The organism is Prevotella sp. khp7 (assembly GCF_900109055.1).
Classification (GTDB): domain Bacteria; phylum Bacteroidota; class Bacteroidia; order Bacteroidales; family Bacteroidaceae; genus Prevotella.
The window spans coordinates 816,053-856,653 of the sequence record NZ_FOIV01000001.1 but is presented as its reverse complement, the minus strand read 5'-3'; the positions used below and the strand labels follow the sequence as shown (position 1 = coordinate 856,653).

At 46.9% G+C, this 40,601-nt stretch carries 43 protein-coding genes, 2 tRNA genes, 2 rRNA genes and 1 other RNA gene (1 of these 48 cut by a window edge); 21 read left to right on the top strand and 27 right to left on the bottom strand.

Going from position 1 to position 40,601, the window contains the following annotated elements:
* The 3 genes from BMX82_RS03700 to BMX82_RS03690 form a co-directional block, all read left to right on the top strand.
* A 23S ribosomal RNA gene (locus BMX82_RS03700) occupies positions 1-100 on the top strand; the annotation flags it as partial.
* An 80-nt stretch (positions 101-180) separates the two neighbouring features.
* Positions 181-293 (top strand): 5S ribosomal RNA (rrf, locus tag BMX82_RS03695).
* Positions 294-427: 134 nt separating this feature from the next.
* Positions 428-769, top strand: coding sequence for a hypothetical protein (locus BMX82_RS03690; RefSeq protein ID WP_146063128.1), 342 nt, complete (start codon positions 428-430; stop codon positions 767-769).
* Positions 770-773: 4 nt separating this feature from the next.
* On the opposite strand, the gene BMX82_RS03685 is transcribed toward BMX82_RS03690, so the two are convergent.
* From BMX82_RS03685 to ffs, 5 genes are all read right to left on the bottom strand, one after another.
* Positions 774-1,238, bottom strand: coding sequence for a DUF1648 domain-containing protein (locus tag BMX82_RS03685; protein ID WP_091766145.1), 465 nt, complete (start codon positions 1,236-1,238; stop codon positions 774-776).
* Positions 1,239-1,241: 3 nt separating this feature from the next.
* Positions 1,242-1,439 carry a type II toxin-antitoxin system antitoxin gene (locus BMX82_RS03680; RefSeq protein WP_036913436.1) on the bottom strand — a complete coding sequence of 66 codons (198 nt, stop codon included), beginning with the start codon at positions 1,437-1,439 and terminating at the stop codon, positions 1,242-1,244.
* 3 nt (positions 1,440-1,442) lie between these two features.
* A complete protein-coding gene (locus BMX82_RS03675; RefSeq protein WP_036913434.1) occupies positions 1,443-2,408 on the bottom strand; it encodes an SPFH domain-containing protein in 966 nt (321 codons plus the stop codon).
* 189 nt (positions 2,409-2,597) lie between these two features.
* Positions 2,598-2,671: transfer RNA gene (locus tag BMX82_RS03670), tRNA-Thr, on the bottom strand.
* Positions 2,672-2,770: signal recognition particle sRNA small type (ffs, locus tag BMX82_RS03665), an RNA gene on the bottom strand. It abuts the tRNA gene before it with no gap.
* Between the two features lie 157 nt (positions 2,771-2,927).
* Between ffs and BMX82_RS03660 the strand changes: the two genes are divergently transcribed.
* The 10 genes from BMX82_RS03660 (at position 2,928) to BMX82_RS03615 (ending at position 12,111) form a co-directional block, all read left to right on the top strand.
* Positions 2,928-3,470 (top strand): DUF4199 domain-containing protein, encoded by a 543-nt coding sequence (locus tag BMX82_RS03660; RefSeq protein ID WP_036913431.1) that lies wholly within the window; start codon positions 2,928-2,930, stop codon positions 3,468-3,470.
* A 4-nt stretch (positions 3,471-3,474) separates the two neighbouring features.
* Positions 3,475-4,431, top strand: coding sequence for a glycosyltransferase family 2 protein (locus tag BMX82_RS03655; RefSeq protein WP_036913428.1), 957 nt, complete (start codon positions 3,475-3,477; stop codon positions 4,429-4,431).
* Positions 4,428-4,913 (top strand): DUF6452 family protein, encoded by a 486-nt coding sequence (locus BMX82_RS03650; protein WP_036913426.1) that lies wholly within the window; start codon positions 4,428-4,430, stop codon positions 4,911-4,913. The genes BMX82_RS03655 and BMX82_RS03650 overlap by 4 nt, the downstream gene beginning before the upstream one ends.
* Complete coding sequence (locus BMX82_RS03645) at positions 4,864-5,556, top strand: DUF6048 family protein (protein ID WP_036913423.1); 693 nt, start codon at positions 4,864-4,866, stop codon at positions 5,554-5,556. The genes BMX82_RS03650 and BMX82_RS03645 overlap by 50 nt, the downstream gene beginning before the upstream one ends.
* Positions 5,553-6,569: an FAD:protein FMN transferase gene (locus BMX82_RS03640; RefSeq protein ID WP_091766142.1), complete on the top strand. Its 1,017-nt coding sequence runs from the start codon at positions 5,553-5,555 to the stop codon at positions 6,567-6,569. Before BMX82_RS03645 ends, BMX82_RS03640 begins: the two co-directional genes overlap by 4 nt.
* A 2-nt stretch (positions 6,570-6,571) precedes the next feature.
* Positions 6,572-7,252: a Crp/Fnr family transcriptional regulator gene (locus tag BMX82_RS03635; RefSeq protein ID WP_091766139.1), complete on the top strand. Its 681-nt coding sequence runs from the start codon at positions 6,572-6,574 to the stop codon at positions 7,250-7,252.
* Between the two features lie 112 nt (positions 7,253-7,364).
* Positions 7,365-9,476, top strand: a complete 2,112-nt coding sequence (locus tag BMX82_RS03630) for a M3 family metallopeptidase (protein WP_091766136.1) — start codon at positions 7,365-7,367, stop codon at positions 9,474-9,476.
* Entirely contained in the window at positions 9,448-9,891 is a 444-nt protein-coding gene (locus BMX82_RS03625) for a deoxycytidylate deaminase (RefSeq protein WP_036913414.1), read from the top strand. Before BMX82_RS03630 ends, BMX82_RS03625 begins: the two co-directional genes overlap by 29 nt.
* The gene (locus BMX82_RS03620; RefSeq protein WP_036913411.1) at positions 9,888-11,588 is read left to right on the top strand and encodes a S41 family peptidase; all 1,701 of its coding nucleotides are present in this window, start codon (positions 9,888-9,890) and stop codon (positions 11,586-11,588) included. Before BMX82_RS03625 ends, BMX82_RS03620 begins: the two co-directional genes overlap by 4 nt.
* Positions 11,581-12,111 (top strand): 5-formyltetrahydrofolate cyclo-ligase, encoded by a 531-nt coding sequence (locus BMX82_RS03615; RefSeq protein WP_036913407.1) that lies wholly within the window; start codon positions 11,581-11,583, stop codon positions 12,109-12,111. The genes BMX82_RS03620 and BMX82_RS03615 overlap by 8 nt, the downstream gene beginning before the upstream one ends.
* Here the strand turns inward: BMX82_RS03615 and BMX82_RS03610 are convergent.
* On the bottom strand, positions 12,108-12,398 hold the full coding sequence (locus BMX82_RS03610; protein ID WP_036913403.1) for a DciA family protein: 291 nt from the start codon (positions 12,396-12,398) through the stop codon (positions 12,108-12,110). The genes BMX82_RS03615 and BMX82_RS03610 overlap by 4 nt on opposite strands.
* Entirely contained in the window at positions 12,391-13,476 is a 1,086-nt protein-coding gene (gene recF / locus BMX82_RS03605; protein WP_091766133.1) for a DNA replication/repair protein RecF, read from the bottom strand. The genes BMX82_RS03610 and recF overlap by 8 nt, the downstream gene beginning before the upstream one ends.
* Positions 13,477-13,609: 133 nt before the next feature.
* Between recF and BMX82_RS03600 the strand changes: the two genes are divergently transcribed.
* Complete coding sequence (locus BMX82_RS03600; RefSeq protein WP_036913398.1) at positions 13,610-14,293, top strand: tetratricopeptide repeat protein; 684 nt, start codon at positions 13,610-13,612, stop codon at positions 14,291-14,293.
* Positions 14,294-14,296: 3 nt separating this feature from the next.
* Positions 14,297-14,767: a 6,7-dimethyl-8-ribityllumazine synthase gene (ribH, locus tag BMX82_RS03595; protein WP_091766130.1), complete on the top strand. Its 471-nt coding sequence runs from the start codon at positions 14,297-14,299 to the stop codon at positions 14,765-14,767.
* A gap of 59 nt (positions 14,768-14,826) precedes the next feature.
* Here the strand turns inward: ribH and BMX82_RS03590 are convergent, their stop codons facing one another.
* Positions 14,827-15,993: a glucuronyl esterase domain-containing protein gene (locus BMX82_RS03590; protein WP_091766127.1), complete on the bottom strand. Its 1,167-nt coding sequence runs from the start codon at positions 15,991-15,993 to the stop codon at positions 14,827-14,829.
* Positions 15,994-16,101: 108 nt separating this feature from the next.
* Between BMX82_RS03590 and BMX82_RS03585 the strand changes: the two genes are divergently transcribed.
* The 4 genes from BMX82_RS03585 to BMX82_RS03570 all read left to right on the top strand — a co-directional run bounded on the left by BMX82_RS03585 (position 16,102) and on the right by BMX82_RS03570 (position 19,153).
* The gene (locus BMX82_RS03585; protein ID WP_091766124.1) at positions 16,102-16,851 is read left to right on the top strand and encodes an exodeoxyribonuclease III; all 750 of its coding nucleotides are present in this window, start codon (positions 16,102-16,104) and stop codon (positions 16,849-16,851) included.
* A gap of 78 nt (positions 16,852-16,929) precedes the next feature.
* Positions 16,930-17,697 (top strand): polyphosphate polymerase domain-containing protein, encoded by a 768-nt coding sequence (locus tag BMX82_RS03580; RefSeq protein WP_091766122.1) that lies wholly within the window; start codon positions 16,930-16,932, stop codon positions 17,695-17,697.
* 12 nt (positions 17,698-17,709) lie between these two features.
* Positions 17,710-18,363 (top strand): DUF4956 domain-containing protein, encoded by a 654-nt coding sequence (locus BMX82_RS03575; RefSeq protein WP_036913385.1) that lies wholly within the window; start codon positions 17,710-17,712, stop codon positions 18,361-18,363.
* A gap of 1 nt (position 18,364) precedes the next feature.
* The gene (locus BMX82_RS03570; protein ID WP_091766119.1) at positions 18,365-19,153 is read left to right on the top strand and encodes a DUF2490 domain-containing protein; all 789 of its coding nucleotides are present in this window, start codon (positions 18,365-18,367) and stop codon (positions 19,151-19,153) included.
* A gap of 33 nt (positions 19,154-19,186) precedes the next feature.
* Here BMX82_RS03570 and BMX82_RS03565 read toward each other — a convergent pair whose 3' ends face one another.
* The 5 genes from BMX82_RS03565 to BMX82_RS03550 form a co-directional block, all read right to left on the bottom strand.
* Positions 19,187-21,211: a protein-disulfide reductase DsbD family protein gene (locus BMX82_RS03565; RefSeq protein ID WP_091766117.1), complete on the bottom strand. Its 2,025-nt coding sequence runs from the start codon at positions 21,209-21,211 to the stop codon at positions 19,187-19,189.
* 98 nt (positions 21,212-21,309) lie between these two features.
* Positions 21,310-22,014 (bottom strand): YjjG family noncanonical pyrimidine nucleotidase, encoded by a 705-nt coding sequence (locus BMX82_RS03560; protein WP_036913378.1) that lies wholly within the window; start codon positions 22,012-22,014, stop codon positions 21,310-21,312.
* A complete protein-coding gene (locus BMX82_RS12865) occupies positions 22,011-22,148 on the bottom strand; it encodes a hypothetical protein (protein WP_177172002.1) in 138 nt (45 codons plus the stop codon). Before BMX82_RS12865 ends, BMX82_RS03560 begins: the two co-directional genes overlap by 4 nt.
* Complete coding sequence (locus BMX82_RS03555) at positions 22,148-23,131, bottom strand: carbohydrate-binding domain-containing protein (RefSeq protein WP_091766115.1); 984 nt, start codon at positions 23,129-23,131, stop codon at positions 22,148-22,150. Before BMX82_RS03555 ends, BMX82_RS12865 begins: the two co-directional genes overlap by 1 nt.
* Positions 23,132-23,136: 5 nt before the next feature.
* Positions 23,137-23,679, bottom strand: coding sequence for a hypothetical protein (locus BMX82_RS03550; protein WP_091766112.1), 543 nt, complete (start codon positions 23,677-23,679; stop codon positions 23,137-23,139).
* 182 nt (positions 23,680-23,861) lie between these two features.
* On the opposite strand from BMX82_RS03550, the gene BMX82_RS03545 reads away from it, so the two are divergent.
* Positions 23,862-25,556, top strand: coding sequence for a SulP family inorganic anion transporter (locus BMX82_RS03545; protein WP_036913369.1), 1,695 nt, complete (start codon positions 23,862-23,864; stop codon positions 25,554-25,556).
* A gap of 35 nt (positions 25,557-25,591) precedes the next feature.
* On the opposite strand, the gene BMX82_RS03540 is transcribed toward BMX82_RS03545, so the two are convergent.
* Positions 25,592-28,213 (bottom strand): cellulase N-terminal Ig-like domain-containing protein, encoded by a 2,622-nt coding sequence (locus BMX82_RS03540; protein WP_091766109.1) that lies wholly within the window; start codon positions 28,211-28,213, stop codon positions 25,592-25,594.
* Positions 28,214-28,229: 16 nt separating this feature from the next.
* The gene (locus tag BMX82_RS03535) at positions 28,230-29,126 is read right to left on the bottom strand and encodes a hypothetical protein (RefSeq protein WP_143058302.1); all 897 of its coding nucleotides are present in this window, start codon (positions 29,124-29,126) and stop codon (positions 28,230-28,232) included.
* A 149-nt stretch (positions 29,127-29,275) separates the two neighbouring features.
* Here BMX82_RS03535 and BMX82_RS03530 point away from each other — a divergent pair, with 149 nt between their 5' ends.
* Positions 29,276-30,487: an MFS transporter gene (locus BMX82_RS03530; protein ID WP_091766105.1), complete on the top strand. Its 1,212-nt coding sequence runs from the start codon at positions 29,276-29,278 to the stop codon at positions 30,485-30,487.
* A gap of 72 nt (positions 30,488-30,559) precedes the next feature.
* Here BMX82_RS03530 and trpA read toward each other — a convergent pair whose 3' ends face one another.
* From trpA to sppA, 12 genes are all read right to left on the bottom strand, one after another.
* Complete coding sequence (gene trpA, locus BMX82_RS03525) at positions 30,560-31,336, bottom strand: tryptophan synthase subunit alpha (RefSeq protein ID WP_036913735.1); 777 nt, start codon at positions 31,334-31,336, stop codon at positions 30,560-30,562.
* 5 nt (positions 31,337-31,341) lie between these two features.
* Positions 31,342-31,941 (bottom strand): phosphoribosylanthranilate isomerase, encoded by a 600-nt coding sequence (locus tag BMX82_RS03520; RefSeq protein ID WP_091766102.1) that lies wholly within the window; start codon positions 31,939-31,941, stop codon positions 31,342-31,344.
* A 6-nt stretch (positions 31,942-31,947) separates the two neighbouring features.
* Positions 31,948-32,946, bottom strand: a complete 999-nt coding sequence (gene trpD / locus BMX82_RS03515) for an anthranilate phosphoribosyltransferase (RefSeq protein WP_091766098.1) — start codon at positions 32,944-32,946, stop codon at positions 31,948-31,950.
* Between the two features lie 63 nt (positions 32,947-33,009).
* On the bottom strand, positions 33,010-33,573 hold the full coding sequence (locus tag BMX82_RS03510) for an anthranilate synthase component II (RefSeq protein ID WP_091766095.1): 564 nt from the start codon (positions 33,571-33,573) through the stop codon (positions 33,010-33,012).
* Between the two features lie 4 nt (positions 33,574-33,577).
* Positions 33,578-34,969, bottom strand: a complete 1,392-nt coding sequence (locus BMX82_RS03505; RefSeq protein ID WP_091766092.1) for an anthranilate synthase component I family protein — start codon at positions 34,967-34,969, stop codon at positions 33,578-33,580.
* On the bottom strand, positions 34,956-36,161 hold the full coding sequence (trpB, locus tag BMX82_RS03500; RefSeq protein ID WP_036913352.1) for a tryptophan synthase subunit beta: 1,206 nt from the start codon (positions 36,159-36,161) through the stop codon (positions 34,956-34,958). Before trpB ends, BMX82_RS03505 begins: the two co-directional genes overlap by 14 nt.
* 263 nt (positions 36,162-36,424) lie before the next feature.
* Positions 36,425-37,255, bottom strand: a complete 831-nt coding sequence (coaW, locus tag BMX82_RS03495; RefSeq protein WP_036913349.1) for a type II pantothenate kinase — start codon at positions 37,253-37,255, stop codon at positions 36,425-36,427.
* 73 nt (positions 37,256-37,328) lie between these two features.
* Positions 37,329-37,401: transfer RNA gene (locus BMX82_RS03490), tRNA-Phe, on the bottom strand.
* Between the two features lie 100 nt (positions 37,402-37,501).
* Positions 37,502-38,566, bottom strand: coding sequence for a thiamine-phosphate kinase (gene thiL, locus BMX82_RS03485; protein WP_036913346.1), 1,065 nt, complete (start codon positions 38,564-38,566; stop codon positions 37,502-37,504).
* A 2-nt stretch (positions 38,567-38,568) separates the two neighbouring features.
* Positions 38,569-39,333: a purine-nucleoside phosphorylase gene (locus BMX82_RS03480; RefSeq protein WP_036913344.1), complete on the bottom strand. Its 765-nt coding sequence runs from the start codon at positions 39,331-39,333 to the stop codon at positions 38,569-38,571.
* Complete coding sequence (lpxK, locus tag BMX82_RS03475) at positions 39,263-40,450, bottom strand: tetraacyldisaccharide 4'-kinase (protein ID WP_091766089.1); 1,188 nt, start codon at positions 40,448-40,450, stop codon at positions 39,263-39,265. The genes BMX82_RS03480 and lpxK overlap by 71 nt, the downstream gene beginning before the upstream one ends.
* A gap of 7 nt (positions 40,451-40,457) precedes the next feature.
* On the bottom strand, positions 40,458-40,601 hold the 3' end of the coding sequence (gene sppA, locus BMX82_RS03470; protein WP_091766086.1) for a signal peptide peptidase SppA. Its footprint extends 1,665 nt past the window's final position; 144 of the gene's 1,809 nt are visible here — the last part of the coding sequence; its start codon lies beyond the right edge, outside the window — the gene reads right to left on this strand; it ends in the stop codon at positions 40,458-40,460.

Here is a 40,601-nt window from a genome sequence, read left to right as displayed (position 1 = left end):
CCATTGAGGGTCGTCATAGACGATGACGTTGATAGGGTGCAGGTGTAAAGACGGTGACGTCAAAGCCGAGCACTACTAATTGCCCGAGATCTTTCGCTGTATGCTGATATTATCAGATGTAGTTGTTTCTGAAACGGGCTTCTACTGAGGTTTCTTGTGTCGACAGTGTCAATACCCATATCAGGTGGTTATTGCAGCGGGGTCCCACCTCTTCCCATTCCGAACAGAGAAGTTAAGCCCGCCTGCGCCGATGGTACTGCAATGCAATGCGGGAGAGTAGGAAGCCGCCACTTTTATTTGAGAGCCCTGAATCCGAAAAGGTTCAGGGCTCTTTCGTTTTGTTACTGAAAATATTGAATTATATGAGATCATTCATATTGAGATGAAGAAACTATTATTTGTTATTTTATTACCAGTTGTTATTGGTGTGATGTTGATGATGACCTGTCCTGACAGAACTACTCATTATGAGGCTGTGAAGAGGGTGGCATCTGAGGTGATTAATGCTGAGATGAATGAGAGTAATGTGGAAGAAACGATAGCTTCTATTGGTACTGTATTAGCTATCAATGTGGTTGATGCTTATTTAAAATCGAATCTAATCGTGCGTGATCACACCTTCTACAATGTGGGAGTAATCATTTACAAAGGGGACTTTAGAATGGTGTCAGTTGGGGTGTTCAATCATGTCTTCACGATTGACAAAGAGACAGCCCGCGAAATCATCAAGTACAAACTATCGCTGAAAGATATTATGAAGTCAGAATGACATGTTAGTTTCTATGAGTTGCAATGGATGTGTAGATGGCAATGATGACCATAATAACGATAATGGAGATGATAGGGATAGGGCTATGGCTTGTCGATCGTAAGGATGTCCAGGCAATGACTAGTGCCAGAAGTAGCATAAATAGGCCGAAGATTCGTAACATACGGATGCTGAGGGCGTAGTTACGTGGTGTCTTGTGCTTTTCTGCTAAGTTGAAGCATTTTGGGAAATAGCATAAGATCATCATACTGATCCCCACTATCGTTATGATAGCACATGGAATACTGATTCTCACAGCCGAGCCCCATGCATTGGGGGTACCTGAAGCGTCGAAGTGTGTGGGAACAATGTCCGGTGCTTGTTTAACGAACCAGATAATTAGTCCCCATACCACAATAGCTAGTATTAGGAAGATTACCTCAAAGATGGTTCCCTCCTTCGTCCTGTATACTTTTATTTCTTCCTTCATCTTTTATTCATTATTATTTTCGTCGTTGGTGTTTGGTCGTTTCTTTTTGGGCAGGCGTTTGGCTTTGCGCAGGGCCTCTGTAATGATCCACTGTAGCTGGCCGTTGGTACTGCGGAACTCGTCCGCAGCCCAGGCCTCTATAGCGTTCATCGTCTCTGCGTCAACGCGGAGGATGAAACTTTTGGTCGTTTTCTCAGCCATTGATTAGTGATTCAGTGTTCCTGTATTGACTACTGGTTGTGCTGATTCATCGCCACAGAGCACGACGAGCAGATTGCTGACCATGGCAGCCTTCTTGTCATCGTCGAGGTCGACGATGTTGTCCTTAGAGAGTTTATCGAGTGCCATCTTTACCATGGATACTGCACCCTCAACAATCTTTTCACGTGCAGTAATGATGGCTGATGCTTGTTGGCGACGTAACATGACAGCGGCAATCTCTGGGGCATAGGCGAGATAGTTGATGCGTGCCTCAATAACCTCGATGCCAGCAAGCGCCAGACGTTCGTCGAGTTTCTGTTCTAGTTGCTCGTTGATCTCGTCGGCACTTGAGCGGAGGGTCGGTTCACCAGCCTTTGTGTCTTCATCGTCGTAGGCATATTGGCCCGCCACTTGTCGAAGGGCTGCATCGCTCTGAACACGGACGAAGTTTTCGAGGGCGTTCATCAGTCCTTTTGTGTCGGAACCAATGGCATTTGGATTCGAGGCCATGGTCTGTGAGTCGACCTCGAAGAGAGCCTTGTAGGTATCTTTCAGTTTCCATACGAGTACGAGGCCTATCATGATAGGATTGCCTGTCTTGTCGTTTACCTTGATAGGTTCTGCGTCTAGGTTACGGGCGCGCAGCGATACTTTCTTGGCTCCATAGAAAGGACAAATCCAATAGAAGCCTGTCTGAGCGAAGGTGCCGCTATACTTGCCGAACCAGGTGGTAACCTTTGCTTCGTTGGGCTCGAGCATCATGAGTCCGAACCACATGATGATATCTGCTATGAGCATCAGAATGCAGCCACCAAGCAGCCATCCTCCTTCGGTACCTTTAGTGCCGTCGAGCAGGATGATGCTATATACGATGCCGACTAATGATAAAACTAGAATGATGCTGTTGACGAACAGCATCAGAAATCCGTTCAAAACTGTTCCTTTGAAAGTATATTCCTTATTCTCCATAATGATAAGTTTTTATAAGTTGAATTATTCTTTTGATATCAATCTGATATCGCAAAGATATGAAATTCTTTCCGTCCAGCAATGGATATGTCTTCTTATTTAACAATAATTATCTATAGCTATAGGACGAGTGGATGGATAAATAAATACGGCATGTATCATCCGATACATACCGTATAATAACTTTTGAGCCTCTTGTCGGATTCGAACCAACGACCCCGAGATTACAAATCACGTGCTCTGGCCAACTGAGCTAAAGAGGCGGGTGGGCAGCTACCCGCATCGCGCCGCTACAACCAAGTACCCTTGCTGCGTTCCCACCCTGGGGGATTCCGAGGGAGCTGGCCGTACGGGACTGCCCGTTTTTGCTCGAAAGCGGGTGCAAAGGTACAACAAAAAAGTGAGAAGTGAGAAGTGAGAAGTGAAAAGTTTTGTATTTTAACGATTTTTTGGGCCAAACCACTACTTATCTGCGAGAAAATGCGTATTTTTGCACCTTGTAAGTGATAATTGTTAAAAATGACAGCTCCAGAATATATACAGTTAAAGGCCTTTGCCCGACAGGATGGTGCGTTGTTGGCACTTCTTTGGGTGGCTGCATTCTCATTATATATAATAGGTGTGAAAAATCAGATGTTTGGTTTGGCAGCTATTTTATTAATGATTTATACACCCTTTTTTGTTGGTTCAAGGCTCGGGAAGTTTCGTGACCATGGTCTTGAAGGACTGATTTCTTTCCGCCGTGGCTATGCTTATACTGTCTTTGTGTTCTTTTATGGCGGTATTCTTTTTGCCATTGCTCAGTATATCTACTTCGCCTTTATAGATCATGGCTATCTTCTGAGTGAGTTTTCGAAGATGGTAATGTCTGATGAGACGCGGCAGATGCTTCAGCAATATCGTATGACAGAGATGATGGATGAAAGTTTGAAAGAGATGTCCAATACCCGACCGATTGATTATGCACTGAATATGCTGACAATTAATATATCATTAGGTTTCCTGTTAGGTGTGCCTATTGGATTAATAAAGCAGCGTAATACGGTAAAAGTAAAAGAGTAAGAATATGGATATATCAGTAGTTATACCTCTTTATAATGAGGATGAGTCGATTCCTGAGCTCTATAGTTGGATAGAGCGTGTGATGAATGAGAATAACTTCAGTTACGAAGTGATTTTTATCAATGATGGCTCTACCGATCATTCTTGGGAGATTATTTCGGAATTGAACAAGAAACAGCCCGATATTGTGAAGGGCATCAAGTTCCGTCGTAACTATGGTAAAAGTCCGGCTCTGTATTGTGGGTTTGAGAAAGCACAGGGCGATGTGGTTATTACGATGGATGCTGATTTGCAGGATTCGCCAGACGAGATTCCTGAACTTTATCGTATGATTAAAGAAGAAGGCTATGACTTGGTAAGCGGCTATAAGCAGAAACGATATGATCCAATTTCGAAGACGATTCCTACAAAGCTTTTCAATGCAACAGCCCGTAAAATCAGTGGTATTAAGAACCTTCATGATTTCAACTGCGGTTTGAAAGCATATCGCAAGGCGGTTATTAAGAATATTGAGGTCTATGGCGAGATGCATCGTTATATTCCTTATTTGGCTAAGAATGCGGGTTTTGATAAAATTGGTGAGAGAGTTGTTCAGCATCAGGCACGAAAATATGGTTCATCCAAATTTATGGGTCTCAACCGTTTTGTGAATGGTTATCTTGACCTGCTGACACTTTGGTTCCTCTCTACATTCGGTAAGAAACCCATGCACGTATTCGGATTCTTGGGCACTATCATGTTCTTCATCGGTTTTGTAGCAGCAAGCTGGATTGGAGCTGACAAATTGTGGTGTCTTGCAAACAATATCCCCCAGCGTTTAGTGACAAGCTCTCCTTATTTCTATATTGCACTTACGATGATGATCATAGGAACCCAGTTGTTCTTGACAGGATTTATTGGCGACTTGATTAGCCGTTCGTCGAGTGGACGCAATGACTACCAAATAGAAGAAACAATATGAAACGCTTACCCTACATATTGTTTGTGTTGTTGCTGGCGGCATGCTCTAGTGTCGACTGCCCTGTAAATAGTATTGTAGAAACGATATATAATGTCTATGATAGTGAGGGCAACGAGTTGGCGCTCAGCGACACGCTGACAGTGACATCCGTTCGGATGGACGGACAGGATACTACGCTGCTGAATAAGTTGGTGGATAAAGAAACGTTTAATCTACCTATTAGCTATTCGCATGCCGAAGATATGCTGATGTTCCATTTTGACAATGGCAACAACAATCTGCATGTGACGGATACGGTGTGGATAAAGAAAGATGACTATCCTCATTTCGAGTCGGTAGACTGCAATGCAATTTTCTTTCATACGCTGACAGGTATTCGATATACACGTAACTATATTGATTCTATTGTGATAAAAAATCCATCAGTGACTTATGACTATCAGACGGTTCATTTCTATTTCTATCCGAAGGGCAGTCTTTAGCCTGCTATTGCTGGTGGCCTCTGTTAATGCCACGGCACAAACCAAGTTTCTCTCTTTGCAGAAAGACTCGGTTCCTGTTTTTCGTGGTTTTGCTGTTTCTTTTGACCTTGTTGGGGCGGGATTAATGGCATTTACAGATAACGGTCAGTACGAAGGTGCCTTGCGAATTAATTTGCACGATGAGTGGTTTCCCATTGTTGAAGCAGGTCTTGGAAAGGCAAATCACAGCGACGATGTAACGCATATCCATTACGATACATCAGCTCCCTATTTTCGAATTGGTATTGATAAGAATATGCTGAAGGATAAGCATGGCTCGAACCGCCTATATGCAGGTTTACGTTATGCTTTCACATCCTATAAAGTCAATATTTCACGTCCTGATTTCCCAGATCCTGTTTGGTTGTGGAATACGGGCTATGATGTTAAAGATGCTTCATGCAGTCATCATTGGATTGAGGCTGTTGTAGGTGTCGATTCTAAGATTTTTGGTCCCCTGCATTTAGGATGGAGTTTGCGTTATAAGCGCCGCATCTCTCATTCAGAGGATGGCGATTTTGGAAAAACATGGTATGTACCAGGTTATGGCATTTATGGTGATACACGTCTAGGTGGAACATTTAATGTGATTATTGATATATGAAGAATAAGAAGCTGCTTTGGCAACTGCCATTTCTCACTTTCCTGATTGTAGCAACATTCTTGATTATCCATCAGCAACGGTCTGTACCTTATCAGAAAAGTACAGATTTTATCTTCGGAACGACTTTCCACATCACCTATCAGTGTGATTCCGATCTTACACCATATATCAAGGCGGAACTTATGAAGGTTGATAACTCGCTGTCACCTTTCAATAAATCATCCATTATCACTGCCATTAACCAAAACAAGGATGTAATGCCTGATTCTATGTTTATGGATGTATTCCAGTTGGCAATGAATATCTCTGCAGATACTGATGGCGCTTTCGATATCACTGTTGCTCCACTGGTCAATGCATGGGGGTTTGGCTTTAAGAGTGGACAGCATCCAACAAAGCAGCAGGTTGACAGCTTGATGCAGTTGGTGGGTTATCAGAAATTGGCAATTGTTGATGGATATGTTAAGAAACGGGATCCTCGGATGATGCTCGACTGTTCTGCCATTGCCAAAGGCTATGGCAGTGATGTAGTGGCTAAATTTTTTAGAGACCGTGGTATTAAGAATTTCATGGTTGAGATTGGTGGTGAGATAGTGACAAGTGGAGTGAATGAAAAAAAACAGCCATGGAGCGTAGGTGTTACCAAGCCAACGGATGATTCATTGAATATCAGTCATGAGTTGCAAACCATTTTAAATGTCACTGATAAGGCCATGGCTACGAGTGGAAATTATCGCAATTTCTATTATAAAGATGGAAAGAAATTCGCACATACCGTTGACCCCAAAACAGGATATCCTGTGCAACATAGCATCCTTTCGGCTACTGTTCTTGCCAAAAGCTGTGCGATGGCTGATGCTTATGCGACTTCTTTTATGGTGATGGGGTTGGAGAAGGCGCAGCAAGTGCTTGATCGACATCCAGAGTTAATGGCTTACTTTATCTATAGCGATCAGAATGGTCATGATGCCGTATGGTTCTCGCCATCATTACGTGATAAAATAGCGAAATAATCATGCCTGTGCTGCAAATTTATGATAAACTGCTACAGTTCCCCTTGTTCCAGGGAATGAGCCGTGATGATTTGGAAATCGTTGCAGGTCATACTCGTTTTGGGTTCCTGAAGATTGCCTCTGGTCGTCCTATCGTCAAGAAGGGCGATGCTTGTGTCCATCTTTATTTCCTAATCAACGGAACAGTCAGGGTTAAGACCTATGCTGATGATTATGGTTATTCTGTCGAGGAACAAATCTCGGCTCCCTATATCGTTCAACTAGAGGGAATCTTTGGCTATCATCAACGCTATACGCATGATTTCATTGCTGTTTCCGACGTCAATTTCATAACCATTGATAAAGAAGAACTGGTGCGACTGTCAGAAGACTTCCTAGTTTTCCGTCTTAATATACTGAATAGTTTTGCAACCCAAGTTCAGAAGCATATCCACCAAACATGGCTCCGACAGCCCCTGACACTGAGAGAGCGTGTTATACGTTTTCTTGTACAGCATTGTGTCTATCCTGCAGGTCATAAACAGTTTAATATTCTGATGAATCGTCTGGCTGACGAGTTGAATGACAGTCGTCTGAATATATCACATGAATTGAACCTGATGCAGCATGATGGATTGATCTCTCTGAGTCGCGGAAAGATTAATATTCCACAACTCGAGCGCCTCCTTTCCGTTAGGCCGTAACCATCAATCTTCTTCATTTTCAGCTTTTTTAATGCAGTGTAGCATTATTGTATCGCTTTTTTGTCGTAACTTTGCGCTTTGAAATTGTATTTCAAATGAAGTTAGTATTATCATGAACGAAAATAAAGAGAGACAGAATCCGTTTTTCCTGCCCTATGGCACACCACATAACACTGCCCCCTTCGATCGTATCCGTATGGAAGATTATGAGGAGGCAATGCTTGAAGGTATCCGCCGTGATGATGAGCAGATAGAGAAGATAATTAATAATCCCGAAAAACCTACTTTCGACAATACAATCATCAATGTCGATGACGAGAAGGATGGTGAGGGCTATTATGATCTGCTCAGTCGTGTCAGTACAGTGTTTTTCAACCTGCTTTCAGCAGAGACCAATGATGAGATGGATGCCTTGGCACAGAAAATGAGTCCAATTCTCACCAAGCATGCTAACGATATTCGTCTAAACGAGAAACTATTTGAGCGTATCAAATATGTCCACCGTCATCATCGCAAACTTTCGGCAGAGGAGAAGATGCTACTCGATAATTGCTATGATGGCTTTGTGCGTAGTGGAGCCTTGCTTGATGCCGAGGGGAAGGAACGTTTGCGCCAACTTACCGAGGAGGCTTCAATGCTTAGTTTGCAATTCTCACAGAATTTGTTGAAAGAGAACAAAGCCTTTACCCTGCATATCACTGACGAGTCACAACTCGATGGTCTGCCTGACACTGCTCGAGAGGCTGCTGCATTGGCTGCTAAGGAACAAGAGAAAGAAGGGTGGGTATTTACGCTCGACTTCCCCTCTTATTCTCCTTTTATGACCTACAGCACTCAGCGCGAACTGCGTCGTCAGTTGTATATGGCAAAGAACACGGAGTGTACACATGACAATACAGAGAATAATATCGAGATATGCAAACGACTCATTAACCTACGTCGTGAACTGGCACAGCTGTTGGGGCATAAGACCTATGCCGACTATGTCTTAAAACATCGCATGGCAGGTAATGTACGTAGTGTATATAAGTTACTCAACAACCTTATTACAGCCTACAAGCCAACGGCTAAAAAAGAAGTGGCTGCCATTGAAAACATGGCAAAGAAAATTGAAGGTAAGAGTTTTAGACTTGAACCATGGGATTTTTCATATTATTCTCATAAGCTTCAACTCGCCAAATATAATATTGACGCAGAAATGTTACGTCCTTATTTCGAGTTGTCGAGGGTTATTGAAGGTGTGTTTGGCTTAGCTAATCGTCTTTATGGTATCACTTTTAAGGAGAATAAGGATATCCCCGTTTACCATCCCGATGTTAAGGCCTATGAAGTTTTCGATGAGGATGGTTCTTTCCTTGCCGTTTTCTATGCAGACTTTCATCCGCGAAAAGGTAAACAGGGCGGAGCATGGATGACGGAATATCAGGGACAATGGAAAGAACGCATAGACGTGAAGAAACCTTTCGGCCCAGACAATATGAAAGATGTGCGTCCTCATGTCAGTGTGGTTATGAATCTCACGAAACCTACAGACGAAAAACCTGCGTTACTGACACTGGGCGAGGTGGAGACTTTCCTCCACGAGTTTGGCCACTCTCTACATGGAATGTTTGCCAATACCCGTTTCGAAAGCCTTAGTGGTACTAATGTGTGGTGGGACTTTGTCGAACTGCCTTCACAGTTTATGGAGAACTTCGCTATCGAGAAAGAATTCCTGCGTACCTTTGCTTTTCATTATCAGACGGGAGAGCCATTGCCAGACGAGCTTATCAATCGTATAGTCAAGAGCCGCAATTTCAATGTGGCTTACGCCTGTATGCGTCAGGTCAGTTTCGGCTTGCTAGATATGGCATATTACACAAAGAAAGATACCTTTACTGATGATATTATCCCCTTCGAGAAAAAAGCCTGGCAGAAAGCTATGGTCTTGCCGCAGCTCCCTGACACCTGTATGACGGTACAATTCTCCCATATCATGGCTGGCGGTTATGCCGCAGGCTATTATAGTTATAAGTGGGCTGAAGTGCTTGATGCCGATGCCTTTGCTGTGTTTAAGAAACATGGCATCTTTGATAAGAATACTGCACGGAGCTTCCGCGAAAATATCCTCTCAAAGGGAGGAACAGAGAATCCTATGGTGTTATATAAACGGTTCAAGGGTGGCGAACCCACCATTGACGCATTACTGAAAAGAAATGGAATCAAAACAGCAAAAACTAGATGAGCGTTACCTGCGTATGGCGCGTATATGGGCTGAAAACTCATATTGTGTACGACGTCAAGTAGGGGCCTTGGTGGTAAAAGACAAGATGATCATCAGCGATGGTTATAATGGTACACCCAGTGGCTTTGAGAATGTGTGTGAGGATGATAATAATGTCACCAAACCATATGTGCTTCATGCTGAAGCTAATGCCATTACCAAACTGGCTCGTAGTAATAATAATAGCGATGGTGCCACTATCTATATCACAGCCTCGCCCTGTATCGAGTGCGCAAAACTCATTATCCAAGCAGGTATCAAACGTGTGGTCTATGGCGAGAAGTACCGTCTCACCGATGGTATCGAACTGCTCCGACGTGCTGGCGTAGAGGTTATTTATATGGATGTGGATGAAGAAAAAAGTGAGAAATTATGAGTAAGAATAAGTCAAATCGCTTTATCCCATTCTGGATGGCGTTATGTGTTGTCATTGGAATCTTTGTTGGCACCTTTTATGCCAACCATTTTTCTGGCAATCGACTTAATATCATCAATTCGAGTGGTAACAAGCTTAACAACCTGCTCCGCATAATTGATGATCAGTATGTCGACACTGTAAATATCAACGACCTAGTAGAAAAAGCCATGCCTCAGATATTGGCTGAACTTGACCCTCATTCTGTCTATATCACAGCCCGTGAGGGGGAGATTGCTAACGATGATTTGCGTGGTTCTTTCTTTGGTATTGGCATTGAGTTCGTGATTCGTCAGGACACGATTCGTGTACAGAATGTCATAGGTAATGGTCCTGCAGAGCGTGCTGGTGTTTTGGCAGGCGATAAGATTGTTGAGGTTGATGATTCTGCCTTTGTTGGTAAGATATGTACCAATGCAGAGGCCATGCATCGTCTGAAGGGACCTAAGGACACTAAAGTAAAACTGGGTGTCATCCGTTATGGCGAGAATAAGATTCGGCATATCACGATCACTCGTGGGGAAATTCCTACCAAGAGTGTTACTGCCTGTTATATGCTTGATGATGAGAGTGGATACATTAAGATTAAGAACTTTGGCGAGAATACATATCCTGAACTGCTGATTGCTCTGGCTAAGTTGTCGCAACAGAAATTCAGTAATCTGGTTATCGACCTTCGTGGCAATACAGGTGGCTACCTTGAGTCGGCTGTACAGATAGCCAACGAGTTCCTGTCACGTGGTCAGCTTATTGTCTATACCGAAGGTCGTAGCTATCCGCGTCAGGACTATCGTGCTGATGGTCGTGGTTCATATCAGCAACTTCCCTTAGTCGTGCTTGTCGATGAAGCTTCAGCCTCTGCATCTGAGATTCTTGCAGGTTCTATTCAAGACAATGATCGTGGTACTATCATCGGACGTCGTTCGTTTGGTAAGGGGCTCGTTCAGAAACCTATGGAGTTCAGTGACCATTCAATGATTCGTCTTACCATTGCCCGTTATTACACTCCTTCTGGACGTTGTATTCAGAAACCATATAACGATGGTGGACGTTACGACGATGATTGGCTTACCCGTTTCCAGCATGGTGAGTTCTTCTCTCAAGACAGTATCAAACATACTGGACCTCAGTATCATACAAATAATGGACGTATTGTTTATGGCGGTGGCGGAATCACCCCCGACATCTTTATTCCAGAAGACACACTTGATATGACCTCATATTATAAAGAGGCTACTATGAGTGGATTGATTTTGCAGTTCGCTTTCAACTATACTGACGAGAATCGTGCAAAGTTGTCTGAGCTGAAAGAAGTCAAGGAGATGGAGAACTATCTCAAACGCCAGAATATCGTAGAGAAGTTCGTGACTTTTGCCGATAAGAATGGTCTGAAGCGTCGTAACTTGATGATTCAGAGATCATATAAACTCCTGGAACGTTTTGTCGTGAGTCGTATCATCTACAATATCCATAGCGAACAGGCGTGGACAGAATATCTGAATCAGGATGATCCCTCTATTAAGGAGGCACTCCGTTTGTTCCGCGAGGGCACTGCCTTCCCGCAGAAGCCCGTCAAGCCCACTAAAGGCAAGCGGATTGCTATGTTGTACGACGACTATCATGTTCATCACTCTGATATGTTGATGGCACATGCTTAAGTCTGAACTCCGACAGCATATCAAAACCATCAAGCGACAGTTCACTCATCAGCAGTTGAGTGAATTGTCGCTTCCTGTTCTATCTCGTCTTCGTCTGCTGTTATCAGATGCTCAGACTATTATGGCATATTATTCTTTGCCTGATGAAGTTTGTACCCATCAGCTCATCGATGAACTGGTGTCCGATGGTAAAACGGTCTTGCTACCAAAAGTCATCGACGATACAACCATGGAGTTGTGCCGATACACAGGTAGTAAGGATTTGCGTTTAGGTGCTTTTCATATCATGGAACCCATAGGAGAGCCTTTTACTGATTTATCGTCGATTGATGTTGTTATGGTGCCTGGCGTGGCTTTCGATGCTCAAGGACATCGGTTGGGGAGGGGACGAGGATATTACGATCGTTTCTTGCGTAAGATTTCCAAGGTGCGAACGCGAACCATCGGTGTTTGTTTTGATTTCCAGAAGATAGACAAAGTGCCAACGACCCCAAACGATATCTCTGTCTGTGAAGTTGTTTAGCAGAATCTGATATCGGCAATAACTTGGCTGCCAACATGGTTGTTGAGCTTCTTCACCAGTTCTGTACGCATCATCGAGAGGTCTGCTCTTAGGGCGGGATTGGTTAAATGAACGTACAACGTCTGATTCCTGATATACACTTCTCTAGTGTAGCTGGCAACCATCTCGCCAGCCACTTCCTGCCATGAGTCTACGAGTCGCTTCTGTAGCAGAGGTGTCTCTAGCCCCTGTGCCCGCAGATTCTTCATAATCAGGTCTTTTATTTGCAGAACGTCTCTTTTAAACATTGATTTCTCCGTTGTTTACGTGGAATATCTTGTAGTCGTGCGACGAGGCTGATAATATCTGGTCCAGATGGTCGCGGTTGGTGTCTGTGATAAATATCTGGCCATAGTCATTGCCTGCCACGAGTTTCACAATCTGTTCGACCCTTCTGGCATCCAGTTTATCAAAAATGTCGTCAAGCAGCAGAAGTGGCGTCGTCTTTGAGTTCGTTCGCTTCAGGAAATCAAACTGCGCCAGTTTCAGTGCTATGGCAAACGTCTTGTTCTGTCCCTGACTACCCTCACGCTTCATTGGGTGTCCGCCCAGACAGAACTCCAGGTCGTCGCGATGGATGCCGTGTAGCGAATAGCCAATCGCACGGTCTTTGTGCCTGTCACGTTGTATCACGTCGATCAGAGGACCTCGTTGGCAGTGTGATATGTAGCTCAGACTCACCTGCTCCCGATTCTCGGCTATTGTCTCGTGTATATGCTGGAAGATAGGCATAAGCTCTTTCACAAAAGCCTCCCTTAACTTGAAAATGTGTTCACCTTCGCTAGCCATCTGCTCCTCAAACAGACTCAGTACCTCTGTGTCAGGTTCCTCGTCCTGTTTGAGCATGATGTTTCGTTGTTGCAAAGCCTTGTTATAGCGGTTCATGGCCTCAATATAACTGCGATCATATTGCGAAATTACCATGTCCATTAGTCTTCGTCGTTCCTCGCTACCACCTTCTATCAGCAAAGTATCAGAGGGTGTTATCGTCACAATAGGTATCAGGCCTATATGCTCCGACAGTCGTTTATATTCCTTCTTGTCTCTTTTAAAGTGTTTCTTCGTGCCCCTTTTCATGGCAGCCGTGATACTGAGAACTGGCTCATACGTCCCCTCCAGCATAAAGAACTCCTCTCCATGCCTAATTACTTGGGAGTCAATGGGGTTGTTGGATGAGCGACAGAACGAAAGATAGTAGATTGCATCGAGCACGTTGGTCTTTCCCACACCATTTGGACCTAAGATACAGTTAATCTTCGGTGATAATTCCAACTCAGCCTCGGCTATGTTCTTGTAATTAATGATAGAGAGTTTTTTCAGAATCATGGGCGCAAAGTTACAAGTTTTTTGCCACATTAATGATTTTTTTTTGTTCTTTGTGTCCTTTGTGATTTATTTTTTGTAACTTTGCACGCGATTTTGATAAAAAACGCTGTGAATAATAAAAAATAAAATAAATATGGCAAATACAACAAACCAACAGCAGGCAGCTCCCACTATGGAGCAGACCCTGAATCAGAGCGAAGCCTTCTTCCTGAAGTATAAGAAGGCCATTATCACTGCAGTGGTAGCCCTCGTAGTCATCATTGCAGGCGTATTCCTTTACAAGACCTACGTGTCAGGACCCCGTGAGGTTGAGGCAAGCACAGCTATAGCCAAGGGACAGCAGTTGTTCCAGGCCTCTGACTATCAGAAGGCTCTCAATGGCGACAGCGCCAGTTTCAAAGGCTTTGCAAAGCTCGCTGACGAGTACAGCAGCACCAAGGCTGGCAATCTGGCAAAGCTTTATGCAGGCCTCTGCTATGCTAAGCTTGACAAGTGGGAAGATGCTGTTAAGTATCTCGAGGACTATGATGGTGCTGACGATCAGATGATTTCTCCTGCTGCCGAGGGGGCGCTGGGTAATGCCTATGCTCACCTCAATCAGCTCGATAAGGCTGTTTCTCACCTGAAGAAGGCTGCAGAGAAGGCCGACAACAACTCTCTTTCACCCACTTTCCTCATTCAGGCTGGTGAGATTCTTGAGAGTCAGGGCAAGAACGATGAAGCTCTGAAGCTCTATCAGACCGTTAAGGAGAAGTACTTCAACTCAATGGCCTATCAGACTATCGACGCTTACATTGAGCGCGTATCAGCAAAATAAGTTATGGCAACAAAGAATCTCTCTGACTACGACATCACGGAAGTGCCCGATGCATCGAACATGATCTTCGGTGTAGTAGTAGCTGAGTGGAATCCCGAGATTACTGGTGCTCTGCTCGAGGGCTGCGTGTCTACGCTTGAGAAGCACGGCGCTCTGCCAGAGAATATTCATGTGAAGACTGTTCCTGGCTCTTTCGAGCTCATATATGGCGCACGTCAGATGACTCTTAACGATGGCTATGATGCCGTTATTATTCTTGGCTCTGTTATCCGTGGTGAGACTCCTCACTTCGATTATATCTGCCAAGGTGTCACCGAGGGTATTGCACGTCTTAATGCCACCAGCAATATCCCAGTCATTTATGGCCTGCTCACTACTAATGACCTGCAACAGGCTCAGGATCGTGCGGGAGGTCGCTTGGGCAATAAGGGCGATGAGTGCGCCGTCGTTGCTATTAAAATGGCGAAGTTCTAAACCCCATAAGATTAATTAAAAAGGCTCGCAAATCTGCGAGCCTTTTTAATTTTTTTCTCTTAATACTTAATCCATTTATTTAAATTAATGGTCTTCTTGAAATGGTCTGGAGCAATAAGAATGTTGTTTGTGTCTATATCAGATTTCCCCAAGAGAAACTTGTCGAGGAAAGCTTCTACCTCAGGAAACTGACTTTCGGGCAACTGGCAGTGTCCATGGCCTCCGTTAATGGAGTAGCCAATGCGATCAGCGATGCCAAGTTTTTCCCAAACCTTACGTGCTGCATTGAGCGACACGTAGGCTGCCTCGTCGGCTAACCAGCGATAGTCGGTATTGCCTAGCATGAGCAGAGCGCGTGGGCAAACCATAGCACATAGCTCATGGTGGTCGTAGGGCATAAGGTAGACGCTGTCACCGTGGAACTGTTCGCGCATGGACTCGAGGAACCAGTGATAGTCGGTACGATCGAGATTCTCTACGCTGTCTACGCCACAGTTATAACGCCACGAAGCGGCACCGCCGCCACCGGGCTCCTGCGCGATGGTGAGGGCTACACGGTCGTCGAAGGCACCGCAGAAGAGTGCCATCTTGCCTGCATATGAACAGCCGCTGACACCAATACGTTTGACGTCTATCTTCGTTACTTCTGGGCCTAACTGTTCGAGACCGTCGATGAGGCGGCTGAACCCCCAAGCCCATTCGCTATAAGCGCCATTATCTTTAAGATGAGGATAGAGACGGTCGAAGTTGTGCTCACCCCTTTCGTGCCGAGGACGCCACCGTCCTTGCGTATAGTCGTTTACTTGAGCCTCGTTATAGTTCATCACGGCAATGGGACGGTTGTCGAAAAGCTGCTTGGGCAGCGAGAGCATGCTGGTGCCAATCATGAGGGCGTAAGGCGGTTGGCCTACGTTGGGATAGCGGATGCATGAACTGAGTGTAAGTGTCTCGGTGCCCACGGTGACATCGACAATGAGTGTATCACCTACCATACGGGCCTTGATAGCCTCTGGGCTCACCTCAGGTTTTTGGCCAATACCGAAATGCTGAATCATCTCACCGATTTGCTGGCGGCGTATGGCCCAGTCGGCAAGATTCTCTACGCGAGTGGTGCCGTCGTTCATCAACAGTGGATTGGGTAGGTCGACCTGGGGCTTTGACAATTGTGCTGAGGCTGATAGTGAGCAGCCAATCAGAAAAAGTGATAATAAGTGGCTTCTTTTCATATTTGGTTATGGTTTTTAATGTTTGTGGTGGCAAAGGTACAAATAATTAAGAATTTAGAATAAAGAATTGGGAGTTTTTTGTATCTTTGCAGACAAAATAATTATCATATGAAGTTTGTTAGTTGGAACGTGAATGGCCTTCGTGCTTGTGAGGGTAAGGGATTTAGTGAGATATTCAAGCAACTGGATGCTGACTTTTTCTGTTTGCAGGAGACAAAAATGCAGGCCGGACAGCTGGATCTGGAGTTTGATGGCTATCAGAGCTATTGGAACTATGCTGATAAGAAAGGCTATTCGGGAACGGCCATCTACACTAAACATCAGCCACTCAGCGTGGAACTGGGTATAGGTATCGATCTGCACGATCATGAGGGACGTGTCGTGACGCTTGAGATGGAAGACTTTTATCTGGTATGCTGTTACACGCCCAACTCACAAGACGGACTGAAACGACTAGAGTATCGTATGTCGTGGGAGGATGCTTTTCGCAGCTATCTGAAACGGTTGGACACTGTAAAGCCAGTGATACTCTGTGGCGACCTGAATGTGGCGCATGAGGAGATAGACATCAAGAATCCTAAGACCAATCGCCACAATGCGGGCTTTACCGATGAGGAACGCGAGAAGTTCAGCGACCTGTTGGCCTGTGGTTTTACTGATACCTTCCGCTATAAGTATCCAGAGGAGGTGAAGTATTCGTGGTGGAGCTATCGGTTTCAGGCACGCCAGAAGAATGCTGGCTGGCGTATTGATTACTTTGTGATATCAGACCGCCTGCGTGACCGTTTGGATGATGCGAAGATACACACCGACATCATGGGTAGCGACCATTGTCCGGTAGAGCTGACGCTTCGTTGAAGATTCAGAGCGTTTCGCTGAAATGTTTTGGCCGGTAATATATTGATAGTTATCTTTGCAGCAAGAAAAGAGTAAGCAATGACAGAGATTCTGAACCTATATGACACGATAACGCTCGACGAGATGCGTGGCATCCGTCTGATGAACCGTATCGACACCAAGTTCGTGACGACGGTGCCGGTGCTTCGCAGGCTGCTCATGTTGGCAAAGGAGGATTACTTTGTACAGGAGACGCAGGGCTTGAGAATCTCACCTTATTATACTTTATATTTTGATACCGAGGATTGTCAGATGTACAATCGCCACGAAGCTGGTCATCTGAGCAGACAGAAGGTGAGGGTACGCTCGTATCTGAACGCTGGACTGAACTTTCTGGAGGTGAAGACAAAGAACAACCATGGGCGTACGAAGAAAAAACGTGTTACCGCTGAGGGCTTTAATCCTGAAGCAAGCACTGCATTCGACGTGAAGGCTCAGGTCTACGAGAACTTCCTGCATCAGTATCTGGGCTACGATCCTGAAGGGCTGTTGCAGCAGGTGGAGAATCGTTTTGACCGTATCACGTTGGTGAACAAGGCAAAGACGGAACGCCTGACAATAGATACCAACCTGAGGTTCCACAACATCGCTACGGGTAATTATCGTTTTATGAATGATGTCGTGGTAATAGAGTTGAAGCGCGACGGATTGCAGCCTTCGCCTATTCTGCCATTGCTCACTCAGTTGAGAATTCATCCACATGGTTTCAGCAAATACTGCATAGGCTCGGCTTTGACTAATGACAGCCTGAGGAGAAATCGCATCAAACCCCGTCTGCGTAGCATAGAGAAGATTATGAAAAAGTAAAAAGAATAAAATATGGAATTTTTAATGTTATCCAATGATTTCCTGATGATGTTTGTCCGCCTGCTGATTAACGTGGTCGTGACATGGCTCATCATCGACCGTTTGTATTATCGCAAGAGTCGCAGGCGTGACTTCTACTTCACGTTCATGCTCATCTCGATTGCCATTTTCTTCATTGTCTTCTTCATGATCTTTGTGCTTGAAGACCTGAAAGGCAAAACGTCGATGGGTGTGGGTATCGGGCTGTTTGGCATCTTCTCTATCATGCGCTATCGTACGGATACAATGCCTGTAAGAGAGATGACCTATCTGTTTGTCATCATTGCCCTCTCGCTAGTAAATGCTGTCTCGGTAAATGTGCCGTTGTTCGAGCTGATTCTTACCAATGCCATCATCTCTGTGGCTGTATGGCTCTGTGAGATGCACCTTAAATCGCATCCCTCACGCATGATTCAGTATGACCGTATTGACCTGATTACTCCGGAGCGCAGACCTGAGCTCATCGCCGATTTGGAAAAACGTCTAGGTGTGAAGGTAGTGAAAGTAGATATTGGCTCTATCGACTTCCTGCGCGATATGGCGATGATTCGTGTGAGTTTTGAAGGCGAGCAGCCCGCGATGAGCGACGCGCTGAAACTCACGAAAGACCAACTGAAAGAATTTTAGTATGAATAGACAAAGACTACTGATTGGTTTATCCCTTATCATTTCCTATTCGTCATTCTGCTTTGCGCAATCTGATGATTTCGGACTCGACTTCACGCTTGAGGCTGAGAAGAAGCTTAATAAGCAGTGGAGTCTGAACTTAGAAGGTGAACTGCGTACCCGCGATGATGCCAGTACCAACGACCGCTGGAGCGTGGGAGTGGGAGCTGACTATAAGCTGGCTAAGTGGCTGAAGGCTTCTGCAGGCTATACCCTGTTATACGATAATAATGTGAAAATCAGCTATTACAATGCTACAGACGAGGCTGTGCTCGATGGCGATGCTGAGGTGGGGGAACCGAAGAAATGCGCTAAATACTGGGGCACACGCCACCGATTCAGCGTCTCGCTCACTGCCAGTCAGAAGTTCGGTGACTGGAAATTCTCGCTTCGTGAACGCTGGCAGTACACCTATCGTCCTGAATACACCGTCGATGAGCGTTGGAGCTATCTTACGAAGTCTTACGATGGTAAGGCGCATACTTATGATGGCAAGGGTAAAAACGTACTGCGCAGCCGCCTGCAGATAGAATACGATAAGAAGGGACTGGCTCTGACACCTTATGCCAATGTGGAGCTGTTTAATGCCTGGAGCCTGCAGAAAGTGCGTTATACCGCAGGTGTCGACTGGAAACTGTCAAAGCAGCATAGTTTAGGAGCGTTCTATCGCTATCAGAGCGTGAACACTGACGATGACGATAACGAGCCTAACCGCCACCTTATCGGTATTAGTTATAAGTTCAAGTTCTAAAGAAAATCCTCCGTCATCAACGGAGGATTTTCTTTACTGCTGGTATTTCAATAGTCCTTGTTTCAGAAAGTTGATATAGCCATTCACGTCTTCATCATATGCCCGGCTGGCTGAAAGAGGTTTTCCGTTGTTGTCGAGCATCACGTAGAAGGGCTGGGCATTGGCACCAAACTTTTGGCTCTGAAGCCAGCTCCACTTGGCACCAACGGTGCGCAGAATTTTGGTCTCATCCTGACTCGTAATTACTTCTAAGGGTTCTGCCAGCGGTGTCTTATCGTCTACGTAGAGCGATATGAGCACAAAGTCATCCGTCAGCATGTCGGCCACAGTAGGATCAGTCCATACAGCGGCCTCCATCTTACGGCAGTTCACACAGCCAAAGCCTGTGAAATCTATCAATACGGGTTTGCCCAGTGCTTTTGCAGCGGCCATGCCCTCGTCGTAGTCGGTGTATTTCGCCTCTACGGTTTTGGTGTTCAGATTGAAGTCCTGCGTGTTCATAGGGGGAGCGAAGGCACTTACAGCCTTACAGGGAGCTCCCCAAAGACCGGGTATCATATAGACGGCAAAGGCTAGTGACACTAATCCGCCCATGATGCAGACAACGGGCATGGGCTTATGCAGGTTGCCTCCAATCTCATCAGTCTGGAACTTAAGCCATCCGCAGAGGTATGCTCCCAGCAATGCGAAAATTACAATCCAGAGTGAGAGGAACACTTCGCGATCGAGCAGATGCCATCCGTAGGCAAGATCGGCAACGGAGAAGAACTTCAGCGCAAAGGCCAGTTCGATGAAGCCTAGCACGATCTTCAGTGTGTTCATCCATGAACCTGACTTCGGAGCCTGTTTAAGCCATGAAGGGAACATGGCAAAAAGGGTGAAGGGCAAAGCCAGAGCCACAGCAAAGCCCAGCATGCCAAGGGCAGGGGCCAGCCAATTACCGCTGGTGGTGGTCTCTACCAGTAGCAGACCAATGATGGGGGCTGTGCATGAGAACGACACCAGTACCAGTGTGAAGGCCATGAGGAAAATGGATATCAGGCCGCTGGTCTCTGTGGCTTTTGTGTCAACGCTGTTGGCCCAGCTCTCAGGCAGTTTTATTTCGAACCATCCGAAGAAGGAGAGTGCAAACACCACCAGAAGTAGGAACAGGAAGATGTTGAACACAGCATTAGTTGACATGGCATTCAGCGTGTCGCTTCCGAAAAGTGCTGTTACAAGCAGACCCAGTCCGAGGTAGATCACGATGATAGAGATGCCATAGGTGAAGGCATCGCGTATACCTTTCTTCTTGTCCGACTTAGCTCGCTTCAAGAAGAAGCTGACAGTCATGGGGATGATAGGCCAGATGCATGGCATGCATACTGCCAATAACCCGCCAATGAAACCCATTAATAATATGTATAGGAGCGAGTGGTCGGCAATAGCGTCGTTACCACCCATGGCGCGAAATTCTTCAACTACAGGCGACCAGAGACTGTCGCTGCTTACTGTTTGTAGTGGTGTCATTATCGCTGCTGTGTCTGTATTCTCTCCTGAGAGGGAAGGGACAGGTGTGACTTCGTCTGTCACGTCTTCAGCCTTCTCTGTCTTTTCCTTAACTGTGGGACTCTTACCCTTCTGCTTGAAAGCAACTTCTGACGGTGGTAGACACGCCTGGTCATTGCAAGCGCCGTATTCTAAGTAGCAGTCTATATCGTAATCGGGCTTGGTGAACTTTACTTTCTGAACGAAGGTGGCTGCCTGTTCGAAATAGCGGAGTTCCATCTCGAAGAGTTTGTCGTATTGCTTTATTTCCTTACCTCTTGCTTGTAGTTTCCCTATAGTCTCAACTCCATCCATCTTCACTGCATTAAAGGTTGCAGAGATGGGACCGTTGTTTCCAAGCTCTGTAGAGTAGACATGCCAGCCTGCGTCGATTTTTGCTGTGAAAACTATTTCCGCATCAGCACCACTTCCCGTTTTCAGCTGAGCCGAGAAATGAACAGGATTCGATATCTGTGCACTTATACCAAGTACAAATGTTAGGATTGCTATAGTCGTGATTAGTCGTCTCATCAATGTTTATGCTAAATTAATACCGAAATTGGCGTTCAAAGGTACGAAAATCCGTGCATATAAAGAGCATTTTATATTTTTTTAAAACAAAACACCCGTCACAGAATACCAATAAGTTCCTGAAGCTTGGTTATCTCATAGGTGACGGGTTCTGGGGCAGGATAGTCTGGATATCGGTTGAAATAGGCCGTGTCGAGTCCTGCTGCTTTAGCACCCAATATATCTGTGTTGAAGTTGTCGCCAATCATCAGCGTTGTCTCGGGCTTAGCTTCAGAAATCTTCATGGCATAGTCGAAAAACATCTGAGACGGTTTGTTGGCACCAGCATCTTCGCTCAGTATGATGCTATCGAAACGTCCGTATAGTCCACAGGCTTTCAGCTTTTTGTATTGTACCTCGTGGAAGCCGTTGCTGCAGATATGCATTCTGTAATTTTGCTTGCTCAGATAGTCAATCAGTTCTTGCGCGCCCTCCACCAGGCCGGGTTTTGTGCTGCAATAGTCCAGGAACAGGTCGCTTGCCATGCGACAATACTCTTCTGTTGGTTTCATGCCCTCTCCAAAACTCAGTGGTTTCCTGAATCGCTCCACAATCAGGTAGTCGCGTGTAATCTCTTCTTTCGAATAACGGGTCCACAAGTCGATGTTGGCTTTCCAGTATTCATCGTAGAAAAGGGAAGGGTCTTTAAAATAACGTCCTAGTTGCAGGGTGTCAAAGAGCTCCTCCAATGCTATCACGGCATTGCCATGTGTGTCATAGAGGGTGTCGTCGAAATCAAGGAATAAGTCGGTATATCTCTTCATCTGCCAAGAAACTTTTGGTTCAGGTAGTCGTTGAAAGCCTCTCGGTAGTTGTCGCCAATGGGCAGATATGTGTCGCTGTCCATGATGACACGGTTCTTGTTCACCTCTTGAATATTGTCTTTCTTAAACGACATCAGCGAACAACTTTCTTCGTCTTTCCTTTTTCTATAATAATATAGACACCCTTCTGCAGTGTGCCCTTTGGCATCATGCGTCCGTTCAGGTCGTAGATGATTCCTTCTGCATCCTTTTCTGTTTCAATGTGGCCGATGCTGGAAGTGGCAGCCTTTTCAAGGATGTTGGTTGTGTCGAAGCCTTGTGTGCCTCCCGTCATCGAGATGTTACCATCGGCTTTCACACACTTGTCAGTCACGCTGGTCATGTTCAGTGTGCCACCTGTCATGTAGAAGTTTCCACTATCCTCGTCCTCATGGTCTGTTGTGATTCCTGTAGGATTCGTGGGATCTTTGTATTCCACCTGTATGCCGTCGTCGTCAGTACTTGTTATATTAATAGTGCCACTCTGCATGAGGAAGTACTGTTGGCAATGGATAGCATCCTTTTTAGTGCTGCTCACATTGATGGTACAGTTCTTTACCGTCATGTATTCCTTGCTGTAGATGGCGTGGCGTATGTTGCTACTGATGTTGAGTGTGCCCTTTCCTGCAAACTCCGTATGCCCTTTGCTGTGGAAACAGCCTTTCGACTCAGGGTCTGTGGTTCCGTCGGCAAGGGTGTTGGTCGTCCCATTGGCGAGACTCACTTTGATGCGTTTTCCATTCTTGATATGTATGGCAGTACTGTCGGGATTAGTCAGCGTCAGTCCGTTCAACTGGATGGTAGCTTTGTATTCGCCCTCCATGTAAAACTCGCCATTATCACTCGTACCACTCAGTTGATAGATAATCTCACCAGGGTTGGCAGATGATGTGGAATTCTGCACAAGTTTTACATGTGACGAGGTGCCGCTTGTACAACTAACATAATTGGTAATGTTGCTGGCAATCTCTATAGTAGCGGTATTGCCGCTATAAGTAATAGCCACCACATTATTGTCGATGGCTTTAGTTGAAAGTGTCGCCAGCAGAGTGGCGACACCGAGTAGTATTTTCTTCATCTAAATTATATACCGAGTCCTTTTTTAACTTTATCGGCAGCTGCGTCAACTGCCTCGCCTGCTTTCTCCTTGGCGTCCTCTTTCACCTCATTGGCTTTGTCTTCTACAGCCTTCTGAGCGTCTTCAGCAGCATCACTAGCTGCGTTTTGTATACCATCAATAGCTGAACTCAGACCACTTACAATGCTCTCTGCCGGAGCTGCTGTCAATGAACTGATAGCTGTGTTTACTGCTTCGTTGTCACCAGCAAAAGCCTTGATCTTGTCTGCGTTTTCTTTCAGGAAATCCTGAACCTTAGCAACATACTCTTTGGCTGCTTCTGGGTTCGTGGTGATAAACTCCTTAACCTTTTCGGTTACCGTAGCCAGAACCTCCTGAAGCTTGTTGGCATCCTGAGCCTCAATTTGCTCTGAGAGAGCTGAGGTAATCTCACTTACTGCTGCTTCAACATCGGGAGCTGCTGCATCAGCAGGAGCCTGAGCCTTGTTAGTACATGCTGCAAACGAAATGGCAACCATGGCCAATACTGCGAATAACACCTTTTTCATAATGCTTCCTTTCTTTTAATGATTAAACACTAGATGATTTACATGACTAAATCGCTTATGCGACCTTGATATTTGGCAACAAAAATACGTTTTTTTGAATAAGTTGGTGCATGGAATTACTCTTTTTTATCTTTTTTTAGTAATTTTGCGCCCTATTTTCATGATAACATAATAGATTTAAGATGACAACATTAGCATTTAAGCCAAAGCTCTTTTCCACTTTGAGGAGTTATGACCAGCGTCAGTTTACAACCGATTTGCTGGCTGGTATCATTGTGGGTATCGTTGCTTTGCCATTGGCAATCGCCTTTGGTATCGCGTCAGGTGTGACGCCAGAGAAAGGTATTATCACTGCCATCGTGGCAGGTCTTATCATCTCCGTATTCGGTGGGTCAAAAGTCCAGATAGGTGGTCCTACAGGCGCCTTTATCATTATCATCTACGGCATTATCCAGCAGTATGGTTTTGAGGGACTCACCATTGCCACGCTTATGGCAGGCGTCTTTCTTATTATGTTTGGTGTGTTACATCTCGGCACTATCATCAAGTATATTCCTTATCCCATTGTGGTGGGCTTTACGAGTGGTATTGCCTTGACAATCTTCACCACACAGATTAAGGATCTTTTCGGACTTACCATGACCTCTGTGCCCAGTGATTTTATCGAGAAGTGGGTTGCCTACATTGGATCGTTCCCTACTATCGACTGGTGGAGCGCCGCTATTGGTATCGGCTCTGTAGCTGTGATAGCCCTTTGGCCTAAGCTGGCTTTTACGAATCTGCTGCGTAAGTTGCCAGGAAGTCTTATTGCCATTATTGTGATGACTGTTGTGGCTCTGTTGTTGAAACTATATGCGGGTGTCGATACCATCGAAACTATTGGAGACCGATTCTCTATCTCTAATCAGTTGCCAGGAGCTCAGGTGCCCTCACTGACGTGGGATGTCATCAAAGGGCTGGTTTCTCCGGCAATCACCATAGCCATTCTTGGTGCTATCGAATCATTGCTTTCTGCTACTGTGGCTGATGGTGTTATAGGCGATCGTCATGATTCTAATACAGAGCTTATTGCTCAGGGACTGGCAAATCTCGCTTCGCCCATCTTCGGTGGTATCCCTGCTACTGGTGCCATCGCCCGCACTATGACCAATATCAATAATGGTGGTCGGTCTCCTATTGCCGGTATTGTTCATGCTGCCGTATTGCTACTCATATTCCTGTTCCTTATGCCGTTGGCACAGTATATCCCAATGGCCTGTCTTGCTGGTGTTCTTGTCATCGTCAGCTATAACATGAGTGGTTGGCGTTCATTCCTCAGCATCATGAAAAACCCCAAGAGTGATGTGATTGTGCTTTGTGTAACGTTCTTGCTGACAGTAGTCTTCGATCTGACTATCGCTATTGAGGTTGGTCTTATCTGTGCTTGTCTGCTCTTCATGCGTCGCATGGCTGAGACTACGGATGTGAAAGTTGTCAGCGATGAGATTAATCCTGAGGAGGAAGACAGTGACTTCCAAATGGGTAACCTTGAGCATCTCACTATTCCTGAGGGTGTGGAGGTGTATGAAATCAATGGTCCCTATTTCTTCGGAGCTGGTAATAAGTTTGAGGAAATTATGGGTGCTCTGCGTCATCAGCATCCTAAGGTTCGTATCATTCGTATGCGAAAAGTGCCGTTTGTTGATTCCACTGGTATTCACAACCTGACGAATCTCTGTCTGATGTCGCAGGCTGAAGGCATTCAGGTGGTTCTTTCTGGTGTTAACGATCGCGTTCAGGCAGTACTCCACAAGGCAGGGTTCGATGCAATGCTTGGTGAAGAGAACATTTGTTCTCACATCAACTTGGCTCTTGAGCGTGCCAAACAGTTGGTATAATAAAACAAATCCCCGCCAAACGGCGGGGATTTGTTTTATTGGGAAACGAGGTTTTTGAAAGCAGACCCAAAGATGATATATTGGGTGTTGCCAGCGATGGTGCCCTCGTTCTGCCCCCAGAGGAAGGGCCAGTCGTCGAAGTTCTCGAAGTGGTCTGGCTTACGGAACAGCAGTCCGGGAGCTACGTTACCAGGGATAGCAGAGAAGTCTGCACGGTTGTTCCCGTAGAATACCTGCTTAGGACGCGCAGCACCTACAACGGCCACAAACGAGTAGTTGTGGTAGGGGTGACAGCCATATAGCCAGTTGGGTACGCGATAAATCTCTTCTTTACTGATAATGTCGGGGAAATACAGATAAGCAAAGTTTACTGTAATACCAAAGTTCAGTATCATGTTCACACCGGCCCAGTTCCCCAGTCCTATGGGCACGCCATAGGGATTCTGCTTGTCGAAGTCCTCAATATATGCTTTGTATTTTTCTACGTAAGGACGTAGCTTTTGTCTGTAGGCCTCGTCCATATATGGTACAGCGTCGAGGGCTGTCTGCAAATTGAAAGGCAGAGTCAGCTCGAGTGCATCCCATATCTGTTTCTCAAAGTTGTTGAGATACTGCTTTTCTTGGGTAGCGGCATAGAGCTGCAGATTGGTTGACATTTCACCCAGTTCTTCGCGATTCTTCCTACTGCGCTCCATGAGTTTCAAACGCTTCTTGTCGGGCTTCTGTGCTCCTGCGTTTCTGCTTTCAATGCCGAGAAGCCAGTTGAAGTCCATCTGGTTCTGTGGGTTCTGTGCGCGCTTATTCAACAGTTCCGTCCCTTCTTTCATGAGCCGTTTCGACTGTACGAGGGCGCGATCTGCGAGCGCGTCATTATAGCCTCTCAATGCACGACTTGCTGCAGCAAACATCGTAGCAGCACGCAGGTCAAGGGCAGGCTCACGTGAGGTGAAGGCCCACATGTCGTCAGGCGTACCGCTGCGCTTACCATCGGCCGATACCTCATAAGGTTTCAGTGAGGGATCGTAGTGTAATCCGTCGGTAATTGAGGCTGCATCACCCAGATGATGATAGTTGTCAAGTGCAGAATTCGAGAGAGTTTGTGCCATGTGTCCAATCTGTTCTGCCTGAGCTACGAGATTTAGGACTCCATGCTCTATGAACTGTAGAATGTCGGGCACTCCGTCAGGACGATGCAGATCCACATAACGCTGCTCCTCGCTCACAAAGGTCTCGTCGCGCTGAGGCTTGAACAACTCCCATGCACGGATGAAGTTCTCTACCACATTGATGTTTGATCCCGTCTCGATGTCAAAGTCGCCGGCATCGAAGAATCCACCGATGTTTAGTCCGGGAATGAGTTCGAGAGGTTTGTATTTCGTATCTGTTGTTGGTCCTTGGCGATGTAGGTCGAAGTGATCGCTCTCTGGTGCCTGCAAATAGCCCTCCTTGAAGGGCTCACCATGCCAGGTACGATAGCCTTCGTTGACATACATATGGTTCATGTGGATAGGCACCCATACATCGGTAGTTGCGTCGGTAATCTTATCGTAGACGTGGGCGTCAATCAAGAAGTTATTGGTCTTTGTATCAGCATACTGGATGTAGTAGATGCCAGGTTCTTGGACGCTCGAGAAATCGAACTTCACATAATTATATTTAAAGTAAGAACCCCAAATCTTTGTCTCACCTTTGTAAGCAACCTCTGTTGTGCCATCATCTTTTATGCGGATAAGTGAGGCTGTAGGCTGTACCTTGTCTTGCTTGTCGAGTTCAATGACAGCCACCTTGGGTTGATCTGGCACATAGCCTACTTGGCAGAAACCAATGTTAGGCTCACGAATCCAACCTGGGATGGCATTAGGTTCTACGGTCCAGGTGACAACCTTGCCAGTCTTGCCTTTTGGCAGAACACTGCGCAGCACAAACCAACCGTTCTGAGCCAGCATGCGACCATCGTACAGTTTCAATTCTGAGTCGGTACTACTGATGCGAATCATGCGTTCGGGCGCATCTGTCGCCATGACGATGGAGTGACCAGTCTCAAGGGGTAGAGGATCGACAAAGCGATTAGTGCCTCGGTCATCATAGGTCTTGAAGCCTTTGAACTGTCTGGGCTTCTCGCTGTTTGGACGTGCGATGGTCTGACTTGTGGCGTAGCGAGGGAATCGGTTCAAGCGTCCGTCCATCGTAAATGTCTTGAGCCAGTATTGTGATGGCAGGAATTCGAGGTTGAACCCCGCCTCGCCAGCTATGGCATCAGGAACAGGTTGATCGAGCCAGACGGCAATCTCTACAGCCTTCCCTTTGGCAGTCACAACTATGCGACTGTCGAAGTTGTAGTCTTCATAGCGTAGGCCGACCTCAATAGAACCATTCTCCTTGTCTACCTTCCGACTGGTCATCTTGGGCACCAGATCCCATTGCTCTGGGGTGTTGTTCAAACGAACGGCACCGCCTTGAATGGTACGTATGCCATGGTGAATAATCTCAATGCCTGAGTTCTTCTCGTCGTTGAAACCACCATTGAAGCTGTTGCTATAGACAAGAATATTGACACCTTGACGTTCAAAGTATTCAAGCTCGTTAAGTTTCAGGTCTTGCCCGCTGCTAATGTTGGCAGCGAGCAAGATCATTGATAAAAGCAGCAGTTTCTTCATGTTGTTATATATGTTGTTAGTTCTTGTGTATGATAGTGTTTACTTGCTTCACAAGTGCTTCAGAAGATTCTGGCTCGCAGGGCTGGAGATACCAGCGCACAGTCCAGCTGAGTTGCTCTTTGGGCTTTAATGTTGTGTAGGCTCCCTGACTCTCCAGTTCAATGTAGGTCTTGCCTCTGTTTACATAGACCTGAATCTCGGCTTCGCCTGGGGCAGGCTGTGAGGCGTCAAGATTGTCGAAACGTTTCACCAACAGCAGGCCATTTCCCTTATTACAGTAGGCCAGCCATCCCTGGCCATCGGCATTAACCTTGCGGTTGTCGTTAGCTTCGTCGGGTTGATACCATGATACACCATTGGCCGACTGGAAGTTCATAAGACCTGCAGGCCAGATGCTGTCAGCAGGGGCATCGAAGAAGATGAGGCTTGCGTCGTTGGGAACGCGTGTGATTTCCCATGGAGCCACCTGACGTGTCTCGTCGCTCTCATTAATAATATAATAGGTGATGACGAAGGCCTTGTCCTTCTCGTCGGTAGCAAACTCCTTGCGGATGCTATATTTAAGTCTTTCGTTTATGCCGCTGGTCATGGTGAGCACATCGCCTTCCTGCTTTACCTCGTATGGCTTCTTGTCGTATTCGGGTACAGGAGGCCAGTTCCACTCTTTCTGGGGACTTGTCCAGAATGTGCTACCGAAGGTCTCCGGCCATCTCATTTGGGAAATAACTTCCTTGTCGTCGTACTTCAAAGAGAGAATCTTACCACCTTTGTTGGCATCGATCACCATGGTCATCTGCCCATTCTTAATGGTGTATTTACCCTCGTTGTCGTTCTGCACATCAGCAGCATAGGCCGATGTGGCTGTAAGTCCTATGGCAACAGCCATGAGGAGAGATGAAAATAGTCTTTTCATAAAAGGTCCTTTTATTTGTTGATAATAACGTTACTAACTATTTAACGCAGGAAAGGGGGAAAAGTAAAAGCGCCATGATGCTAATTTATAGAACATTAACGTTATGGCTTTGTGAGTTCTCCTACTTATTCGTACCTTTGTACCCTCATATGGATAGACTTTGGAATAGAAACTATTGTAAGGTGATGGCGGCGAACTTCTCGCTGTTTTTTGCTTTTTATGTGCTTACTCCGTTATTGCCACTCTACCTGAGTGAGCATTTCGGGGCAACAAAAGACGTGATAGGCCTGGTGCTTTCGGGTTACACCATCACCGCACTGCTATTCCGCCCCTTCAGCGGCTATGTGGTTGACTCGTTCCCACGTAAGACCGTACTGATGATAGCCTTTGGGGGCTTCGCCATCTTCTTTGCCGGCTACTTGGCTGCATCGACGTTGTTATTGTTTACTATTGTGAGAACACTGCATGGCGGTCCTTTTGGCATGCTGACGGTATCGAACTCGACGGTAGCTATTGACGTGCTGCCGTCAAGTCGAAGGACAGAGGGAATAGGCTACTATGGACTGAGCAACAATCTGGCCATGGCATTGGCTCCCACCATAGGCATCTTTATATATCAGCTGACCGACAGTTTTGTTTTCCTGTTTTGGCTGGCTCTGATTGTGGCATGTGGCGGGTGGATGATAGACGCTACTGTGAAATTGCCGAAGAAGGAAATCGTCAGGGACAAATCGCGCCTTTCACTCGACAGGTTCTTCTTGGTGCGTGGCTGGCTGTTGGGCGTAAATATGATGGCATTCGGCTTCAGTTTCGGCGTGTTGAGCAACTACCTGGCCATCTATGGCAAGGAGGTGATGGGCATCACGGGGGGTACGGGTACCTATTTTATGCTCTGTTCGGTAGGCTTGATTCTTTCACGACTGCAAGGTGGCAGGGCTTTGAGAAAGGGACGGCTGACTCATAATGCGGGTTCGGGCATGGTGATTTCGCTGGTTGGTTATACGCTGTTTGTATTGCTCCCGACATTGATGCCTGAGAATCATACAGCCATTATGGTAGGGTATTATGGTTCGGCCCTGCTTATCGGACTGGGTAATGGTCACATGTGGCCTGCGTTTCAGAATATGACCATCAGCGTGGCCAGCAACAGACAGCGTGGCACCGCTAACTCCACGATACTGATTTCGTGGGATCTGGGCATGGGACTCGGTATCCTTCTGGGTGGTATTATCTCTGAGTTGTTGGGCTATAGCTCTGCCTTTTGGACGGTGGTGATAGTCAATGCGTCGGGTGTCGCCTGCTTCTTTTTAGCCACGAAGGCCTTCTTCCTCTCTCGTAACAATAATCCTTCAGTAAGATAAACCCTATCTCGGCGACAACAAAACAATATGTTTGGTTGTTGCCGAGACGGTCTTTCCAACTGCTTAAGGAATTTATCTGAGTGCCTCGAAGAGCCTATCGAGCGCCTCGTCAGCCTTGCCATTAGCCTCATTCAGGAGCGTCACAAACTTGGAACCGATGATGGCACCAGCCGCATTATCCTGTGCTGCCTTGAGGGTCTGGGCATTGCTGATGCCAAAACCGATCATACGCGGATTGCGCAGATTCATCTGATTGATGTGACGGAAGTATTCCTGCTTCTGCTCGTCGAAGCTCTTCTGAGTACCTGTGATAGAGGCCGAAGATACCATGTAGATAAACCCGTCGGTGTGCTCGTCGATGAAGCGGATGCGCTCTTCGCTGGTCTCTGGGGTGATGAGCATGATGATGCGCAGGTCGTATTTGTCGGCGATGGGCTTAACGATGTTCAGATAGTCGTCGAAAGGCAGGTCGGGGATAATGGCGCCGCTGACGCCTGCCTCGACACATGACTGGCAGAACTGCTCAATGCCATAGTGGAGGATGGGATTGAGATAGCCCATCAGTACGAGCGGAATCTGTACCTCATCTTTGATGGCCTGCAACTGCGAGAAGAGCTTTTTGAGACTCATACCATTCTTCAGCGCCTGAGTAGCTGCGCTCTGAATAACGGGACCATCGGCCAAGGGGTCGCTGAAGGGAATGCCAACCTCAATCATGGCAATGCCCCGGCGCTGCATGGCGAGTATAACGTCGGCAGTACCTTCGAGTGTTGGACAGCCTGCGCAGAAATAGAGGCTCAGTAGCTTCTCATTGCCACGTTGGGCGAAGAGTTGATTGATCTTATTCAATTTGTTCATAATGCTTGGATAAATTCTTTTAGTGTTGAAACATCTTTAAGGGCAGGACAGAGCTCGAAGCGTGAGTTCAGGTCGATACCGGCAAACAGAGGGTGGTGGATGGCATTCACACGGGCTGCGTCATCGGGGGCAATGCCGCCACTCAACAGGAACGGCGTCTTGCCGTCGTACGCCTTGAGCACACTCCAGTCGAACTTTTCACCATTTCCTCCTACGCATTTTCCTTTTGTGTCGAAGAGGAAATAGTCGACTTTCCCCTCGTAAGGCGCACAGGCCGCGAAGTCATCGACTGTTGCTATGTTGAAAGCTTTGATCAGACGGTAGTCGCATAATTCTGCCGCATAGTCGGCCGATTCCTTGCCATGTAGCTGTATGAAATCGAGCTGGTATGCCTTGGCGGTTTCTTTCACCTTAGTCAATGTCTCGTCGACAAACACTCCTACACGCTTGCATCTGGTGGGCATATAGCTTGGGCGCTCAGCTACGTAACGGCTTGACTTAGGCCAGAAAATGAATCCCATGAGGTCGATACCCAGGGCCTCGACTTCGCGGATGTTGTCTGCATCGCGCATGCCGCATACTTTGACGAGCATCATGCTGCTTTATGAGTTAAGTTCGGCAAACTTCTTGAAGGTGCGCAGGGCTGCGCCGCTGTCAATGCTCTCGCGGGCAATCTCAATACATTCCTCAATGCTCTTCTGACCTTTCTCCAACACTTGGATGCCAAAGGCGGCATTAGCCAGGACAATATTCTTCTGGGCAGGCAGAGCACGGTTCTCAAGTACTGCGTCAAAGATCTCTGCGGCCTCTTCCTCTGTGGCACCGCCAACCAACTCTTCGGGTTTGGCAATGTCAAAGCCAAGATCCTGAGGCTTGAAGATGCGCTCGTAGTTGTTGGTCGTGACCTTGAAGTCGCCAGTAAGCGAAATCTCATCGTAACCGTCGATAGAGTTTACGATACCATAGTCTATGCCAATCTTCTGGTAAACACTGTTATAGAGACGCATCTGGTCAAGGTTGGCTACTCCGAGAAGCTGACACTTAGGCTGCGAAGGATTGACGATCGGTCCCAGAAGATTGAAGATTGTCGGGAACTGCAAAGCCTTGCGGATAGGACCGACAAACTTCATGGCTTTGGCAAATAGCTGAGCGTGGAGATACACGATACCAGCTTCGTTGAGTGAACGGTTGAGCTTGTCGAGATCGTCGGTGAACTTAACGCCATGATGTTGAATGACGTTTGATGCGCCGCTGACAGAGGTAGCGGCATAGTTGCCATGCTTGGCTACTTTATACCCTGCACCAGCGATTGCGAAACAAGCCGTGGTAGAGATATTAAAGGTGTTCTTGCGGTCACCACCTGTACCCACCACATCAATATAACGGTCGCAATCAAGAATGGCTGGTACGCCTGTTTCCAGGATACCATCACGAAAACCAAGCAGTTCGTCAACAGTCACGCCACGCATCTGGAGTGCAGTCAGCAGAGCAGTAATCTGTTCAGTGGGATACTCACTCTGAGTGATACCTATCAGAATGTTCTTCATTTCTTCACGAGACAGTTCCTCGTGGTTCAGCATCCTGTTCAGGATGTCTTTCATTGTCTGTGCCATATTTTAACCTTTTTACTTTTTTGCCTTATTATTCCTTTTTTACTCTTGACTTTATAGAAACATCCAGTTCTGGATCATCTTCTTGCCGTCGGGGGTTAGTACACTCTCAGGATGGAACTGAATGCCACGAACGTTGAGTGTCTTGTGACGAAGTGCCATGATCTGACCTTCATCGCTCTCTGCCGTAATCTCTAAACAGTTGGGCAGTCCCTCCTTAGAAACCACCCATGAGTGATAGCGACCTATGGTGATGTCACGCTCGATACCACTGAAGATGGAATCGTCAGCCACGATGTGACAAGGGGTTGCTACGCCATGGAACACGTCTGAGAGGTTCTCAAGCTTAGCACCGAACGCTTCGCCGATGGCCTGATGGCCCAGGCATACGCCAAGAATCGGTTTCTTACCAGCATAGGTTCGTATAACATCGAGCAGCAGACCAGCCTCGGAGGGGATGCCAGGGCCCGGTGAGAGGATGATCTTATTGTAGGCTTCGAGCTGTGACAGCTCAAACTGATCGTTGCGTAGAACGGTTACCTCAGCGCCCAACTCCTTAACTAAGTGACTCAGGTTATAGGTAAACGAGTCGTAATTATCAATAATAACAATCTTCATAATCTTACATTTTTTCAGCCATTAATATTGCACGACGCAGAGCACCGAGTTTATTGTTTACTTCTTGCAGCTCATAATCCTCATCGCTCTTAGCAACGATACCGCCACCCGCTTGGAACCAGAGCTCTCCATTGCGAGAAACAAAGGTGCGGATGGTGATGGCCTGATTGAGTGAACCATCCAGACCTATGATACCTATGCAACCGCCATATGCTCCGCGATTGTGGGGCTCGTATTCTGAAATGAGTTGCATGGCACGTACCTTAGGCGCTCCTGAGAGAGTTCCGGCAGGGAAGGTGTCGATAAACGCTTTGATGGGGTCGGCGCCTTCATCAAGCTGACCGCTGACGCGAGAGACCAGATGGATGACGTGGCTGTAGTACTGAAGGTCCTTATAGAAGTCGACTTTCACATTGTGGCAGTTGCGACTCAGGTCGTTGCGGGCCAGGTCTACCAGCATCACGTGTTCTGCGTTCTCCTTGGGATCGTTGCGCAGATACTCGGCTCCTTGGCGGTCTGCCTCTGCATCGCCCGTACGCTTGGTCGTACCGGCTATAGGGTCGATATATGCCGTATTGCCTTCTACACGACAATGGGTTTCTGGCGAGGAACCGAAGATGCGGAAACCTCCGAAGTCAAAGTAGAACAGATAGGGTGAAGGGTTGATGCTTCTCAGGGCGCGGTAAAGCTTGAAGTCGTCACCCTCGTATTTCTGGATAAAACGACGACTGAGTACGATCTGGAACACGTCGCCGCGCAGGCAGTGCTGAATACCCCGACGAATGTTGGCTTTATGTTCCTCGTCGGTCAGTGTGCTCCTGACATCGCCGACAGGGTGGAAGTCGTAGGCCTTTACGCTAGCCTTGTTCATGGCACGGAGCACGTTGTCAATGTCTTCGGCATCGCCAAGAGTTACCACCTTTAGCGTGTTGTTATGATGGTCAAACACGATCACCACCTTATATAATATATATAGCAGGTCGGGGGCATCGTTCTTTGCCTGAGTCTCGTCTTTTACGGGGATATCCTCGAAATAGCGAACGGCATTGAACGAAGTATAGCCGAAAAGTCCGCATGCCTTCGCATCCTCACCGTTCACCTCAATGTGGTCGATGAGCTGGTGGATGGCCTTGTCAGACCGATATGTCTTGTTCACCTCATGTTGAAAAGTGGAGCCATTGGGATAAGTCACAGTGGCAATGCCATGACCAATGGCCACACTGGCAATGGGGTTAAGTCCGATAAACGAGTGGGAGTTATTACTGTCGTGATAGTCTGAGCTCTCCATGAGTGCACTCTGTGGATAGAGGTCACGCAATCTCATATATACGCCAACAGGCGTATACAGGTCAGCCAGAATTGTACGACTTGTCGTGGTATATTTAAAAGTTTCCATATTCCTTAGCCATTTGTTTGTTGTTCAAGTAAGTCTCTACATCTTTGTCGCCTCGTCCGCTCACGGTGAGTACGACGACATCGTTGGGCTGGAACTTCAGTTTCTTCAGCGCAGCGATGGCATGCGCACTCTCAATAGCGGGGATGATACCCTCCATGCGAGTCAGTTCGTAGCCGCCATAGATGGCTTCGTCGTCATTGATGCTCAGAACCTGAGTGCGACCTTGCTTGGCCATATTACAGTGCATTGGTCCAACGCCCGGGTAGTCCAGACCAGCACTGATGGTGAAGGCTTCCTCTATCTGGCCGTCTTCGTTTTGCATGACAAGCATCTTTGCGCCATGCAGTATTCCTGTCTTGCCTTTATGTATGGTTGCCGCCGTGTGATTGGTCTCCCAGCCATGGCCTCCTGCCTCTGCCAGAACAATCTTCACTCGCTCGTCATCCATGTAGTGGTAGATGGTACCAGCGGCATTGCTTCCGCCTCCTATACATGCTATGAGATAGTCGGGGTAGTTGCGCCCCTCTTTCTCTTCAAGTTGCCATTTGATTTCCTCTGAGATAACACTCTGCATCTTTGCCACGAGGTCAGGGTAGGGATGAGGCCCCATGGTAGATCCCACGATGTAGAAAGTGTCGCTGGGATGACAACACCAGTCGCGAATGGCCTCACTGCAGGCATCGCTCAGTGTCATGTTACCTGTACGAACAGGATGTACCTCAGCTCCCAGCATCTTCATGCGCTCTACGTTAGTGTGCTGTCGCTCCACATCTGTAGCACCCATAAACACCTCGCATTTCATGTTCATCAGCGCACAGACTGTTGCTGTGGCCACACCATGCTGTCCTGCACCAGTCTCGGCAATGATGCGTGTCTTTCCCATTTTCTTAGCCAGTAGAATCTGTCCGATGGTGTTGTTGATCTTGTGGGCACCGGTGTGGTTCAGGTCTTCACGCTTCAGATAGAGTTTGCAGCCATACTTCTCACTCATTCGTTTGGCAAAGTAGAGAGGTGACGGACGCCCTACATAGTCCTTCAGTAGGGCATGATATTCCTTCTTGAACTCCTCCGACTCAATGATCGGCAGATAGGCTTCCTGCAGGTCGTGAACACATTTGTAGAGAATCTCTGGCACATAGGCGCCTCCAAACTCTCCGTAGAAACCGTTTTTGTCAACTTGATAATTGCTCATATTTTTATTTGTTTTATATTGAATCCCTGTTTAAACTTTAAAAGGCCCGTCGTAAGAACGACAGGCCTTTTATTATTTCTTGTACAAACTCAGGTACGCGGCTATCTTCTCACGATTCTTTTAATCTTGAGTTGCGCCACCACCAATTGTTTGCTGATATAATCATTTTGTTCTAATTTTGCTCTTTTTGTAACGTTTCGGCTGCAAAGTTATGTATTATCTTTCAATCTGCCAAATTTTTAGGCGTTTTTTTGATAACTTTTTTATTTGGTGCCATTGATTGTATAGTCGAGGGCTGCTCCGATGGCTGTGCAATACTGCGAATATTTGGGAATGTGGAAACGGATATTGTAGAGCGTCTCAAGGGCGGGGAATACCTCCTTGCATTGGGGCAGTAGCGACAGATTGCCAATGAGCACGAAGTCGCGGATGTCACTGCCGAGCGAAGCGAGCCAGGCGGCTGATCCTATCGACTGTAGTACCATGTGTATGAGACCGGCGGCAATATCTTCCTTTGAAGCATCGCTCTTGGCGTTGGCAAAGTTCGATGCTGTCGTGTCCATTGTAAGTCCGGGAACGGGGATTGCACTGATATCACCGATGGTCAGGTCGATATGGCGTATGTTGCCATGCTTGGCCATCTCTGCCACTTGCTTGATGTCGCTGGTGTTGAGCATGATACGAGCCAGTCCTTGCAGTGTTCCGCCTCCAACGCCGATACCACCTATATGCTTCATCTCGTTGCCATCGCATTTCACGAACGATGTACCTGTTCCCATAGATACCACGATGGTGTGATCGAGTTTTGATTCAAAACGGGCCCCGAGGCCGTCGGCAACAAATTCTTCAGACTTGGCTGTCGGTAGTCCGTAGATGGGTTGATCGATATAGGCAGCTCCTACACCAGTCAGCATCACCTGTTCAACCTCTTTCAGGTCGATGTCGTTATCGTGCAGGTATTTTCCGAAGGCACCATAAAGAGATGTGATGGGGTCGGCAGCTGTGATATGAATCGGAGCCGATACCTTACCGTTCTTAATTCCTACAATCTTTGTGGTCGAGATGCCCACATCAATACCAATAACTATACCCATATTGCTTACTGTTTAGGTTATAAAGAAAAAACCCGGCCGCCATTATGCGAAACCGGGCTAATGAAAGGAGGAGTGGTACCTCCAGGAATCGAACCGGGGACACACGGATTTTCAGTCCGATGCTCTACCAACTGAGCTAAGGCACCATCATGTCAATTTGCAATTCCTTTCGTTTTGCGGGTGCAAAGGTACAACCTTTTTTTGAACCCACCAAATATTTGAGCGACTTTTTTTGAAAAAAGTTATCTATGAAAGTGGGTTCCACCCCTGTGCTTTCAACTCAAACTCCTGATTATCACGGGTTACGAGCACTTTTCCGAATTTGGCGTCTGTGATGTGTCCAATCAGCTTGATTCCCTCTATTTGCTCGATTTTCTCATGATCGCCTATGGGAACAGTGAATAACAACTCATAATCCTCGCCTCCGTTAAGTGCGCAAGTTGTGACGTTCATATTCAGTTCTTCGGCCATTACAGCGGTTTGATAATCGATGGGGATGTTCTTTTCGAAGATACGGCAGCCCACACCAGACTGTTTGCAGATGTGAAGCAATTCCGATGATAAACCATCGCTGATGTCCATCATAGCGGTAGGCTTGATGCCTGCTTCACGCAACTTCTCTATGATGTCACCACGCGCCTCCGTCTGTAGCTGGCGCTGAAGCAGATACTCTTTACCACTGAAGTCGGGCTGGAAGTGTGACAGCTCTTCCAAGGCACGCTTGTCGTTCTTCTTACGTGCTTCCTCCACCTGCTGGTAGTATACGCTCTTTTCGCGCTCCAGCAGTTGTAGTCCCATATAAGCAGCGCCCAAGTCGCCGCTGACACATACCAGATCAGTGTCTTTAGCGCCGTTACGATACACGATATCTTCCTTACGGGCCTCACCGATGCAGGTAATGCTGATGGCCAGTCCGGTATAAGAAGATGTGGTGTCGCCACCAACGATGTCTACGTTCCATTTGTCGCAGGCCAGTCGGAGTCCACTGTAAAACTCCTCCATGTCCTCTACGGTGAAACGCTTGCTGAGGGCCAGGGATACTGTCAGCTGACGAGGTGTACCGTTCATGGCAAACACATCGCTGATGTTCACCATGGCCGACTTATAGCCCAGATGCTTCAGGTCTATGTAAGTCAGGTCGAAGTGTACTCCCTCCATCAGCAGGTCGGTGGTGATGAGTACTTCCTTATCAGGATAGGAGAGCACGGCACAGTCGTCACCTACACCATACTTTGTGCTCTCGTTTTTGATTTCTATGTCTTTTGTAAGTCGGTCAATCAAACCGAATTCTCCCAGTTTTGCTATATCCATGCTTAGTTACGTTTTATCATTTCTCTCATAATCTCTGTCATCAGTGGCTGTGCCATGTTAGCAGCCTCCTGTACTTCCTCATGACTCACCTCAACAGGGTCGTCAAAGCCTCCCAGATCGGTAATCACCGAAACACCGAAAGTCTTGATGCCGCAGTGATGAGCAACAATTACCTCGGGGACAGTCGACATGCCTACGGCATCTCCGCCCAATATGCGATACATCTTATATTCTGCAGGTGTCTCGAAGGTCGGACCCTGTACGCCAACATAAACACCATGCTGAACCTTGATACCCTTTTCGCGGGCTATCTCATCTGCTATGGCCACCAGCTTCTGGTCGTAGGTCTCGTGCATATCGGGGAAGCGCGGACCTGTTGGGAAGTTCTTGCCGCGAAGCGGGTGCTCTGGGAAGAAGTTGATATGGTCGGTGATAATCATCAGGTCGCCGATTTTGAATTCTGGGTTCATGCCACCAGCTGCGTTCGATACAAAGAGCGTCTTGATGCCCAGCTCATACATTACACGAACAGGGAATGTCACTTCCTTCATCGAGTAGCCCTCATAGAAGTGAAAGCGTCCCTGCATGGCCAGTATGTCTACATCACCTAACTTTCCGAAGATCAGCTTACCGGAGTGACCTTCTACAGTGGAAACGGGGAAATTGGGAATATCAGAGTAGGAGTACTCTGTCTTATCAGTGATTTCTGAAGCTAATTGTCCGAGGCCTGTCCCCAGTATGATTGCTGTCTTTGGATTTGTTGTCATCCTTGCCTTTAGCCAGGATGCTGTTTCTTGAATTCTTTCGTACATAACCTAAAATGTTTTTATTGAACACCTTCTCCTGATCCTGCATCAGGGTGATGTGAATGGGAAGAACGTATAGGCTCTTGCGCACTTCTTCGCTGAGTCCTTCAATCTGAGTAAGTCGTGTTGCGTCTTTCTCCGTCGTAACAATCATCTTTGGCTCAGGCAGGGAGTTGAAGGTGTCGTTGATTCGTGTCACGTCCTTAGATTTGAATTGATGATGATCGCTGAAACTGAGCGGTGTCAGGTTTGCAACGATAGGTGTCAGGTCGTGTTCCATCTGTTCAGGCGAAGCAATGCCTGTCAGGAGGAGAACGTTCTTGCCGGCCAGATAGTCGATGCTCTTTGGTGCTGTCTGATGGTCGGCCGCCTCAGGGAACAGCGCACGAGGTGTGTCATATTCGTGGGTAGAGAAATAGAGTTGCTGATAGGGATAGAGGCTCAGTGCCTTGGTGATGACACGAAACTCCATCGGCTTCAGGTCTCGCGGACATTTCGTCACGATCACGATATCGGCTCTGTCCTTGCTTCTTATCGGCTCACGTAGTCTGCCTACAGGCAACAGCTCATCATAGATGAAGAGTCTGTGATAGTCTGTCAGCAGGATGTTAATGCCAGGCTTTACGTATCGATGCTGGAAGGCATCGTCGAGCAGAATGACATCAATGTCTTTCTTCGCCGCTCCTGCAGTGAGTCTTTCAATACCACGCGTACGCTTCTTATCGACAGCCACCGTAATCTCAGGGAACTTCTGCTTCATCTGATAAGGCTCATCGCCGATCTTCTGCATGGGTGTGTCCTCCTGAGCTACTAGGAACCCTCGGCTCTTCCTCTTATAGCCTCGGCTGAGTACGGCCACGTTCATCTTGCCTTTCAGCAGTCTGATGAGATATTCCACATGTGGTGTCTTGCCAGTGCCACCCACCGTGATGTTGCCTATAGATATAATAGGTATACTATAGGACTGACTCTTCAAGACACCCATCTCAAAGAGCATGTTCCTGAAGCCTACGCCTATGCCATAGAGCCACCCCAGGGGTAATAGCTTTTTATTGATATTGATGAAATCGCCTTCCATCCCGTATTTACTTTACACGGATATCTTCGAGCATACGAGCCTGAATAACGCTACCGTCTTTCACAGTCTGGCGGATCTCCATCAGAGGTTCGTAGAGGTCGCCAAGCAGTACCTGTAGCTCCTGGCGCAACTTGCTGTCAAGATAGCTGCC

Excerpts from the sequence above, each read along its gene's own strand:
- BMX82_RS03600 (WP_036913398.1), top strand. The coding sequence starts at position 13,610 with ATGGCAAATACAACAAACCAACAGCAGGCAGCTCCCACTATGGAGCAG.
- BMX82_RS03635 (WP_091766139.1), top strand. The coding sequence starts at position 6,572 with ATGCCTGTGCTGCAAATTTATGATAAACTGCTACAGTTCCCCTTGTTC.
- BMX82_RS03685 (WP_091766145.1), bottom strand. The coding sequence starts at position 1,238 with ATGAAGGAAGAAATAAAAGTATACAGGACGAAGGAGGGAACCATCTTT.
- BMX82_RS03520 (WP_091766102.1), bottom strand. The coding sequence starts at position 31,941 with ATGATGCTCGTCAAAGTATGCGGCATGCGCGATGCAGACAACATCCGC.
- BMX82_RS03570 (WP_091766119.1), top strand. The coding sequence starts at position 18,365 with ATGAATAGACAAAGACTACTGATTGGTTTATCCCTTATCATTTCCTAT.
- thiL (WP_036913346.1), bottom strand. The coding sequence starts at position 38,566 with ATGGATATAGCAAAACTGGGAGAATTCGGTTTGATTGACCGACTTACA.
- BMX82_RS03555 (WP_091766115.1), bottom strand. The coding sequence starts at position 23,131 with ATGAAGAAAATACTACTCGGTGTCGCCACTCTGCTGGCGACACTTTCA.
- BMX82_RS03675 (WP_036913434.1), bottom strand. The coding sequence starts at position 2,408 with ATGGAGAATAAGGAATATACTTTCAAAGGAACAGTTTTGAACGGATTT.
- BMX82_RS03650 (WP_036913426.1), top strand. The coding sequence starts at position 4,428 with ATGAAACGCTTACCCTACATATTGTTTGTGTTGTTGCTGGCGGCATGC.
- trpD (WP_091766098.1), bottom strand. The coding sequence starts at position 32,946 with ATGAAAGACATCCTGAACAGGATGCTGAACCACGAGGAACTGTCTCGT.
- BMX82_RS03540 (WP_091766109.1), bottom strand. The coding sequence starts at position 28,213 with ATGAAGAAACTGCTGCTTTTATCAATGATCTTGCTCGCTGCCAACATT.
- BMX82_RS03510 (WP_091766095.1), bottom strand. The coding sequence starts at position 33,573 with ATGAAGATTGTTATTATTGATAATTACGACTCGTTTACCTATAACCTG.
- BMX82_RS03660 (WP_036913431.1), top strand. The coding sequence starts at position 2,928 with ATGACAGCTCCAGAATATATACAGTTAAAGGCCTTTGCCCGACAGGAT.
- BMX82_RS03615 (WP_036913407.1), top strand. The coding sequence starts at position 11,581 with ATGCTTAAGTCTGAACTCCGACAGCATATCAAAACCATCAAGCGACAG.
- BMX82_RS03545 (WP_036913369.1), top strand. The coding sequence starts at position 23,862 with ATGACAACATTAGCATTTAAGCCAAAGCTCTTTTCCACTTTGAGGAGT.
- BMX82_RS03505 (WP_091766092.1), bottom strand. The coding sequence starts at position 34,969 with ATGGAAACTTTTAAATATACCACGACAAGTCGTACAATTCTGGCTGAC.
- recF (WP_091766133.1), bottom strand. The coding sequence starts at position 13,476 with ATGATTCTGAAAAAACTCTCTATCATTAATTACAAGAACATAGCCGAG.
- trpB (WP_036913352.1), bottom strand. The coding sequence starts at position 36,161 with ATGAGCAATTATCAAGTTGACAAAAACGGTTTCTACGGAGAGTTTGGA.
- BMX82_RS03560 (WP_036913378.1), bottom strand. The coding sequence starts at position 22,014 with ATGAAGAGATATACCGACTTATTCCTTGATTTCGACGACACCCTCTAT.
- BMX82_RS03590 (WP_091766127.1), bottom strand. The coding sequence starts at position 15,993 with ATGAAAAGAAGCCACTTATTATCACTTTTTCTGATTGGCTGCTCACTA.
- BMX82_RS12865 (WP_177172002.1), bottom strand. The coding sequence starts at position 22,148 with ATGTCGTTTAAGAAAGACAATATTCAAGAGGTGAACAAGAACCGTGTC.
- BMX82_RS03680 (WP_036913436.1), bottom strand. The coding sequence starts at position 1,439 with ATGGCTGAGAAAACGACCAAAAGTTTCATCCTCCGCGTTGACGCAGAG.
- BMX82_RS03550 (WP_091766112.1), bottom strand. The coding sequence starts at position 23,679 with ATGAAAAAGGTGTTATTCGCAGTATTGGCCATGGTTGCCATTTCGTTT.
- BMX82_RS03630 (WP_091766136.1), top strand. The coding sequence starts at position 7,365 with ATGAACGAAAATAAAGAGAGACAGAATCCGTTTTTCCTGCCCTATGGC.
- BMX82_RS03535 (WP_143058302.1), bottom strand. The coding sequence starts at position 29,126 with ATGAAAAGACTATTTTCATCTCTCCTCATGGCTGTTGCCATAGGACTT.
- BMX82_RS03640 (WP_091766142.1), top strand. The coding sequence starts at position 5,553 with ATGAAGAATAAGAAGCTGCTTTGGCAACTGCCATTTCTCACTTTCCTG.
- BMX82_RS03575 (WP_036913385.1), top strand. The coding sequence starts at position 17,710 with ATGGAATTTTTAATGTTATCCAATGATTTCCTGATGATGTTTGTCCGC.
- BMX82_RS03585 (WP_091766124.1), top strand. The coding sequence starts at position 16,102 with ATGAAGTTTGTTAGTTGGAACGTGAATGGCCTTCGTGCTTGTGAGGGT.
- ribH (WP_091766130.1), top strand. The coding sequence starts at position 14,297 with ATGGCAACAAAGAATCTCTCTGACTACGACATCACGGAAGTGCCCGAT.
- BMX82_RS03625 (WP_036913414.1), top strand. The coding sequence starts at position 9,448 with ATGGAATCAAAACAGCAAAAACTAGATGAGCGTTACCTGCGTATGGCG.
- BMX82_RS03655 (WP_036913428.1), top strand. The coding sequence starts at position 3,475 with ATGGATATATCAGTAGTTATACCTCTTTATAATGAGGATGAGTCGATT.
- BMX82_RS03480 (WP_036913344.1), bottom strand. The coding sequence starts at position 39,333 with ATGACAACAAATCCAAAGACAGCAATCATACTGGGGACAGGCCTCGGA.
- BMX82_RS03580 (WP_091766122.1), top strand. The coding sequence starts at position 16,930 with ATGACAGAGATTCTGAACCTATATGACACGATAACGCTCGACGAGATG.
- BMX82_RS03565 (WP_091766117.1), bottom strand. The coding sequence starts at position 21,211 with ATGAGACGACTAATCACGACTATAGCAATCCTAACATTTGTACTTGGT.
- BMX82_RS03610 (WP_036913403.1), bottom strand. The coding sequence starts at position 12,398 with ATGTTTAAAAGAGACGTTCTGCAAATAAAAGACCTGATTATGAAGAAT.
- BMX82_RS03645 (WP_036913423.1), top strand. The coding sequence starts at position 4,864 with ATGACTATCAGACGGTTCATTTCTATTTCTATCCGAAGGGCAGTCTTT.
- BMX82_RS03530 (WP_091766105.1), top strand. The coding sequence starts at position 29,276 with ATGGATAGACTTTGGAATAGAAACTATTGTAAGGTGATGGCGGCGAAC.
- lpxK (WP_091766089.1), bottom strand. The coding sequence starts at position 40,450 with ATGGAAGGCGATTTCATCAATATCAATAAAAAGCTATTACCCCTGGGG.
- coaW (WP_036913349.1), bottom strand. The coding sequence starts at position 37,255 with ATGGGTATAGTTATTGGTATTGATGTGGGCATCTCGACCACAAAGATT.
- BMX82_RS03620 (WP_036913411.1), top strand. The coding sequence starts at position 9,888 with ATGAGTAAGAATAAGTCAAATCGCTTTATCCCATTCTGGATGGCGTTA.